The sequence below is a fragment of the Streptomyces sp. NPDC005799 genome, from assembly GCF_040630525.1.
Classification (GTDB): domain Bacteria; phylum Actinomycetota; class Actinomycetes; order Streptomycetales; family Streptomycetaceae; genus Streptomyces; species Streptomyces griseorubiginosus_B.
Genome location: NZ_JBEXXQ010000076.1, coordinates 1 through 41,626, shown reverse-complemented (window position 1 = coordinate 41,626; position 41,626 = coordinate 1). Strand labels below are relative to the sequence as shown.

The following is a 41,626-nucleotide window of genomic DNA, read 5'->3' as shown; positions in this document are numbered from 1 at the left end:
CGGCGTCGGGCAGCGTGTTGTGGGGGGCGGCCCCTGGCGCGCGGTCTTAAACCCGTGCTTGGCGGCCCCCCGGCGGGGGGGGGGGGGAGCCTCACTGCAGGGTTTTCAGCGCAACGGCACGGCCGCTTACCGGACTTGCGCCCGGTCGCCCAGCTTGAGCAGCCGCTCGGCGTTGCCGTGGGCGATCTTCTCCTTGTGCTGGGCGCTGACCGGCAGCCCGTCGAGGAACGCACGCGCCTCGTCGTTGCTGCTGTAGGGGTAGTCGACCGAGAACAGGATGCGGTCGGTACCCAAAGCGTGCACGGCGGCGGCGAACGAGGCGTGGTCGAAGAAGCCGCTGGTGGTGATGTGGATGTTCTGGGCGAAGTACTCCCGAACCGGCCGGTCCAGGCCGCTGACCCTGTTCAGCATCCAGTCCGCGCGCCAGAGCATCGAGGGCAGCGCCTCACCCATGTGGCCGATGATGAGCTGCAGGCGAGGGAATCGGTCGAAGACGCCGCCGAGGATGAGCCGGAGCACATGCAGTCCGGTGTCGACGTGCCATCCCCACGCTCCAGCCGCGAGGGCGCCGTTGACCATCGGGGAGAATCCGGAGTACAACGCGTCGACCACCACCTTGGGCGGCCACGTGGGGTGGAGGTAGACCGGGACCTCCAGGGACTCGGCGGCCTCGAAGATCGGCCAGAAGAACTGGTCGTCCAGGTACCGCCCGTCGACGTGGCCGTTGACCATCGTCCCGACGAAGCCGAGGCTGTTGACCGCCCGTTCGAGCTCCTTCGCGGCCGCACCGGGGTCGGGCGTCGGGAGCGCGGCGAACCCTGCGAAGCGGTCCGGACGGGCGGCGATCACCTCAGCCACGACGTCATTGGCCTCGGTCGCGAGGCGCACCGCCGCGCTCGCCTCCAGGGCCTCCGGCCCTGGCGCGGTGTGCGAGAGAACCTGCACATCGATGCCCGCCGCGTCCATGCTCGCGAGCCGCTGCTCCCCCAGTTCGAAGAGCCGCTCGACCAACTGCGGGCCGACCCCCGAGAACCCTCGTGCAGCAGGCACGTCGGCGGGCGGCTGCACGACGCCTTCCCGCGCGAGGGGATTGTGCACGAGGGGGTGGTCAGCATTCGCCTCCCGAACCGCTGGCGTGCTGTAGTGCTCCTCAAGAGCGATGATCGTCATCGGGCGACCTCGCCGTCAGGAATGAGCCGCATGTAGCTAGTCCTTCCTCATGTCCCGCCAACTGCCGGCTGCGAGCACGACGACGGTGCATACCCGCCTCGCGAGAACAGGGCGTTCTCCTCCGTTGCCGAAGGTCCGGCTGGATGTCGCAGCGGCACACACGACCGTAGTGTCAGGTCCCGCGCCGGTAACCCCTCTCAAGGGAGCAACTGGGCCCTACCTTCGGTCAGTTGCCGCCCACAGCCTCCGCTCAGGTACCGGGCCCGGCCGCGTGGTTCACCAGCACCTTCTGGATGGCGTACGTCAGTGGGCCCGGCTGCTCGTCCATCGGATAGTGACCGGAGTCCTCCAGCACCTCCAGACAGCTGTCGGGATACCAGGCGAGCCAGGTGTCGGTCATCCGCCGGGCGCTCAACGACGGGTCGTGCGCCCCGGCGATGACCCCGACCGGAACGGTGTTACCGCGGATCTCGGCGTGGAAGTCACCGTCCGCCCAGGAGTCGAGGTAGCCGCGGACAGCCTCGGTCTCGGAGGAGGCGAAGGACCGCTCCGTGAGGTCCCGCACCCAACGGTCGCCCCGCCTGCTCCCGGTGGAACGGTCGATGACCGTGGCCCGTGCCCCGTAGTCCTCGACGGCCTGGTCGAACAGGGCTCGGCGCTCCCCCGCCAGTCCTCCCCCGCTCGCCGGCACGGGCGTCACACCGACGAGGGCACTGACCCGCTCCGGCGCGGCGAGCAGGGCCCGCTGGACGGCGAGGCCCGTCATGGAGTGCCCCACGAGGGCGAACTCCTGCCAGCCCAACGAGTCAGCTACAGCCAGTGTGTCCTGCGCGATCTCGTCCATGGTGTACGCGCCGCGGCGCTCCCTGGAAAGGCCGTAGCCGCGAGCGTCCATGAAGCACCAGGTGAAGACGGACCGGTCCGCTGCCTGCGCGACAGGCCCCCAGGACGCGGCGTCCGAGAGCCACCCGTGCAGGACGATCACCTTGCGGGCGCCGTCGCCGACCAGCTGGTAGCCGTTGCGGTCCTCGGTCGCCGGGCTCCGCTCGGTCTGCGCTGTCCCCATGCTCAGCACTCCCAGAGCGATTCGGTGACACCGACCTGGACGAGCTTGAACGCGCCGGTGTGGAACAGCAGCGGCTCTCCGTCCCGCGACCGAAGGTGTTCCACGTGCCCGATGAACAGGGTGTGGTCCCCGGCCGGCTGCCGTCCGACGATCCGGGTCGTCAACTGCACCAGCGAGCCGGCGACCACCGGCACCCCGCCGAGCCACTCGAACTGCGGTGGCGGCATGGGGTGCTTGCTGCCGGCGAAGCGCCGGGCGACCGACTCCTGGGAGTGGGCGAGGACGCTCACCCCGTAGTGGTCCGACTCGGCCAGCCGCACGGTCATCCTGGCGTTGTTCCCCAGGGAGACCAACACCAGCGGCGGGTCGAGGGAGACCGACATGAACGCGTTCGCCGTCATGGCGTGGACGTCCTCGGCCACCGTGTTGGTGATCACGGTGACGCCGGTGGCGAAGCGCCCCATCGCGGAGCGCATCGCCGCGCGGTCGATGCCCGGGGAAGCGGCCACGGCGGAGCTCCGCACCGCGCTGGTCATGATCCCGCGACCGCCGGCGCGGTGTGCTTGGCGATGAGCGCGTGCGCCTCGTCGACGTCGGCCCAGGCCGGGAAGAAGTCCTCCGGGTAACTCCGGGAGTCGGTGTGCCACTGCCGGATCGTCTGCGACTGTGTCCCTGCCCGGACCAGGTCACGCACGTGTTGCGGGCCCTCCAACTGGATGTTGGTGTACGCGGTGGCCCACTGGGCGTACTCCCAGTAGGCGTCGAAGGTCCGGTTCATCCAGGCCTCGTCGAAGGGGTCGCCGCCCTGCTCGACGATCGCCTCCAGGTAGGTCTTGGCGCACTTGACTGCGTTGTTGGCCCCCTCACCGGTGATCGGGTCGTTGAGGACGACGAGGTCCGCCATGCCCAGCACCTTGCGACCCGACGGGAGCGTGGCGACCGGCTTGCGCACGGTGGGTGGGTAGCATCCGCGCAGCACGGCGTTGTCGTCGGTGACGGTGACGTCGGCGACGCGGTCGGCGTTCCAGGGCATGAACTTGCTGACCAGGGTCTTCGCCTGCCGCAGGTAGTCGGCGGGCGTGTCGATGCCGTCCCAGCAGTCCATCGGACCGCCCATCCGGCCTTCGAACATCAGCAGGTTGGCCGGGCCGGTGATCGTGAGGACCGGGAGGAAGAAGAACTCGCCGATACCGGGGATGACGGTGATCTCGGTGGCAATGCGCTGCGGCGTCTGCAGGCCGTCGACGTACACGGCGGCGATGTAGCGCTGCGGCGTGTCATAGGTGCACCGGGCCTTGTCCTTCTCGAACAGCTTGCCAATCTCGCCCTTGCCCGTGCTCATGATGGTGAGATCGTGCGAAGCGGCGAGGGATTCCAGCTCCGCGACACCCGCCGAGGCGATGAGCAGGCGGCCCCCGCGGCGGCGGAAAGTGTTCATCCAGAACGGGATCCGCACCCGGTAGTCCACCGATGCTGCCGGCCCCGGCCGGTAGGGCGCGGTCCAGGTGAAGTCCAGGCCTCCGTCGGGGCCTGCGACTGTTACCGTGAGGTCTTCGCCCGCCGGCGCGGACTCCTGCCAGAAGTCCAGGCCCATCTCCCGCTCGATGCCGCGGGCTGCCGGGTAGAGCAACTGCGTCGAGGTGACGCGACCCGTGGCGATCTGCTCCGGGGTTCGATCGGACACCAGGGTGACCTGGTAGCCCTTGTCCTGGAGCCCGAGCGCGAGGATCAGGCCTGCGTGCCCGGCACCGATGATCGCGATCGACGGCTTCGTCGTCATGGTCAACTCCTTTGTCAACGGCTGGTGGCGGTGTCGGTCAGGCAGTGGTGACGGAGTCACCGCCGGTCTTGATCAACTCTTCCGGAACGAGGTTCTGCCGGCGGGCGCTGGCGATCATGGAGGCTTCGAGCATCCACTCCCTGGCCCGTCGCGGGTCGCGGGAGATCTGCCGCAGTTCGTCCAGGCGCGCGTCGCGGGCCTCGCCCACATCCAGGGACAGGTCCCGGGTGTTCCGGTGGGTTATCCGCTGAATCTCCGACAGGGCGACGCGCCGGCGCTGCTCGGCCCACGAGTCCAGATCCGGAGCTCCGTCGGCGTGGGCGAGTGTCCGGCCCAGGGTCCAGGCGTCGTGGACACCGGAGTTCAGCCCCAGTCCGCCGATCGGCGAGTTCACGTGTGCCGCGTCGCCGATGAGCACCACCGGCCCCCGGCGGAACTCCTCGGCCACCCGCTGGTGGACCCGGTACAGCTGCCGCGAGAGGACCTGCGGCATGGGATGCGGGTCGAGCAGCGCCTTCAGGCGCCTCACGATGAACCCGTCCGTGACCGTCTCCTCGTCCGACGGTCCGTCGGTGACCTCGAACATCACGCGCCAGCAGTCGGGGATCCGCAGCAGCATCATGTGCTCCGCCGGGTCCGAGACGTAGTTGACGTGGGAGATGCCCGGGAAGTACTCCTCCAGCGGCGCGTCGATGCCTAGCAGCAGATAGCGGTGCTCGTAGGTCATGCCTTCGAACGCGACGCCGAGGTCCTGGCGCACGGCGCTGCGCGCGCCGTCGGCGCCCACCAGATGCCCACCGGTGACGGTGAGGTCGCCGTCGGGACCGCTCACCCGGACGTCCACCGAGGTCGGCGAGGTGACACGGTGGCCGGTCACCCGGTGGGAGAAGCGAACCTCGACGCTCGTCTCCTCGGCGAGCCTGTCGAGCAGCATCCGTACGTATTTGTACTGCTCCAGTTGCAGGCGATAGGGGTACTGGGTGCTGTCCGACAGGGTGGAGAAGTCGAATTCGGCGATCAGACCGCCGGTGCGATCGCGCAGCTGGTAGGTGGGAGCCACCAAGCCCTGGGCGAGCATGTCACCGATGAGGCCGAGCCCCTCGGCGAGTTCCAGAGTCGGCGGGTGGAAGGTCGAGGCCCGCCACTGGGTGGCCGGCTCCGCCTCCGACTCCAGCACCAGTACGCGGCTGCCGGCCCTCCCGAGTACCAGGGCGGCGGTCAGACCGACTGGGCCGGCACCGACGACGATCACGTCGTAGGCGACGGCCTCACCTTGCCCGATGGAAGCAGACACAGGAGTCCTTTACGACGGGTACAGGATGTTGTGTTCTCCGCGGCGTGCGGGTGGTGCGTGCCAGTGACGTTACGAGTCACGATCGACGACCGGAACATCTGCGGAATCGAATCGCCTACTATTCCTCTATGCGGCACACACGGTCCCAAGGAGCGACGCAGACGCTGGGTTCGGTGGCGAACGCCCTACGAGTGATCGCCCTGGCACACAGTGACGGCAAGGTGACGCTTCCGTCGATCAGCGACCACCTGGGCGTGGGGAAGTCGACGGCGCACCGGCTGGTGACCACGCTCGTCTCGGAGAACTTCCTGCAGCGCAACCCGGCCCACCATGCCGAGTTCATCGTCGGGCCGGCGCTTCTGGAGATCGGCGCCGCGGCGATCCGCAGGGCCGATATCCGGCGTCACGCACGGCGCCCCATGGAGCGCCTGTGCGACCAGCTCGGCGAGACCGTCAGCCTGGTCATCCTCGAAGGCAACTCGACCCGGGTGGTGGACGGAGTGGAGTCCCGCCAGGCGGTCCGCGTGGGGCTGCGCACCGGCGTGGTGCTCCCGGCCAACGCCACGGCAGCGGGCAAGGTGCTGTTGGCGCAGCTGCCGGAGAAGGATGTTGTCGACCTCTTCCCGCAGGGACTGCCCTCCCTGACCGGCTCGACCAAGTCGACATGGCCCGAGCTGAAGGAGCAGTTGGCCGAGGTCCGTGCCCAGGGCTTCGCGTTCAGCGCCGACGAGAGCGAGCCCGCCATGAACGGGCTCGCGGTGCCGGTGAGCGACAACACCGGTGAGTCCGTCGCCGCCCTGGCCATCGCGGCGCCCTACTATCGGCTCCCGGTGCACACAGCCCAGGCCAAGGCCAGGTTTCTCCGGGACGCCGCCGCCGTCATCAGCCGCGCCCACGGTTGAAGGGCGCACACCGGTGACCGCCGTGCGGCCCGGCCTCACGGGGTGTCCGCGCTCCGCACAGTGGCCGACAGCTGCGCCCCCGCTTCGAGCAGGGCGCCGATGTGCTGGGTGACAGCACCGGTCCGGCTCGTCGGCACGAGAACGGCCAGGCTTGCGAGGGCCTGGCCGTCCCCATCGAGGACCGGTACGGCGACGCCGTGGACGCCCAATTGGAGTTCGTCGTGCGAAAGGGCGTACCCGACGCGGCGGACGCCGTCGAGTTGACGGCGCGCAGCTTCGGGATCCTCCGCGCGGCCTGTGATGCGCTCTGCGGCTTTCTGGTCGAGGAACGCGAGGATCGCCCGGCCGCTGGCACCCGAGAGCAGTGAGTGACGGGACCCGATCTTGTGCTCGACACGCACCACGTGCTGGTCGGACACGGACTGGAGGAGGACGACTGCGTCGTCGGCATCCCGGACGTGCATCACAACGGTTTCGCCGACGGTCTCGCGCAGCCGCACCGCGGCGGCCTTCCCATGAGCCGCGAGATTCGGTTGCACGCGCTCGGCGAGCCGGAGCAACGCGATACCCGCCACATAGCCCTCGTCCTGGCGGATGACGAAGCCGCGCTGATGCAGGGTGGCGAGCAGCCGATGCACCACCGTACGGTTCATCCGCAGATCGCGGGCAAGCTGAGCCGGGGTACACGGTTGACCTTCACCGACCGCCACCAGGACGGCGAGTGCCTGGTCGGCGGTCTTCGAGATCTCAGCCATGGCGACAACCCTACCCTGCCCACAGAGGCATACGAACACGATCGTCCGGATATCGGACTACGTATGGGGGTCGTGCTTTCTCGCATTCGGCGATCAGGCGGTGAAACCCTTCGTGAGCCCCTGCCAGACCGCGTCGTAGTCGGTCTGCAGATGAGGTGCACCGGCAGCGGCGGAGGTAAGCCGCAGAGGCAGGCGCGTCTCGAACATGAAGGCGAGCGTGTCGTCGATCTTCTGCGGTGTGAGTTCGCGGGTGCTCGCTGCGCGGAAGGTCGCGGCATCCGGGCCGTGCGAGGTGAAGGAGTTGTGCAGGCTGGCGCCACCGGGCACGAAGCCCTCCGCCTTCGCGTCGTACACACCGTGCACCAGGCCCATGAACTCGGTCATGACGTTGCGGTGGTACCAGGGCGGGCGGAAGGTGTTCTCACCGACCAGCCAGCGCGGGGCGAAGATGACGAAGTCGGCGTTGGCCGTCCCGGGCACCTCGCTCGGTGACGTCAGGACCGTGTAGATCGACGGATCCGGGTGATCGAAGCTGACAGTTCCGACGACCATGAACCTGGACAGGTCGTACTTGTACGGTGTGTAGTTCCCGTGCCAGGCCACCACGTCGAGCGGTGAGTGGTCGTACTCGGAAGACCAGAGCGCGCCACCGTACTTCTGCACCACCTCGACACTGGCCTCGGTGTCCTCGTACGCGGCGACGGGCGCGAGGAAATCACGGTGGTTGGCGAGTCCGTTCGCACCGATGGGGCCGAGTTCGGGGAGCGTCAGCATGGCGCCGTAGTTCTCCAGGACATAGCCGCGGGCCTGGCCGTCCGGCAGTACGACACGCCAGCGGATGCCCCTGGGCACCACGGCGATTTCACCTGGTGAGACCTGCAGAACGCCCATCTCGGTGTGCAGCAGGAGGGTGCCGGACTGCGGAACGAGCAGCATCTCCCCGTCGGCGTTGACAAAGTAGCGCTCGGTCATGGACGTGGTGGCCGCATACTGGTGGATCGCGACGCCGGTATGTGCCTCGGCGTCGCCGTTGGCGCCAATGGTGAACAGCCCCTCGACGAAGTCGGTCGGGACTTCCGGGACGGGCGGGGGATCCCAGCGCATCCGGTTGGGATTCAGAAGCTCGTCCCAGACGGGCGCGGTCCGCACATGGCCGGAGTCGATGGGGACGAACGCGGAGTGAGCGGCGGACGGCCGGATCCGGTACACCCAGCTGCGCCGGTTCGTCCGCCGTGGAGCGGTGAACGCGGTACCGCTGATCTGTTCCGCGTACAGCCCGAGCGGCGCTCGCTGCGGCGAATTGCGTCCTTCCGGGAGCCCGCCAGCCACTGCCTCTGTGGCATGGTGATTGCCGAATCCAGAGAGATATCGCAGTCCGGCAACGGTCTGTCCGGTCGAAGTCGGCGCGGTTTTCTCCTGTGCCTCGGTCATCGCAACCTCTCGTTGGGTGTTGTCGGTTCATCGGACGCGGGGAGCACACGGCCACTGACCTGTCCGAATGCGATGCGGCCACCGCCCGGTGCCGGCGCTGTCGCGGAGAGGGAGACCACGTCGTGGTCCTGGAGGAAACCCCTTTGGTCACCGCCGGGCAGTTCCAGGGGCCGCTCGCCGTTCCAGGTCAGCTCCATGAAGCTGCCGTATCCCGATGCCTCCCAGGCGGAGATCGTTCCCGTGCCGTAGAGGTCACCGGTGCGCAGCGAGGCGCCGTTCGAGGTCATGTGCGCGAGCTGCTGGGCCGGTGTCCAGTACATCGACGCGAAGCTCGGGGTGGAGACCAGGTGGTCGTTGAGCCGTAGTTCGAGCGTGATGTCGTAGGAGAAGGGCGTGGTTCCCGTCAGGTGGGGCAGGGGCGGCGGGTCCTGCGGCGCCGGCTCGATCTTGGCGGCGGCCAGCGATTCCAGGGGGATCACCCAGGGGCTGATGGTGGTGGCGAAGGACTTGCCGAGGAACGGCCCGAGCGGAACGTACTCCCACGCCTGGATGTCACGGGCGCTCCAGTCCAGCAACAGCACCGCGCCGAAGACATGCTGCTCGAACTCGTCGACGGTGACGGCGCTCCCGAGCGCCGAGCCCGCGCCCACCACGAAGCCGAGCTCGACCTCGATGTCCAGTCTGGCGGTCGGGGCGTAGCACAGTGCGCCGGAAGCCCCGGCCCTGTACTGCCCCCGGGGCCGGCGGATCCGTGTCCCGTCCACCACCACCGTGCCCGCCCGGCCGTGGTAACCGACCGGCAGATGCCGCCAGTTGGGTTTCAGTGGTTCCTCGCCCGGCCGGAGGATGCGGCCGGCGTTGGTCGCGTGCTCGATCGAGGAGAAGAAGTCGACGAAGTCCGCGACCTCGATCGGCAGGTGGAGCCGTACCCGCTCTCTCGGGATCAGGTACGGCTCCATACGGCCCTCGGTCCCCGGCCCACCGCCCCTCAGCGCGTGGAGCAGGGTCGCCCTGGTCTCCGTCCACGCCGCGGGGCCGCGGGCCAGAAACGGGTTCAGACTCGGGTGGTCGAAGACCGGGTCACCAAGGGCCGACGCCAGATCCAGCACCCGATCCCCGACCGCGACGCCCACACGAGGCCGTTCGGCGCCGACCGAGAACACACCGAACGGCAGTGGGAGGAACGGAGGGCTCACAGGTGCTTCCCTCCGTCCACGACGAAGGTCGTCCCGGTGGATGTCCGGAAGTGGGTCACGGCTCCGACGACGGCCACCGCCACGTCGTCCGGAGCGACCACGACCCTGAGCGGCGTGGCGGTCGCCTGGTCGAGGACCGCCTGGCGGTCACGGCCCGGGACGAACGCGGTGTCCACGGCGGCGGGCGCGACACCGATCACCCGGATCTCGGGACCGAGAGCACGCCCGAGCGACATGGTCAGGTTGTCCAGTGCGGCCTTCCCGGCGCAGTAGGCGATGTTGCTCCCCGATGCCGTACTGCCCGAGATCGAGGACACGTTGATCACGACCGCGTCCCCCGTGCTGCGCATCAGGGGGGCGAAGGCCCGCACCGTGGCGAACGGGCCACGGACGTTGATCCGCATCAGTGAGTCGAACAACTCGTCGTCCAGCGCCCCGAGATCCGAATGCCGGACTTTCCGAGTGACACCGGCGGAGTTGACCAGGACATCACATCTGCCGTACTCGTCCTCGACGAGCCGGGCGACCTCGCCCAGCCGCTGCGAGTCCTCGATCGGTATCGCCAGGTGGCGGTGGCCTCTTCCCGGCAATCCGGCGACCACGTCAGCCGCGCGGTCGGCACCGCTGCGGAAGCCTACGAGGACCGATGCCCCCTGTTCCGCGAGCCTGCCGGCGGTCGCCGCACCGATGCCGCTGCTCCCGCCGGTCACCACTGCGACTTTCCCCTGCAGCGGCAAGGTTCCCAGGCCGCCGGTCCGGACTGCGTTCATCTGATCACTTCCCATCGAGACTGCGAGGCTACCTAGGGAACGATAATCGAGCAACACATGACCGTTAATCGACCATCAGTCGCAGCTCCGGCCTATGCCGCTGCTGCTTCATGCATCGACAGGCGAGTTACCCAACCGGATCGAACGGATTAGAGCCTTACAGTTCGATATTCGGTCCTACTTATTGACACAGACGGCTGCTCCGAGGAACGCTCACTTGCCCGAGGGGCCTGGAGATTCATTCCGAACAGTGAGGTTCGATCCATGGCGAACATCAACGTTGCCCGACTCGTGACGCTCGGCAAACCGCTTGAAGTCGGCACGGCCGAGAAGCCGGTCCCAGGTCCGAAGGACGTCCTCGTCAAGGTCGCCGCCTGCGGCTTCGTACCCAACACGTTCAACGTGGCCGGCGGATACACGCCCTTCAGCATGCCGGAGCTGCCAGCCGTGTTCGGCCTCGATGTAGCGGGGACGATCGAGGCGGTCGGCGAACTCGTGGTGGGACTGAAGGCGGGAGACCGTGTGTACGTCGACCCGTGGCACACCTGCGAGACCTGCCACCAGTGCAGGCGCGGACGGACGGATCTGTGCCAGAACGCCTACTTCCGCGGATACATGTCACCTACCGTGGCCGGCGGGCAGTGGCTCGGCCAGTACCCCCTGGGCGGCTTGTCGCAGTACGTGGTGGCCCCCCACAACAAGGCGGCCCGGCTGCCGGAGTCGATCGATTTCCTCACCGCCTCGCGGTTCGGCTACATCGGAACCTCCTTCGCCGCTCTCCTCAAGGGCGACCTTCGGCCGGGCCGCACCCTGCTGATCAACGGGGTGACGGGAACTCTCGGGGTCGCCGCGGTGGCGATCGCCCTCGGCATGGGCGCGACGAAGGTACTGGGCGTCGGACGCAACCGCGAACTGCTGGAGCGCGTACGGCAGATGGCCCCGGGCCGGGTCGAGACGGTCTCCTCCGAGGAGGTCAGCGACCTGGTGAGCTGGGCCAGGGAGGAGACCGGGGGCCTCGGGGTCGACATGATGTACGACTGCCTCGGCGTCGGCGGCGACGCCCACGGCACCAACACCCTCATCCGGGCCGTCAAGGCGGGTGGGCGCGCGGTCCTGGTCGCGGGCGGTGTCGTGGGCGATGTCGCGCAGCCGTACATGGACGTGCTGATGAACGATGTCCGCGCGGCGGGATCCGTGTGGTTCAACGCGGCCGAGATCGACCAGATGATCGACATGATCGCTGCCGGCGTGATCGACCTGTCGTACCTGGAGCACCGCACGTACCCCCTGTCCGAGGTCAATGACGCGCTCCAGATCGTGGGCGCCCGGCCCGGCGGATTCGTGAACGTGGTGGTCGAGCCCTGACCGCGGCCCTCATGCCGGCCGACCGAGTACAAGGAGTGAACGACATGACGATCAGACGACTGGTCACAGGACTGCGAGAGGGAAGGTCCACCGTCCTCAGTGACGGCCCCGTCCCCACAGAACACGAGTACAAGGCGGTGCCCGGCATGACGTCCGCGGTCATCTGGGCCACCGCGCACTCTCCCGAGGTCGACATCACCGAAGCGGCGCCGGCGGGCACGTCGTGGCATCCCGCGCCGGGTCACACCGTGCTCGGCGTGGTGGACTTCCCACCGGACTCGTTGATGGCCACGCCCGGATTCGACTTCGCTGCCGCCGGGGCCGAGCAGTTGCAGCACCTGCCGGGGCTCGCGGAGCGCATGGAACCGGACAATCCCGGAATGCACTTCACGGAGAGCGTCGACTACGCCGTGGTGCTGCGCGGCACGATCTGGCTCGAACTGGAGGACGGCGAGCCCACCCCACTGACCGCGGGAGACATCGTCGTCCAGCAGCGGACGCGGCACGCGTGGCGCAACCGTGGCACGGAGAGCGCCCGGATGGCGTTCGTCCTGATCGGTACCGACCGGGTCCACTGAAAGCGCAGGACGACACCCGCGTTCAGGGGGTGAGGGAAGGAGCAATGAATGTCTACGGCCAGTCCGTTGACCGTGCCGGCCGCGTTCGACCGTGTCGCCCGGCTGTACCGGGAGTCCGAGGCCGCTGTGGACAGCGTCTCGCGGCTGACGTTCGGGGAGCTGGACGATGCGTCGCGCCGCGTGGTGACGCTGCTGCGGACCCGGGGCGTCACGCCGGGCTCGCGCGTGGCACTGTTGACGCTGCCGTCGGCCGTCCACCTCGTCGCCTGGCTCGGAGTGGTCCGCTCCGGTGCGATCCCCGTGGTGTTGCACTCCCGTGAATCACCACAGCTGCAGGCACGTCTGTGCCGGAAGTTCGGGATCGACCTCGTGCTGTACGACGCCTCTCTCGCAACAGCGATGGAGGCGATGGCGGGCGACTGCGCCGGTCCGTTGACCGGGATCGCTCTGCGGTCGGCCGCTGCGGCTCCCGAGTCGTCCGCCTCGGAGGTCGAGGTCCCCCGGGATCTGCCGGGCTTCGCACCGGCGCGGGAACTGCCGGTTCCGGCGGAGGACGACACCGCTGTGATCATTCTGTCGTCGGGGACGACGTCCTTGCCCAAGGGCGTGACGCACACCCACCGCGGAATGCTCGAAGCGGCCCGGACCGCCCAGGGCATGTACCTGGGCCTGCGCCCGGGGCAACGGGTGATCGTGCCGTACAGCACCGCTTTCACCGGCTGCTACGCCACATGGGTGCCGTTCCTCAACGCCGGATCGTGCTGCGTCTTCCTGGAGAAGTTCGACCTGTCCGCGTACGTCGCCACCGTTCGACGCGAACGGATCACGCACATGTCGCTCGCTCCGACCATGTGGCGCAGGCTGCTCACGCTGGACTCGAACGCGGACACGTACGCCAGCGTGGTCCAGGCACACTTCGCCGCCGAACCGATGGACACGACCACCCTGCGCCGGATCCGTGAGACGGTCTCACCCAACGTCGCCCAGGCCTACGGCTCCACCGAGACGTTCGGCATGGTCACCGTCAACCCCGCCGAGGACATGGTGGGCGAGCGGCTCAGCAGCGTCGGACGGCCGTTCCTCGGCACCGAGATTCGCATCGTCCAGCAGGGCGGCACCGCCCACGACGTCCTGCCGGCCGGTGAGGTGGGCGAGGTGATGGCGACCTCGCCGACCGTCGCCGAGGGCATATGGGGCGACGAGGCCCTGACCGAGAAGATGTTCCCCGTCGCTGCGGACGGCCGCCGCTGGTGGCGCTCGGGCGACCTGGGCCGCATCGACGAGGCCGGATTCCTGTTCCTGACGGGCCGCAGCGACGACATGATCATCTCCGGGGGCATCAACATCATGCCGGCCGTGGTGGAAGAGGTCCTTCTCAGCCATCCGTCCGTCGTCGAGGCGGCGGTCGTGGGTCTTGCGCACCCCGAGTGGGGCCAGCAGGTCCACGCCTTTGTGGTGACCTCCGATCCATCGCTGAAGGCGGACGCTCTCGCGGCGTTCGTCTCCGCGTCCACGCTGTCGGGTTACCAACGGCCGAAGGAGTTCCACCTCGTGCCGTCGCTGCCACGGACGGCCACGAACAAGCTGAACCGCCGTCTGCTCCGCGAGAGCGGAGCGCCGCCCCGGTGAACGGTCGCGGCCCGGACTGAACCCGCCGCCGTGCAGAGGGAAGCCCGACCGTCCGGCCGCGAGTCGCGCCGGCGCAAGCGCAGAGGACTGCCATGCCCACCTATCACCCCCCGTTCGCCGACATGAAGTTCCTCCTCAACGACGTCCTGTCCGTGCCACGCCACCGGGGGTTTCCCGGTTTCGAGAACCTCGACGAGGATCTCCTGTCGTCCACGATCGACGCCTTCGGTGACTTCGCCGCCAAGGAGATCGGGCCGCTGAACGAGGGAGGCGACCGGGTGGGAGCGACCCTCGGCCCGGACGGCGTCCGGGCCGCCCCCGGGTTCGCCGACGCCTATGGCATCTTCGTGGAGGGCGGCTGGCCCGCACTGACGTGCCGCGCCGAAGACGGCGGGGAGGGCATGCCCGGCATCCTCTACACCGTCGTCGAGGAGATGCTCGCCGGCGCCAACCTCTCCTTCGCCATGGCACCTCTCACCTCTCCCGGCGCTTATGAGGTGATCAGCCTTCACGCCTCCGACGAGGTCAAAGCCCGGTATCTGCCCAAGGTCGTCACCGGTGAGTGGGCCACGGCCATGTCACTCACCGAACCGCAGTGCGGGTCGGCCCTGGGGCTGCTGCGCAGCCGCGCAGAGCCGAACGACGACGGCTCCTTCCGGCTCACCGGCACGAAGATGTTCAACAGCTGGGGTGACCACGACCTCACCGAGAACATCGTCCACCTGGTCCTGGCCCGGCTGCCCGGCGCTCCGGCAGGCGTCAAGGGCATCAGTCTCTTCCTCGTCCCCAAGTACCTCGCCGGGCCCGACGGCGAACTCGGCAGGCGCAACCAGTTCTCCGTCGGCTCGCTGGAGAAGAAGCTCGGCATCCACGCCAGCCCGACCTGCGTCACCGACTTCGACGGCGCCACCGGCTTCCTCGTCGGCGCCCCACACCGCGGCCTGGCCAGCATGTTCATCATCATGAACCACATGCGCCTGGCCACCGGCGCCTGCGCCGTGGGCGTCTCCGACGCCGCCTACCGCAACGCCCTCGCCTACACCCGCGAGCGGCTCGCCGGACGCTCGGTGACCGGCGCCAGATACCCCGACCTGGCCGGCGACCCCATCATCGTCCACCCCGACGTACGTCGCATGCTGATGACCATGCGATCCCTCGTCGAGGGGGGCCGGGCCCTCTGCTTCTGGACCAGCCTGAACCTCGACCTCGCCAGGGTCCATCCCGACCCGCTGGAGGAAGAGAGCCACGAGCGTCTCGTCTCGCTCCTCACGCCCGTCGTCAAGGCGTTCCTCTCCGACAAGGCCTTCGAGTGCACCGACATCGCACTCCAGTGCTTCGGCGGCCACGGCTACATCCGGGACAACGGTGCCGAACAGTATCTGCGGGACGTACGCATGCTCCGCCTCGGCGAGGGCACCAGCGGCATCCAGGCCGTGGACTTCGCCAGCCGCAAGGTACTGGGGGACGGCGGTCGGACGCTCGGACTGTACTTCGACGCCATCCGCGACACACTCAGCACACTCGACGCGTCGGAAGGGGCCCAACTGTCCGATGTGACCGGTGAGTTGAGGCGAGCCCTCGACTCTGCCGCCAGCCTTACCGAGGAGCGGCTCCCCCGTTGGAGGGAGGATCCCGAGGAGATGGCGGCGGTGTCACTCGACTACCTCCACCTCATCGGTTACCTCTCCCTCGGCCATATGTGGGCCCGAATGGCCGGCACCGCGGCCAGACTCCTCAAGGACTCCCCCACCGACCCCACATTCCTGCACAACAAACTGCGCACCGCCCGCTTCTACTGTTCACACCTCCTCCCCGAGACCGAAGCACTCACCACCCGCATCCGAGCAGGCGCGCACCACACCATGGCCATCCCGGACGACGACTTCTGATCCAGCCGACACGGCAGCTTGCGGCCGGGGCCCGGACTTCCGCTCCCCGCACACCGTCGAGCCGAGGCCTCACCCGTCCTCGGCCGGTGTGAGTTCAGCCATCTGCCCCCACCCGGAGCCCTCTGTCTCCACGTGGATGATCTCGGGTTTCTTCGCGATCACCTTCGGCATCCAGGCCATGGCGGTGTTGAAGTGATCGGAGTCGACATGCGTCTCGCCCGCAGCGGGCGACGCGAATGCCTCCAGAAGGACGAACTGGTGGGGAACGCCGACGCTCCTCGACCATTCGAAGAAGATGTTGCCCGGCTCCCGCCGGGTCTTCTGGGTGAAATCATCCACCAAGGCGAGCCAGTCATCGGCCCGGTCCGGCCGCACCGTGAACTTGACCGCGATGAAGATCACGCTGTCCTCCTTTGATCCGGTTCGTTCGAGCTCGAGGTGGGGTCGGGACGTGACGTCACGTGGCTGTGCTGAGGACGAGGCCCAGAACGGTCAGCGTCAGGCTGACGGCGAGCACCACGGTGGCGTGGGTGCTCCACCACCGCACCCTGCGCAGGGCCGAGACCGGGATCAGGTCGAAGTCCACACGGCGCAGGGCGGCCTTGTACAGGACCATGTAGGCGGCGCCCAGCGCGCCTGCGGTGGTGACGCGAACTGCGAACATGTGCAGCGTCTGAGACATGGCTGTCATCTTCCGTACGAGATCGGTTGGTCTGCCGGTACGCCGAGTCAGCTGAGGAACTGAACCTGGAGCAGGAAGGCATTGAGCGCGATGACCAGCGAGGCGATGACCCATGCGACCGCCTTCGTGACCGGGCCGTTGACGTGGATTCCCATGACGTCGCGCCGCGAGGTGAGGGTGACCAGCGGTACCAGCGCGAAGGGGATGCCGAAGGAGAGCACGACCTGACTCAGGACGAGGGCGTCGGTGGGGTTCACCCCGGTCGCCAGAACGACGAAGGCCGGGATCATCGTGATCGCACGGCGCAGCAGGACAGGTACGCGGAGGTCGACGAAGCCGGCCATGACGACCTGACCGGCGTAGGTACCCACGCTCGATGAGGAGACGCCCGAGGCGAGCAGCGCGACCGCGAACGCCAACGCCGCGGTACCGCCCACGAGATGTGCGATCTCCGTATGGGCCTGTTGAATGGTGCTCAGGCCCGACAGGGCGGGGGTGTGGAAGAGTTTGGCCGCCACGACGAGCATGGCCATGTTGGCTCCGCCGGCCAGCCCCAGCGCGAGGATGACGTCGAACCGCTCGAAGCGCAGGACGCGCTGCCGTTCCGCGTCGTCGCGACACGGCATACGGCCGCGTGTCAGCGCCGAGTGGAGGTAGACGGCGTGAGGCATCACCGTCGCACCGATGATTCCGACCGCGAGGTACAGCGAGTCGCTGCCGTTCAGGGTGGGCAGGAGCCCGCCCAGCGATTCGCGTGCCGAGGGGCCGACCTGGAGCGTGTCGTACAAAAAACCGGCGAAGATGACGGCCAGGAACGCGGTGACGGCCAGTTCGAAGCGGCGGTAGCCGCGGTTCTGCAGTGCGAGGATCCCGAACGCGACCACGCCCGCGATCACGCCCGCGGGAAGCATCGGCACTCCGAACAGCAGGTTCAGTCCGATGGCGGCGCCGAGGAACTCGGCGATGTCCGTTGACATCGCGATGATCTCGGCCTGCACCCACATTCCCCAAGTGACCGGCCGGGGGTAGTGCTCGCGGACGAGTTCGGGCAGATTGCGGTCGGTCGCGATCCCGAGCTTGGCCGACAGGTACTGGACCGGCATGGCCATCAGGTTTGCGAGCAGCACCACCCACAGCAGCTGGTAGCCGTAGTGGGCTCCGCCTTGCAGATTGGTCGCGAAGTTGCCCGGATCGACGTAGGCGACCGCCGCGATGAACGCCGGCCCGAGCATCGCCGACATGGCCCGCAGCCGCCCCTTGGCCAACACCTGTTCGAGAACGCTGGGAACGGCTGACGAGGCCTCGGAGAGCTGGGCCGGCGCCCCGGCGGACGGACCGCCGACCACAGACGCTCTCCCGGCGACCGGCAGCAGCCGCTGCGCCGCAGGGCCGGCCCGGTGTCTTCCCCGCGACCGGGCCGGTTTGGACATGAACACAGCCGTGACCTCCCTGTGGCGCCTTCGTGGCGCGAGCCGGTCAGTAGATGTCAGTAGATGTTCGACGGCCGGACCAGGCCCTCTGCCAGGTCGCCGAAGCCCGGAGCCACGACCGCGCCCGGGTTCTGCACGATCTCCTCCACCACCAGCGTTTCGGTGGTGAGCAGCAGCGCCGCGATGGACGCTGCGCTCTGCAGCGCGGAACGGGTGACCTTGAGCGGATCGATCACCCCGAGGGTGAACATGTCACCGAACTCTCCGGTGAGCGCGTTGAATCCGTTCCCCGCGGGCAGCGTGGCGACCTGGTCGAGGATCTCCTGGCCCGGGTAGCCCGCGTTGATGGCGATCCACCGCAGCGGCTCGCCCAGCGCGCGTCGGACGATGTCCCGCCCGGCAGCGGCGTCACCGTCCAGTTCGAGTTCGTCCAGCGCCGAGGCACACTGCGCGAGCGCGGTTCCGCCGCCGGCGACGATGCCCTCCTCGATGGCCGCACGGGTGGCGGACAGCGAGTCCTCGACCCGGTGCTGCATCTCCTTCAGCTCCACGCCGGTCGCCGCTCCCACATGGATCACGGCGACGCTGCCGGACAGCCGGGCGATGCGCAACTGCAGGTGATCCTGGTCGTGTTCGTTCTCCGCACGTTCCAGTTCCCGCTTGATCTGCTCGATGCGTGCGGACACCACTTCGTCGGAGCCCGCACCGCCGACCAGGGTGGTGCCGGACTCGGTGACGGTGATCTTCTTGCAGCGGCCGAGGTGCTCCAGCCGGACACCTTCCAGGCTCAAGCCCGCGTCCGCCGTCACGACGCGTCCGCCGGTGAAGGAGGCGAGGTCTTCGAGCTCCGCGATGCGCCGGTGACCGAACCCCGGTGCCCTGACCACGACCGACTTGAAGGTGTTGTGCACGTTGTTGGTCACGAGCATGCCGAGAGCCGGGCCTTCCACGGTCTCGGCGAGGATCACCAGCGGGCTGCCGCTGCGCGTGACCTGTTCGAGCAGCGGCATCAGCGACTGGACCTTCGAGATCTTCTCGTTGGTCAGCAGGATGTAGGGGTCTTCGAGGACCGCTTCCATCCGGTCGGTGTCCGTCACCATGTAGGGCGAGATGTATCCGTGGTCGAACTCCACCCCGTCCACGAAGCTGACGTGCAGTCCGAAGGACGGCGATTCCTCGACCGTGACAACGCCGCTGTGCCCGACGCGGGACATCGCCGCCGCGATCGTGTCGCCGATCTCCGGATCGTTGTTGGCCGACAGCGTGGCCACCTGGGCGAGGTCCGTCTGGCCGGTGATCTGCCGGGTGTGCGACTGCAAGGCGCCGATCACGGCGTTTACCGCTTTGTTGATGCCGGTCTTGAGCAGCATGGGGTTCGCGCCGGCGTCGACCGCGAGCAGGCCTTCTCGCACCAGGGCCTGGGCGAGGACCGTGGCGGTCGTGGTGCCGTCCCCGGCGACGCCGTTGGTCTTGTTGGCGACCTCCTTGACCAACTGGGCGCCCATGTTGGCGAAGGGGTCGCGCAGTTGGATCTCCCGGGCGATGGTGACACCGTCGTTGGTGATGGTCGGCGGGCCGGTGAGCTTTTCGATGACCGCGTTGCGTCCCTTGGGGCCCAGCGTCACCTTGACCGCGTCCGCCAGAGCGTTGACGCCCGTCTCGAGGAGGCGTCGCGCCTCGACGTTGAACCGCAGATCCTTTGCCATGTCCGTAACCGCCTTTCAAACGGAGAACTCAGTGCAACGGTTGCCGCGAACGAAACGGCCGCGCCCCGGGGCGGAGCGCTGAACGGCCGGTCAGGGGACGAGGATTGCCCGGCCGCGGACCTTCCCCTCGTCCAGGTCCTGAAGGGCCTGGGCGAAATCGGTCAGGGGGTAGGCGGTGGTGTGCAGAGCGACCTCGCCCTGCGCGGCCAGCACCATCAGTTCGGCGAGATCGGTGTAGGAGCCGACCAGGTTGCCGATGAAGTTGATCTCGGTGGAGATGATGTCGATCGTGGGCACGGTCAGGACCCCGCCGTAGCCGATCACGTGATAGTCGCCGGCCCGGCGCAGCATGGCCACGCCGTCTTCCAGGGCGCCGCCCTCGCCGACGAAGTCGATCACCGTCTCGGCGCCGTGCCCACCGGTGAGTTCGAGGACCTGCTCCACGTGAGTGCCGTCGGCCGCGACGGTGTGGTGGGCGCCGACCGCTGCGGCGAGTCCCAGAGCCTGGGGCGATCGGTCGACGACGATCAACTCGGCGGGGCTCAGGGCGCGCAGCGCCTGGATGCCGATGTGCCCGAGTCCGCCCGCGCCGATGATCACCGCTTTGTCGCCGGGCGCGAGACGCCGCGCCGCCTTCTTCACCGCGTGATAGGCGGTCAGCCCGGCATCCGCCAGGGCGGCGACATCGGCCGGGGCGAGCCCTGGGGCGAGCTTGACGACGGCGCGTGCGTTGGTCCTGACCAGTTCGGCGAAGCCGCCGTCGGTGTCGATGCCGGGGAAGGCGGAGTTCTGGCAGTGCACGTCGTCACCACGGCGGCAGGCCGGGCACAGCCCGCAGGTGACCAGTGGATGCAGGATCACCGGGTCGCCGACAGCCAGGCCGGTGACCGCGCTGCCGACCTCGTGGACCCAACCGGCGTTCTCGTGGCCCTGGATGTAGGGCAGGGCGACGTTGGACTTCTCGGCCCACTGGCCTTCGATGATGTGCAGGTCGGTGCGGCACAGACCGGCGCCACCGACGCGGACGACCACGTCCAGCGGCCCGGTGATCTTCGGTTCGGGCACGTCCTCGACGACCGGCGTGCCATGGTATTCGTGCAGGCGTATGGCCTTCATGCGACATCTCCTGATGCGACGGTGGGTGCGTCCGCGCCGCGGCGGTCCCTGCTGGTGGCGCTGACTTCCGCTGGGGGCTCGTGGGGGCCGTAGCGGGTGGCGAGCAGTCCCTCGCACAGTTCGGTGTTCACGGCGATGCCCACCGCTGTGGTCCGTCCCCGCTTCAGGTGCGACTCGACCTCGGCGGGCAGCACCCCTCGACCGAGTTCGTCGGTGAAGACCGGCTCATCGCCTCCGCTCGCGAGGTCGAGGGCCCGGCGCCGGCGGACGAGGGGGCCGGCCAGGTCGTCGGGCAGGTCCCGCAGCCGGGCCTCGGCCATCTGCCGGACGGTCCAGCCCCGCTCCGTCAGCCGCTTGCCGAGCCGGCCCTGCGCGGCCAGATACCCCTTCTGCAGGAAGGTGAGCCGCAGCTCGGCCAGTTCCCCCTTCGCCTGCCGGGGGAAGGCCTCCTTGAACCCCGTCCGAGCGGCCACCGCGGCGTTGATCTCGTCGGCTGCGAAGTGGTCCTCCAGCCGGACCTCGACCGCCTCCGTCCCGGGCAGAGCGCGCACGGCCGCGTGGGCGTCCGCGGTCATCAGGTAGGCGAAGTTCGGGGCGCAGAAGTAGGTCGGCAGCCTCAGCCGGATCAGTACGGAGCGTCCCGAGGGCTGCTCGCGCACGGTCGCCTCGGTCACGAACCCGAGTTCGGTGATCGGCCGGTCGAGTTCCGGGTCGCGCACCGTGCTCAGTGCCTCCCACACCCGCTCCTGAGCCACGGTGACGGCGGCGGTGCTCATGCCGTCACCCCTGCCGCGGCAGACGGTGTCGTCGCTCCGGCCGGCACCTTGAGGTCGTACAGCTTCGCGGCGTTCAGGCCGAGGATCTTGGCCTTGATGTCCGGGGTGAGCGCACCGTACTCGGACTGCAGGTCTTCGGGGATCTGGAAGTCGACGAACTGCTCGACCAGCCACTTGGGGTGCCACAGGGCGTAGTCGCTGCCGAACAGGATGCGGTCTTCGCCGATCCAGTACAGCAGTTCGCCGAGGATCTGGGCGAAGTAGCGGGGCCGGCTGTGGATGAAGGGCATCGCCACGGCGAGACCGCCGTAGACGTTGGGCTCCTGGGTGGCGATCCAGCAGAAGTCCTCCAGCCTGGGGAGGCCGACGTGCTCGATGACGAAGTTCAGGGCGGGGAAGTCGGTCGCTGCGGCGTCGACGTCGGCCACGTCGAAGGCGTCGCGGTCCAGCGGGTAGATGGTCGGGCCCTTGTGGATGTGGATGTTGGTGATGCCCAGCTGTTCGCACTTGGCCAGATACCGGTAGGACCACTCGTCGGTGAGTTTCCAGCCGCGCGAGTCGCCGCGCCACTCGGCGGTGTAGAGCTTGACGCCCTTCAAAGGCGCCTCACCGGCGAGCCGCTCCAGCCGGTCCAGGCCCGCCTGGCCGTCCCGGGGGTCCCAGGCGTCGTTGAGTACGAGCCGGTCGGGGTTCTGCCGGTACAGCGCGAAGGCCGCGTCCCTGCGGTGGAAGCCGCGGGTGTAGAAGTCGCTCAGGTACGCCGGCTGGAAGATCGCGGTGTCGACATGACCGGCCTGGAACACGTCCTGGAGGAAGTCGGCTTCGGAGTACTTCTGGAACTTCTCCAGCGGCCACAGCCATTCAGCGGGGCTGAGATTGCGGTGGTAGTCGTAGAAGCAGTCGATGAAGCCCTTGCCGTACCGGTTGGCCTGGTTCTCCACGCTGGCGTCCCACAGCGCCACGTGGGCGTCGACGACGTAGTACGACTGGCCGTCCTTCGTGTACATGTGCCTACCTCGGTTTCGTGATGGGTGGGTGCAGGGTGGAGCATCGGGTACGGGGGCGCACAGGGCGGCCGCTGCCCTTGACGGGCGCCCCCGTACCCGCCCCCCGGCTTGGTGGCCGTGGGCTACTGGACGGGCCGAAGGTCGAAGTCGATGTACTCCGCTGCTTCCTCGGGGCTGGCGAAGAGCATCGTCTTGTCGTCGAAGTGCACCATCCGGCCGTAGTGCGTGGACATGATCTCTTCGAAGTCGGTCTGGTCGAACTCGAAACCGATCACCTCGGTGATCTCAGCGAAGTCGAACAGCAGCTTCCCCTTGCCGTCGACCCGGATCATCGAGGGGTACTCCTCGACGGAGACGTCGTCCTTGCCACGCATCACCTCGGCCACGACGTGACCGTTCTGGTTGTTCATCAGCGTCACGCCGCACAGGTTCGAAAAGGTGCGGTTGACGTCGAACTTGGGATCGTTGACGGAGGTCACTTGGCCAGCCCCTTCGGCTCGGAGAGGTTCAGGTCCGACAGCAGGCCGCGGAAGCCCGCCACCGCGGCGTCGTAGGAGTCGGCGAAGGTGACCGGCTTCTCCTGCGGCTGCGACCAGATGGGCTGCAGTTCGTGGGCCGCCCGGACGCTCAGCGGCACCCAGGTCTCCAGCCAGCCCTGCAGGGTCCCCCGGTTGCGCTCGCCGTGCTCCTCGTCGGTGGTGAGCATGCGGAACAGGGCTCGGGTGTAGCCCAGGTCGCGTCCGTAGTCGTGCTCGCCGGTGCCGACGAGCGTGGGGGTGACGTAGTCGCCGTTGCGGGCGGAGACCTGCATCACCAGGTGGCTGCGGAACAGGACGCCGACCAGCAATTCGAAGATCACGTTGGTGGCGAAGAGCGACTCGGCCCAGTCACCGATGGCGGTAAGCCGCTCGACGTTCTCCCGCACTCCCTGCCAGACCGGATCGGTGTGCCAGGTCTTCCTGTGCTGCGCGCCGTCGAAGCCGATCTCCGCCTCGGACAGGTCCAGGTTGTACAGGGCCAGGTCCTGGGCGAAGCGCAGCTTGTGGGCACTGTTCACCGCGATCGCGGTGTTGATCATGTTGGTGGGTGCGGAGCGCTGTTCGGAGGTGAACACGTGCATGCCCAGACCGTGTTCGGCGTGCATCCAGGCACCCAGGTGCCGCTCCAGGAACCTCACCCACGCCGTCGGCCATCCCTGGTAGGCGCCGGCCTGCTTGGCGTTGTCCAGGGTGAGCTGGATCTGCCGGACGACGTTGGAGTTGTTGCGGTAGATGGTCTGTTCCCACTCCTCGTTCGGGTCGAGGAAGCGGTGCCAGTCACTGCTGCGCAGTTCGGTCCAGTCCTTGGGGTAGCCGCCCTTGCCGTCCGCGAAGCCGTAGATCCAGCCCTGCGTGAGGTGGCGATCCGGGTCGGGCTGTACGTCGACGGTGACGTCCTCGTACATCGTCGCCCGCTTCTTCTGGGGCGTGTAGTAGTTGTACGAGCGGCTCTTCGAGCTGGGGAACTCCTTCAGACCCGCTTCCGCCCCGGTGAACTCGATCTGGGGGAAGCTGCGTGGCGCGGTCTGTTCCGCTTGCGACATGAGCGCGCACCTTTCTGTGCGTGATGGAAGGGGGTTCTCGCGGTGGCCTGTCAGTCCTCGGCGGCGGCGGTGATGGTGAACTTGTCGAAGAAGATCTGTTCCTCGGGCACGCCCAGCTGCTCCAGCAGCGGCAGGGCGGAGTCGATCATCGGCGGCGGGCCGCAGAGGTAGACGTCGCAGTCGGCGAGGTTCTCCTCCCGAAACCTGAGCACGTCGGTGACCAGACCGGTCCCTCCGCTCCAGTCGTCCGGCCAGCTGTCGGACAGGCACGGAACGAACTCGAAGGCAGCCAACTGCTGGGTGAGGTGCGCCATCTCCTGAAGCTGGAACAGGTCGGCTTCGGTGCGGGCGCCGTAGTAGTACACCGCCTCACGTTCGTTCCCGCTCTCGGCCATCTGGCGCAGCAGCGACAGGATGGGGGCCATCCCCGCGCCTCCGCCGACGAAGACGAGACGACGGTCGGAGCTGACCCGCAGGGTGAAGGTGCCGTAGGGGCCGACCACCTCGAGGGGGTCCCCGACCGCGAGGCCGTCTTCGAGCAGCCCGGAGAACCTGCCGCCCGGGTAGCGCTTGATGATGAACTCCAGGTACCCCTCGGCCGCGGAGACGTTGGCCATGGAGAAGGAACGGTGCTCGCCGGTTCCCGGGACGGTGATGTCCACGTACTGGCCGGGGTGGAAACGGAAAGCGGGCTCTTCGGGCAGGTTCAGCCGCAGCAGGCTGATGTCGTGCGTCAGGTCGGCCACCTCGGCCGTGCGGGTCTCGACGGTGACGACGGGCAGACCGGACCGGATCATGTCCTCGTCGTAGTTGACGAGTTCGATCTCCGTGTCGCTGTAGACGTGCGAGCGGCACAGCAGGACGTATCCCTCGTCCTTCTCGAAGTCCGGAAGGGCGAACGTGGAGTACCGGCCCATCTGGAGGTCGCCGTCGAGCAGGAAGGACTTGCAGGCCGAGCACTGGCCTTCCTTGCAGCCGTGGATCAGCATGACGCCCTGCCGGAACGCGGCGTCGAGTACCGTTTCGTCCTCGTCGGCGTCGATCTCTATGCCTACCGGTTCGAATCGCACCTTGTGCGTGTCGGCCATGATGCCGCTCCTCGAAGAGTTGGAGGGCTCCCGCTGCGCCGCACCGCGGCTGCGCGCCGCAGCGGGAACCGGCTGGTGTCGGCGTCAGGCCACCGTGGGGGTGACGTTCGGGTTCGCCCGGTACGCCGCGATGTGCGCCTCCCGCTCGGCGTCGGACATCTCGTTCAGCAGCACGTTGGGGCTGGCGAACGTGATGCCGCGCATGTCGTCGAGGGTCCACAGCTTCTTCGGGTCGTCCAGGTCCAGGTGCGGCTGTGCGATGAGGGTCCTGCCGTCGTCACGGACGTAGCCGAGGTCGGAGATGATGTCGGCCAGGTCCCGGCCGTGGTAGAGCGTCTCCCACTCGCGCTTGCCGGTCAGCCGGCCCATGTTCGGCGTCGGGGTGCCCTCGTACTCGGACCGGAAGGCCACCTTGTCCGTCCAGTGGCAGGTCTCCGAGCAGTAGGTCCGCCATTGGCCGTCGACCTTGTCCACCACCATGTCCTCGCGGATCAGGGCGGGCACCATGCACGTCCAGCACCGGTGCGGGTACTCGTAGCCGACCTCTTCGAACGCGATCGGCTTGTTGCGGCCGGGGTAGCGCAGCCGGTTGTACGCCTCCCACCAGCGGCCGAACTGGTTGTACCAGCCCGGGTACTTCTCCTCGAACCACTCGAAGTCGGCGTCCGTCATCGGGTCGATGCGCCAGTAGTTGACCGGCCAGCCGGTGGCGAAGAACTGGGCGACCCGGTGCACGTAGTGCTTGTTGTAGATCCGGTCCCACGACTCCTCGACGAGGTCGTGCGGGATGACCAGACCGTACTTCTCCAGTGGGATCAGGTAGCTGCGGTAGTAGTCGTCGTAGATCCACCGACGCCACATCTCCGCGTAGCTGTCCCGGTCCTTGCGGCGGTCCTTGCTGCCGTACTCGATGAACGTGCCGATGGCGGCGTCCACCACACAGTGGTTGTTCCACCAGGCGTAGCGCAGGTCGCGCTCGAGCAGCTTGCGGTTGTCCTCGTCGGCCAGGGCCATCAGGAGGATGGAGTAGCCGTTGGAGATGTGCCGGGACTCGTCCGACTGCACCGAGTGGAACACCGTGGGCAGCAGGTAGTCGCCGTTGGCGGCCGCCTCCGAGGGCATGGCCACGAAGAGGGTGTTGGTGAACGCGGTCTCGGCGACGACAGTCAGGTAGATGTTGGCCGCGGTGATCGCGTCGCCGGTGATGAAGCCCTCGCCGAACTGCCGGCCGATCGTGCCGGCGTAGTTGTTCGCGAACGCCTTCTCGGTGATGTCGAATCCGGCCGGGTCGATGTAGTGGTTCATATACAGGCGCTTGAGGTTCATCTGGATCGTCGAGTGCCGCACCTCGTCGATCATCTGCACCGCGAGCCCGTTGTGGACCTCGGGGTTGGGCACCGCGTCGATGGCCATCGGCATGGCCCGCGCGGCGGAGATCTCCGGGAAGGGGATGATGGACAGGAACAGCTTCTGCCATTCCATCCAACGCTCCTGCACCTGCCGGAACATGTTGCCGCGGATGGCGCCGTCCATGGCGCCGTAGACGCGGTTGTCCTTCTCCTCCTCCATCGGGAAGTAGGAGCGCAGGATCTGCTTGAGCGGGTCCTTCTTCGGGGCCTTGTCGAACTTGTAGTCGGTTCCGAACCGCTTCGCCGGTGTGGCGAAGGTCGGCTCCCACGAGAGCTCGGTGATCTTCTTGTGCGCCTTGCTGAGACTTTGTCGGCTCACGAATGCCTCCTGGATGGCGAGTGCGTGGCTCCGGCGCCCGCGACAACGCCGATCGCCCGCGTGCGGCCGGAGTTGCCGCGTTCACGGAAACTCCGGCGTAACGTCCTGGTGCGAGGAATCACACGGCATCTGATGGGCACGTGCGGTCTCAATTTGAGACAATCAGCCCGCTTCCGTCGGCCGAGGTTGCCTGGTTACATGCTTGCAACGTGCTCGATCAGAGCACCGTCAACGGCGGGCAGGGATGCGACGTGTCCTCGACCTACTCAATGAGTCCGCAACCGCGCGCGGGGCGGGTTCTGGCGAAGACACGGGAACGGTTCCTGACCGGCGGCACCGTGGACCCGGGCCAGGTCAGGGAGACCATCGCAGCCTCCTGGACGAGATCACGGACGTGGAACGTAGCCGCCGACCACGTACGGCTCGCGTACGTCAAGGACCCCAACCTCGAGACTCCGCTGACGCGTGCCGCCGCTCCGATCCTGAGCCGGCTGCGGGAACAGCTGAGCGACGAGCGGGTCAGCATCATCCTCACCGATCCGACGGGGGTGGTCCTGGACCGGCACACCTCCGACGGCCGGCTGGAGCGTCGGCTGGACCAGGTACAGCTCGCTCCCGGCTTCTCCTACGCGGAACAGTACGTGGGCACCAACGGCATCGGCACAGCTCTGGAGGGCGGACAGGCCACCTGCGTCTTCGGACACGAGCACTATGCCGAAGATCTCGAGGACCTCGGCTGCGCCGGGGTACCGGTGCGCCATCCGGTCTCCGGCCGGCAGCTCGGGCTGCTCGACCTCACCTGCTGGACCCGTGACGCCTCACCTCTCATGCTGGCGCTGGCGAAGACCACCGCCCGGCAGATCGAACAAGAGCTCACCACCCTCACCGGGCTGCGCGAGTTCGCCCTGTTCCAGGAGTACCTGAGGGCGTGCCGGCACAGCGGCGGCATCGTCTTCGCCCTCAACAACGACGTGGTGATGATGAACGACCACGCCCGGCAGGTCCTGAGCGCCTCGGACCAGACAACGCTGCTCGCCACAGCGGCCGAGGCGATGATGGGCAGCAAACGCGCAACGATCGACGTGACCCTGCCCAGTGGGGGCAGGGCCCGTTTGTTCTGCGCCCCGGTCCACACCGAGAGCGGCCCCGCCGGCGGAGTCATCCGGGCCCGGCTCACCGGCGCCACGGCCGGGACACCGTCCGACACGCCGGTCCGCCACCGCCTGCTGCCCGGTCTCGCCGGATCCTCCAGCACATGGCAGCGATTCTGCGACCAGGTGTGCGCGCACTACCAGAGCGGCGAATGGATCACCGTCCGCGGCGAGGCCGGCACCGGCAAACTCGCCCTGCTCCGTGCTGTGGACCGTCATTACGCCCCGGCCGGGCGCTTCCACGTGCTCGATGCCGCCGAGGCGACCGACACCACCGACTTCCTTGCTCACCTGAGTCAGGAGCTGCGCGACACCAGCGGCACTCTCGTCATCCAGCACATCGACCGGCTGCCCGCCGAGGCCGTCCAGGCCGTCGCCACCCTGCTGCTGCGGCATCGCCGTGCCGACGCGCAGGCCGGGCGACGACGCTGGGTGGCGGCGACGCACGGTTTTCTCGCTCAGGATCACGGCCTCGCCGACGTGCTGGGCGTCTTCCCCGCCTCCGTGGAGATTCCGCCGCTGCGCCACCGTATCGACGACATCCGAGAACTCGCACCCTTCCTCCTGGTCAAACTGACCTCCACCGCGTCACTGGCCTGCTCTCCCGCCACGATCCGGCTGCTGATGCGCCACACCTGGCCCGGGAACGTCGCCCAACTCCGGCAGGTCCTGAGCGCGGTGGCCCAGCACCGCAGATCCGGCGTGATCGAGCCCGGTGACCTGCCGCCCGAGTGCCAGAGTGTCGCTCGCCGGGTCCTCAGTCCCATGGAGTCCCTCGAACGCGACGCGATCGTGCGCAGCCTGCTCGACGCGAACGGCAACAAGAACAAAGCGGCCCTGGTGCTCGGCGTCTCCCGTGCGACCATCTACCGCAAGATCCGCGAGTACGGCATCGACCTGCCGCAGTAAGGCCTGCCGGCCGTCACGGCTCGATGATCTCGGCGAGGCTCAGTGCCGCCCACAACTCGAGCTGCCGGGACTTGACTTCACGACCGAGGAGTTCCTCCGCGCGGGAGACCCGGTAGACGACCGTGTTCTTGGCGACCGTCAGCCGACGTGACGCGTGCTGAGGGCTGCAGTTGCACTCCAGGTAGGCCCGTACCGTCTCACGCAGCACCCGCAGTGCCTCTCCCTGCTGGTACAAGGCTCCGAGTTCGTCCCGCATGAAACTCACGGCCCGGTCGCCGTCGACGCTGAGCAACGTCATCAGGCTCACGTCGTCGTAGTACACCATCCGACCACCCGAGTCCCGAGTGGAGTCGAGCCCGACCAGTCGGGCGGCGGCCCGCGCCTCGTCATGGGTGGAACGGAAGCCCTCGATCCCACGCCGTACCCGCCCGACGGCGACGAGCGCGTGGGGCAGGTCCACGGCGGGGAACGGACGTGTGTCCGGCCGTTTCCGGAAAGCCGCCCAAGCCCATACCTCGCCGTGGTCCGCCGGCATGACGATCTGTGCCACCGCGCCGGCGCTGCGCAGCAACGACGACGTCGCGCGAGGGAGCCAGACCGTGTCGACGACCTCCGAGTCGTCCTGCCGCAGGATCAGACCGACGTGGTAGGAGTCCGTCAGGTCGTATCCCAACTCCCGGGAGGCAGCCGCGGCGTCGACGTCCTTCCGAGCGAGGACAGCGCGCACCAGGTCGTCGCGTGCCGCAGCCGCCCTGGCCAGCCAACGACGCTCTTCGACGAGGAACACCTCACTCGAGCGCTCGGCGAAGGAATTGGCGACCTCGAAGAGGATCCGCGACACCGACTCCATCTGACCGGCTTGCTCGGACTCGGGCACGAGATGGCGACAGGCGCTCAAGTAGTGCTCGGCGAGCTGTGCGTGGCCCTCTCTCTGGGCGGACCATACGCGCTCTATCGGCACTCGGCGGTGGATCAGCGCCAGGATGTCCCGATCGGCTCCGGGGATCAGGTCGGCCGCAGGGTGCTCACCTGCGTCGAGGGCCAGGAGCATGCTGATGGCGAGCGACTCGGTCGTCGGGCGCATGGCCCGGACCGCCTGCTCGCCCCCACCCAGGTACGGGATGAGGTCGGTGCAGCGTCGGGCCAGGTCCAGCCCGACTTCGACCGCCCAGGCCACCGGCTGCGGACCGACCCGTTTCAGGGCCAGCTCCAGCAGACGCGGGTGGCACATGGGCTCGGGCCCGTCCTGCTGCACAGGCCGCAACCGCCGGGTCCAGCTACCTCCCATGGTGCGGGAGGCCGTGGCCGGGGAGGTGTGGCTCACGCGGACCGTTCCTCGAGTGCCGTATGGGTGCCGAAGCTCCGGGCGTGATACGTCAGCGGCGGTCCCGAGACCGTGTCCGCGGCCCGTACCAGACCGAGCAGGACAACATGGTCACCGCCCTCGACGAACCGGACCGCGTCGCAGGCGAGGAAGCCGCCGGCGTCCGGCAGCCGCGGTACCCGGGCTTCGACCTGCCACCGGACGCCGGTGAACTTGCCGGCTCCGCCCTTGGTGGCGAACTGCCGGGCGAGTGCCGACTGGCCACTGCTGAGAACGTTGACTCCGAAGGCACCGGACTCACGGATCACCGCCAGCAGTTCGGAGGAGCGGTCGAGGGACACCAGGATCATCGGGGGGTTCATGGACAGTGAGGCGAAGGCGCTGACGGTGGTGCCGTGCGGCCGCCCCTCGCGGATCGCGGTCACGACGGAGACGGGGGTGCACACCGCGGCCATGACCTCGCGGAACACTGACGGCAGGGCCGATGGGGTGGGGGATTCCAGGGCCCCGGCGGCTTCGGTCATGGGGATCTCCAGTTGCTGCGGGTTCCCACGGTCTGGGATGCCGGTTCGGCTCCGGTCGACGGGCTGGAGCCGAACCAGGCGGACACAGGCGTCTGACGGCAGGGCGTCAGATCAGGCCGATCTCCTGGGCGTCCAGCCCGACGAGGTCGAGGGCGTACAGCTCTCGGTTGAGCAGGATGTTGTTGAGGCCATGGCTCGTGGCGACCGTGATGTCCCGCCAGATCCGCTGGAGCGGGTTGGAGAGGGCGAAACTGCTGGTGCCGCTGATGTCGAGCAGCAGAGTGACCGCGTCCCGGAAGCTGCGGGCCGCGATCGACGAGTCGCCCCGGACCCGTGCCTTCTCGGAGACATCGGGCAGCCGGCCCTCACTGGCGATACGGTCCAGGTCGTCAGCCGCCCTCAGGAGGTGGAACCGTCCCGTGTCGATGGTCATCCGGGCGTCGGCGAGGGAGAACCGGTAGCTGGGGGCCAGACGCCGGTCCTCGAACTTCCAGTAGTTGACGGGCTTGCCCGAGGTCATCGTCTCCAGAGCGAAGTCATAGGCCGCTTCCGCCATGCCCATGAGCGGACCGTTGATTCCCAGACAGGCGACCGGCCCCAGTGGGGCACGGTAGATCGTCTCGTCCTCGTGCCAGGGCTCGAACAGTTTGTAGCCCTGGAACGTGTCGAAGTCCACCGTGAACTCGCTCGACACGAAGACGTCGTCGGAGACGAAGGTGTTGCTGCCTGTGCCGGCCATCCCGGCCATGTTCCACGTGTCGTCGATGGTGAGCGCGGAGGTGGGCATCAGCGCGTAACCGAGTTCCTTCGGCTTCCCGTCCTCGTCGGGGACGAGGAAACCGCTCATGTTCCACTGGGCCTGGTAGCACCCGGAGGAGAAGCCCGACCGTCCGGTGATGCGGTATCCGCCGTCCACCACGGTCGCCGTCCCGCTCGGGCCGAACTGGCTGACCGCGACGTTGCGGGGGTCGTCGTAGACCGCGGCACGAACATCGTCGTTGAACAGACCCATGGCGAACGCCGTGGTGTTGGCGATGAACGCGACCCATCCGGCGGAGGAGTCACCGCGGGAGATCTCGGCCGTGAGCTCGACCAGGGTCCGGACGTTGCCCCCGGCGCCGCCGGCCCTCCGGGGGGTCAGCGCCTGGAAGAGACCCGCGGAGCGCAGGACGTCCTCCGTCTCCGAGGTGAGCCGGCGGTCCCGCTCGGACTGCTCGGCGTTCCGCCTCAGCAGGGGGATCAGATCGTTGGCCGTCCCCACCAATCCCGCTGTGTCCGGCACCGTGGCTTCATCGAGAGTCGCCAATGTTTCCTCCTACGCTAGGCGGCGCTGCCCGCGCTGGTCGCGGCTCAGTCCCGCTGACCCACTGACGGTTCGATGGAATCAGGCATATGGGGTCGGTCTCTTGCCCTGTCGGACCAAATCGACCCGCCCCGGTTGGTCCCGGAAACCAAGACGCCGGACGATGCCTCATGGAGGCGGCCCTCAGAGTGTCGTCGTGCCGATCGCGCTCTCCGCGGCGGCGATCGTGTTGGCCAGCAGCATGGCGATGGTCATAGGGCCGACCCCGCCGGGAACCGGCGTGATCCACCCCGCGGTTCGGCAGACCTCGGCGAATCGCACGTCGCCGGTCAGGCCGTTCTCGGTGCGGTGGATGCCGACGTCGATGACGGCTGCGCCGGGGCGGACATGCTCGGCCGTGATGAGGCCGGGAAGGCCGGCGGCGGCGACGAGCACGTCGGCGCGCCGCGTCACCTCCTCAAGCGCACGCGTACGCGAGTGGGCGATGGTCACGGTCGCGCCGCGGCGCAGCAGCAGCTCGGCGGCCGGGTGCCCGACCAGTTCGGAGCGGCCGACGACCACGGCCTCGGCACCGTCCAGCCGGACCCCGGCGGAGTCGAGCATCCGGATGACCCCGCCGGGCGTGCAGGGCCGCAGTCCGGGCAGGCCCCGTGCCAGCAGGCCCTGGCTTGCCGTGGTGAGCCCGTCGACGTCCTTCTCGACGGGGATGAGATCCACCAGGGCGTGACGGTCCAGGCCGTCGGGCAAAGGGAGTTGGAGGAGGATGCCGCTGACACGCCGGTCCTCGGCGAGTTCGCTCAGCAGCGCGGCCACCTGCGCGTGGCTCGCGTCGCCGGGCAGGTGATGATGGAAGTCCTGCAGCCCGGCTTCCGCGGCCGCCTTCCGCTTGCGGCGGACGTACACCTCGCTGGCTGGGTCGTCGCCGGCCAGGACCGTGGCCAGTCCCGGCGCCCAGCCGTGCGCGGTCGTGAACGCGGCGACGCTTTCGGCGGTCTCCTTGCGGCTTTCCGCGGCGAGCGCCGTGCCGTCGATGATCGTCGCGGTCATGTTGGGAACACGATGGTCGAGTTGCCGTCGCGAAGCACCCGGTCCTCGGCGTGCCAGGCCACCGCGCGGGCGAGCACCAGGCGTTCGACGTCCGCGCCGCGTCGGACCAGGTCCCGGGTGGCGTCCGCGTGGGAGACGCGTACGACGTCCTGCTCGATGATGGGGCCCTCGTCGAGGTCCTCGGTCACGTAGTGCGCGGTCGCGCCGATGAGTTTCACACCCCGGTCCTTCGCCTTCTGGTACGGACCGGCACCTATGAACGCCGGTAGGAAGGAGTGGTGGATGTTGATGATCGGCACGCCCACGTCACGGATGAAGTCACCGGAGATGATCTGCATGTAGCGCGCCAGGACGACGAAGTCGACATTGCCCTGAAGCAGCCTGAGGTGTTCCTGCTCGGCGGTCTTCTTGTCCCCGTTGCGCACTGGTACGTAGAAGTAGGGGATGTCGAAGCGTCGCACCTGGTCGGCCAGGTCGGGATGGTTGGACACGACCATCTCGACCTTGACGTTCAGTTCCCCGCGCTGCTGACGCCACAGCAGGTCCAGCAGACAGTGATCGGTCTTGGAGGCGAAGATCGCGACACGCTTGCGCTTTCCCGCCTCGGAAAGCCGCCACTCCAGGCCGAGTCCATCGCGGATCTCGCGGTCCAGGGCCTTCTCCAGCCGGGGTCGAGCGGCGCCCAGCCCCTCCAGGCGGAACACGGTGCGCTGGTAGAACCGTCCTCCGGCCGGGTCCGTGGAGTGCTGGTCCAGGGAGACGATGTTCGCTCCCGCCTGGGCCAGCGTGGCGGAGACGGCCGCGACGACGCCGGGCCGGTCCTGGCCCTGTACGATCAGCCGTCCTTCCTGTGTCTCCCGCCCGGAGTCGGTTGCCGTTGGAGAGGTCTGGGTGGTCGTCACTGTCGCTTTCCTTTCAGGCAACGGATGTCAGCCGTTGGCCACGCCGGAGGGGATGGCGCTGAGGTCCACGGCCTCGTTGCGGGGCAGATCGAGATACGGGAAACGCTCGACGACGGCGCGCACGGGCTTGATCCGGCCGCCGTGATCGCCCCACTGGACGACAACCTCGTTGCCGATCTCGGCCTGGTCCACATCGATGACGCAGTGGGAGATCATCTGGCGGTAGTAGTACGAGTACACGGCGAGCGACGAGACACCCACGACCTTGCCGCCCTGGGTGACGAGGTCGGCATGTCCGCCGGCCGGTGACTGCGGTGTGGTGGGGAACTCGAAGTGCTTGTACTCCTCGCCCGGTTCGAACTGCGAAGCGAAGACATCCAGGATGTCCTCCTTGTTCCAGTGCAGCGTCACCGTCTTGCGCCGCCGGTGGGCTGCCTCCGCCTCGATCGCCTCGCGGCCGACGAAGTCGTGGTCGAGCTTCGCCATCCAGCCCCAGTTCACCTCGTGCGGTGTGCGCATACGGGCGCGATGGTCGTCCGGATCGGCGCTGCCCGTCAGACCCGCTCCCGCGCGCAGCGGGGGGACCGCCGCCCCGAACACGGGATCGGAGACGAAGTCTGCGTCGAAGTAGGCGGAGGGCATGAACGTGCAGCCTTGCTGGGGAAAGCCCCCTTCGGTGTGGTTCACGACGTAGGTGCGCCATCCCAGACGCTTGATCCCCAGGCCCTGGCCCGCCTGGTAGACGGCATCGAACACGGCGGGCCCGTGCTCCAGGGGCCCACGCAGTTCGTAGGCGAGTGTGCCGGCCATGCCGATGCGGGACAGCTCGATGTCGACCTCTGTGTCGACGCCGGCGATGACCACCTTCCTGGTCGCCAGAAAGGCCACGTCACGCAACTGCTCGCCGATCAGCCGCTCCAGGACCTGCAGCGACGTGGGGCCGGCCACCTGGAACACGAAGATCTCACGTGTGCCGATCCGCACCTCGAGACCGAGCGACTGGGCCTTGTAGGCGGCCCACGGCACGGGGGAGGCAAGCTGTCGGAACGAGTCCTCGCCCTCACGCACGGTCAGCGCGTGGTTGGCGATGAGTCCGTTTTCGTCGGGCATCACCAGATGCTTGGATTTGCCGATCGACCACTTGTGGACGTTGTTGATGCTCAGCCGGGACAGGAGTTCCTGCGCGTCCGGGCCGTCGAAAGTCACCTCTGGCATGAAGGTGAGGTTCGAGGCGACGTAGCACCCCGTCTTCCACGACAGAGAGGTCGACTTCCAGTCGTCACCTTCCCAGATGGCGAGCGTGCCACCGATGTTGAAGTACGTCGGGACATCCGGATAGACCGGAACGCCTGAGACCGCGAGCACCCCGCGTCCGCCGTCATCGCTCATTGTTCGCTCTTTTCCGTCACCATTGATCGGTTGTTCAGGAAGGTAGGTTTCGCGCGGGCAGCCGGCTATCCGGTCCGGAATCACGCGCATCCGCTTCGCGAAACCGGACCGGGGACACCGCAAATACCTGCAAGGTTCACAGGAAAAGGGCGTAGCGATCCATGTCGAGCCCGGTCAGACTGAGCGCGTAGGCTTCGCGGTTGAGCGGGCCGTTGTTCAGTCCGTGCCGGCTGGCGGTGCCGAAGTCGCGCCAGAACCTTTGCAGCGGGTTCGAGAGTGCGAAGCTCCTCGTTCCGTTGATGTCCAGGAGAAGATCGACGGCTGTCCGGAAGTTCGTGGTGGACACCGCCTGGTCGCTCTTGAGGCGTGCCCGCTCGTCGAGGCTGAGCACGCGGTCCTCCTGAGCCGCGCGATCCAGGTCCTGTGCTCCGCGCAGGAGATGGAGCCGACCGGTGTCGATGGCGGCCCGAGCCTCGGCGAGTGCCGAGCGCCATCCCGGCGACTCACGGGCGTCGTCGTAGTTCCAGTTCTGGATCGCTCGCCCGCCGTTCATCACCTCCATGGTGATGTCCCAGACCGCTTCGGCCATCCCCAGGAGCGGGCCGCCGAGCCCGAGGCATGCGATCGCGCTCACCGAGGACCGGTAGGCCGCCTCATCGCTGTGCCGGCGGGGGAAGGTACGTCCCAGGAAGGTGTCGGCATCAATGGTCCAGTGTGCGGGGACGACCAGGTCGTTGGCGACGAGGGTGTTGCTGCCTGTGCCGGCCATGCCGGCGACGAACCAGCTGTCCTTGATCTCCATCTCCGCGATGGGCATGAGCGCCCACCTGATCTCCTGCGGCTTTCCCGCGCCGTCCACCACCAGGAAGCCGCTGATCGTCCACTGCGCCTGATGGCAGCCCGAGGCGAACGGCCACTGTCCGGTGATGCGGTAGCCGTCCTTCGTCGGTACGCCGGTCCCGCCGGCGCCGAACTGGCTGATGGAAACGGTGTGCGGGTCGTCGCCGTAGACCGCGTCCCGCGCGTCGTCGGGGAACAGTCCCATCGTCCAGGCGGTCATGTTGGCGATCATCGCGACCCACCCGGCCGATCCGTCGCCCCGGCAGAGCTCCGCGACGACCTCGATCAGGGTCTGTGCGTTGCCTCCCGAGCCGCCGGCCCGGCGAGGACCGCATGCCTGGAGCAGTCCCGCCGATCGCATGGCCGCTGCCGACTCGTCCACAAGCCTCCGGTCGCGCTCGGACTGTTCTCCGTTCCTCCGAAGCAACGGGATGAGTTCGTGCGCGGTCTGCACGAGCTGAGCACGCGTCTCTTCCTGCTCGGCAAGAGCGGACCGGACGGTGGGATCTGTGACGGTCATCTGGAACCTTCCTCGCTTGACTTCGTTGTCAGCGCCCCGACAGCTGTGCGCATGTCGTAAGGCAGGTTTCTCAACAGGCTGCTCGGCGATCGCCGAGACCACCGGGGCACGAGCCCGTCAGTAGGCGTTGGTGACGAACAGCTCCTGCGCCGGGAATCTGGTGAGGATCTCGGTGCCGTAGTCCGTCACCACGACTTCCTCCTCGATCCGGGCCGCGGAGACGCCGTCGGATGCCGGGCAGTAGGTCTCCATCGCGAAGACCATGCCGACCTGGAGTTCGACCGGGTCCTTCATGGAGTTCAGCCGTGAGATGATCGGCCGCTCGTGCAGGCCCAGGCCCAGACCGTGCGCGAACTGGAGGCCGAAGGCCGACAGTTCGTCGTCGAAGCCGAAGTCCTGTGCCTTCGGCAGGACCGCCGCGACCTGGTCGCTGCCGACACCTGGTTTGATGGCGTCCAGTGCCGTGTCCATCCACTCGCGGGCCCGCTGGTACGCGTCCCGCTGACTGCCCGTCGCCCAGCCCACGCCGAAGGTGCGGTAGTAGCAGGTCCGGTAGCCGTTGTAGGAGTGGATGATGTCGAAGAAGGCCTGGTCGCCGGGGCGGATGATGCGGTCGGTGAAGTTGTGCGGGTGCGGATTGCAGCGCTCGCCGGAGATCGCGTTGATCGCCTCGACCTGGTCGGACCCGTACTCGTAGAGCCGTTTGTTGGCCAGCGCGACGATCTCGTTCTCCCGCACGCCGGGCCGCAGGGCCCCGACGATGTCCTGGTAGACCCCGTCGACCATGGCGGCGGCCTGGTTGAGCAGCATGATCTCGTCGGGTGATTTGATCACCCGCGCGTCGAGCATGTGCTGCTGGGCATCGGCGACCGTGATGCCCTGCCGTTGCAGCTCGAACAGGAAGGGCGGCTCCACGATGTCCACACCGAGCGGGCTGTCGGCCAGGCCCGCTTCGGTGAGCAGCGACTTGATCTCCGCGACGGCATCGACCATGAGGCCCGCTCCATCGGGGGCGACCGCTCCGCGGAAGCCGAGGAAGCCGGCACGGTAGTTGTCGCTCGGCACCCAGTCCGAGTAGAGCTTGTGGTGGCGCACCGCGGAGCCGAAGTCCCACAGGATGGGGTCGTGCCCGCGCCTGAGCAGGGCGTAGCGGATCATCTTGTCGCCCAGCGCGCCGCCGATCCAGGTCTGGGTCGTGTAGCGGATGTTGTAGAAGTCGAAGAGCAGGAACGCGCCGCAGTCGCTGGCATCGAGCGCGGCCTGCGCGCGGGAGAGCCGGTAGCGGCGCAGTCGTTCGAAGTCGACGCGGTGCTCGTAGTCCACCCCGTTCTGCCCGGGAGCACTCAGCGGGCGCACTCCCGGCGGCCGCAAGGACGGGCGTTCGAAGGCCCGTTCGTCACGGTGGCTCACCGCTCCGTCTCCAGTCCGTCGTCGACCGGGACGTTCTCCGCCTCCAAGGTCAGCCCCGCCCCCTTCGCGACGGTGAGGATGAGCGTGGCGAAGTCCAGCTCCGTGTTGCCCGCTCCGACCTCCTGGGCGATGATCTGCCGGGTGGCGGACGCGATGGGCATCGGCACGCCCAGCGCGCGGCCGGCGTCCAGGCCCAGGTCGAAGTCCTTCTGCAGCAGGACGTTGGTGAAAGTGGTCGTGAAGTCGAGGTTGACCAGCGCCGGCGACTTGTAGCGGGTGAACGTCGAGCCCATCACCGAGTCGTTGAGGAAAGCCAGGAAGTCGGCGCGCCTGACCCCGCCCTTCTCGGCGAGCACCGTGATCTCCGCCAGGGACTGGATCACCACGCCGAGGAACAGGTTGTGGGCGATCTTCACCAGCCGGGCGGCCTCACCGTCGCCGACGTAGGTGACCCCGCGGCCGTACTGCGCCAGCAGGTCCTCGACCGCCTCGAACGCGTCCCGCGGACCGGAGACCGCGGCGGTCAGCTTGTTCGCGGCGATGACCTTCGGATTCCCGCTCACCGGCGCGGCGAGCAGTGAGGTTCCCCGCTCGTCGGCCGCGGCGCGCAGCACCTCGCTGGCCTGGCCGGAGACCGTCGACGAGTCCACGATGATGCCCGGAGCCGCGGCCGGGTCTGTCAGCAGCCCGTTCTCGCCGGTCGTGACCTCGGCGAGGTCACTGGAGGTGGACACCATGATGCACACCACGTCCCGGTCGGACAGGTCCACCGGGCGTGGCACGAACCTGGCGCCCTGCTCCACCAGGGGCTGTGCCTTGGCCTCCGTGCGGTTGTAGACCGTGACGTCATAGCCGGTCTTCAGCAGCCGCCGGACGAGTTGCGCGCCCATCCTGCCTGTTCCGATCCAGCCGACAGTGGGCTTCTCCGACATGCTCGCTCCTTCGTATGGGTGTACAGCTCGGGGAACCGGGCCTGGAAGCCGAGGCAGGCGTCCCGGAGCTCACCCGTCCAGTCTTGAGATCCCGTCCGGACTGCGCGATCCGCATACGGACCGCGGCAATCCGAGTTGCGAAAGACTCGAAATGGCCCCTGCGGCACGGTCTGTCCGGTGATGAACCCAAGGGCCTAATTTGTCGCGCACCTGACAATCACTAAGACGAACGTGCCCTGTCCCCCCGAGGTGGGGAGACCCGGAACACGGTCGACGGCGACCGCCGGGGCGGCCGGTCACCCGGACTCGAGAACGAGCACGCCTACAGCTCGCCCCGGCGTTGCCGCTCTGGCCGCTGAGCGGCTAGAACATGGTGTTGTCGTTCGCCGAAGTGGCCGGAACCGGCTGAACGGCGTCCCAGTGCTCAACCACCTTGCCGTGACGGACCCGGAACAGGTCGAAGACGGCGAACCCGCGGTCGTCGGCGGCGAACTTGTAGTTGGAGTGGACCGCGACGTAGTCGCCCTCGGCGATGACCCGTTTGACGCCGACGCTGAAGTCGGGGTGTGCGGCGAAGGTCGACGTGAAGAACTCCTTGGCCGCGGTCGTGCCGTTGGGCGTCTGCGGGTCGTGCTGGGAGTAGGGGCCGGCAACATAGCGGTCGAAGGCGGTCACGTCACGCCCGGTGGTCACCTCGCTGACCAGGGCCGACACAACCCGCTTGCTCGCGGCGGTGGACACGCGCGGGTCCGGCCCCGGCAGGCGCGGGCTGCTCAGCGTGGAGAACATGTCGTTACCGCTGGCCGTGCTGTCCGGTGCGTCCTGGATCACGTCCCAGTGTTCGGCGATCTTGCCGTCCTGGACGCGGAAGATGTCGACGACCGCCTGGGTCTTGGCGCCCGGAGCCGCCGTGCCGTCCGAGTACAGCAGAACCAGGTCGCCTTCGGCGGCGACCCGGTCGATGTGGGTGTGCATGTCCGGGTTGGCGGCCCACAGCTTGGTCAGCAACTGCCGCAGCGGCTCGGGGCCGTTCGGAGAGTGCGGGTCGTGCTGGATGTAGTCGGGCCGGACGAACTCGTCGATGACCGCCAGATTGTCATGGTTCCACAGCTGGTCGTAGAAGTAGACCACCATCGCCTTGTTCGCAGCGGTCTGGCGGTCGCCTCCCACCGCCGACGCGGCTGAGGCCGACAGGGGCGATGCCGCCGAGGCAGCGACGCCCACGACCGACAACACACCGGCTGTGGCAGCGGCGAGGAGAACCCGGACAGCTCGCTTGGTACCGATCGCAGAGATGAGCATGATCGCGTCTCTCTTTCCTTGTCGGCGCCGTCCGGTGACCGACTGCGGGGCGGCGGCACGGGTGTGCGAGTTCTCCACGGCGGGACATCGTCGGTCGGCCGAGTGCCCGACAGGTGCCGGACACCGAGTCGAAGCCGAGAAAGACGCGCCGACGATGCCGGGCGGCCGGGCAGGTCCGGGTGTCTCGGCCGTTGGCCGGGGCCGGTCCGACCCGGGTTCAGTAGGCGACGGTGAAGCGGGCCTGACGGTGAGCCGGCTCGTCGATCTCGTCGACGAAGGCGATGGCGTAGTCGGCGCCGGAGATGAAGGACTTGCCGTCGGCGTCGGAGAGGAGCACATCGCCGCCGAGGCGGAAGGTGCCGGTGCGCTCACCGGGGACCCAGGAGCCGAACTCGGCGGCCGGGCTGAGGTAGAACCAGTCCGCGTCGGCTCCGGTGGCCCTCAGCGCCTCCAGGACCTGTGCGTGCGAGCCGGCCTCCGGCTTGACGACGTCCGGGAAAGCGGGGGCGTCGATCAGCCGCGGACCGCCATCGGCCACCTGCAGGCTGCCGGCGCCGCCCACCACGCCGAGCCGGGCACCGCCCTCCGCGACGGCAGAGAGCAGCGACGGGACGAGCGGGAGCAGGAACGGCTCACCATCGACGCTGCCGTGGACCGCCACGACGACCACATCGGACTTGGTCGCCAGGTCGCGCACCAGGGTTTCGTCATCAATGGACCCGGCGACCGGAGTGACCCCGGGACGGGCCTCGGCGGAGCCGGTGCGGTTGACCGCAATAATCTCGTGCCCGCGGCGCAAAGCCTCGTCGGTGATGTGGCCGCCGGCGTACCCAGTTGCGCCGAAGACGGTGATGATCGCCATGGTGGGCTCCCTCGGTAGGGGTCTGTGGTGAGCGGAAAGACGCCGTCTGCGGCGAACGCGCGCAGCGGCCTGTCCGACCTCGCAGAATTCGAAACTGCGACGCTTACGAATAGAACTGTAACAGCATCAGATACAGTTTCTCCGGCTGCCCTTACCATGAGGTCATGGCACAGCCCACGAACACCCAGTTCGCGGTCGGCGTCCATCTGCTCACCCTGCTGGCCGCCCGACCCGGCGAGTGGCGGGACTCGCAGTCCCTCGCCTTCAGCCC

Annotated in this window: 37 protein-coding genes; 6 read left to right on the top strand and 31 right to left on the bottom strand. The window is 68.1% G+C overall.

The window, feature by feature from the left end:
- Positions 1–126: 126 nt before the first annotated feature.
- The 5 genes from ABZ453_RS45380 to ABZ453_RS45360 all read right to left on the bottom strand — a co-directional run bounded on the left by ABZ453_RS45380 (position 127) and on the right by ABZ453_RS45360 (position 5,310).
- Positions 127–1,170 carry an amidohydrolase family protein gene (locus ABZ453_RS45380; protein ID WP_359025067.1) on the bottom strand — a complete coding sequence of 348 codons (1,044 nt, stop codon included), beginning with the start codon at positions 1,168–1,170 and terminating at the stop codon, positions 127–129.
- 250 nt (positions 1,171–1,420) lie between these two features.
- Positions 1,421–2,236, bottom strand: coding sequence for an alpha/beta hydrolase (locus ABZ453_RS45375; protein ID WP_359025065.1), 816 nt, complete (start codon positions 2,234–2,236; stop codon positions 1,421–1,423).
- Between the two features lie 2 nt (positions 2,237–2,238).
- Entirely contained in the window at positions 2,239–2,745 is a 507-nt protein-coding gene (locus tag ABZ453_RS45370; RefSeq protein ID WP_359025063.1) for a flavin reductase family protein, read from the bottom strand.
- 23 nt (positions 2,746–2,768) lie between these two features.
- Complete coding sequence (locus ABZ453_RS45365) at positions 2,769–4,016, bottom strand: styrene monooxygenase/indole monooxygenase family protein (protein ID WP_359025061.1); 1,248 nt, start codon at positions 4,014–4,016, stop codon at positions 2,769–2,771.
- 37 nt (positions 4,017–4,053) lie between these two features.
- Positions 4,054–5,310 (bottom strand): NAD(P)/FAD-dependent oxidoreductase, encoded by a 1,257-nt coding sequence (locus ABZ453_RS45360; RefSeq protein ID WP_359025059.1) that lies wholly within the window; start codon positions 5,308–5,310, stop codon positions 4,054–4,056.
- 128 nt (positions 5,311–5,438) lie between these two features.
- Between ABZ453_RS45360 and ABZ453_RS45355 the strand changes: the two genes are divergently transcribed.
- On the top strand, positions 5,439–6,212 hold the full coding sequence (locus tag ABZ453_RS45355) for an IclR family transcriptional regulator (protein ID WP_359025058.1): 774 nt from the start codon (positions 5,439–5,441) through the stop codon (positions 6,210–6,212).
- Positions 6,213–6,247: 35 nt separating this feature from the next.
- Here the strand turns inward: ABZ453_RS45355 and ABZ453_RS45350 are convergent, their stop codons facing one another.
- From ABZ453_RS45350 to ABZ453_RS45335, 4 genes are all read right to left on the bottom strand, one after another.
- Entirely contained in the window at positions 6,248–6,967 is a 720-nt protein-coding gene (locus tag ABZ453_RS45350) for an IclR family transcriptional regulator (protein ID WP_359025056.1), read from the bottom strand.
- A gap of 93 nt (positions 6,968–7,060) precedes the next feature.
- Positions 7,061–8,398, bottom strand: coding sequence for a homogentisate 1,2-dioxygenase (gene hmgA, locus ABZ453_RS45345; RefSeq protein ID WP_359025054.1), 1,338 nt, complete (start codon positions 8,396–8,398; stop codon positions 7,061–7,063).
- A complete protein-coding gene (gene fahA / locus ABZ453_RS45340) occupies positions 8,395–9,594 on the bottom strand; it encodes a fumarylacetoacetase (RefSeq protein WP_359025052.1) in 1,200 nt (399 codons plus the stop codon). Before fahA ends, hmgA begins: the two co-directional genes overlap by 4 nt.
- The gene (locus tag ABZ453_RS45335; protein WP_359025050.1) at positions 9,591–10,304 is read right to left on the bottom strand and encodes an SDR family oxidoreductase; all 714 of its coding nucleotides are present in this window, start codon (positions 10,302–10,304) and stop codon (positions 9,591–9,593) included. The genes fahA and ABZ453_RS45335 overlap by 4 nt, the downstream gene beginning before the upstream one ends.
- 324 nt (positions 10,305–10,628) lie before the next feature.
- Here ABZ453_RS45335 and ABZ453_RS45330 point away from each other — a divergent pair, with 324 nt between their 5' ends.
- The 4 genes from ABZ453_RS45330 (at position 10,629) to ABZ453_RS45315 (ending at position 15,825) form a co-directional block, all read left to right on the top strand.
- The gene (locus ABZ453_RS45330) at positions 10,629–11,729 is read left to right on the top strand and encodes an alcohol dehydrogenase catalytic domain-containing protein (protein WP_359025048.1); all 1,101 of its coding nucleotides are present in this window, start codon (positions 10,629–10,631) and stop codon (positions 11,727–11,729) included.
- Positions 11,730–11,773: 44 nt separating this feature from the next.
- Positions 11,774–12,307, top strand: coding sequence for a cupin domain-containing protein (locus ABZ453_RS45325; protein ID WP_359025046.1), 534 nt, complete (start codon positions 11,774–11,776; stop codon positions 12,305–12,307).
- A gap of 48 nt (positions 12,308–12,355) precedes the next feature.
- On the top strand, positions 12,356–13,936 hold the full coding sequence (locus ABZ453_RS45320) for a class I adenylate-forming enzyme family protein (protein ID WP_359025044.1): 1,581 nt from the start codon (positions 12,356–12,358) through the stop codon (positions 13,934–13,936).
- A 92-nt stretch (positions 13,937–14,028) separates the two neighbouring features.
- Positions 14,029–15,825 (top strand): acyl-CoA dehydrogenase C-terminal domain-containing protein, encoded by a 1,797-nt coding sequence (locus tag ABZ453_RS45315; protein WP_359025042.1) that lies wholly within the window; start codon positions 14,029–14,031, stop codon positions 15,823–15,825.
- Positions 15,826–15,894: 69 nt separating this feature from the next.
- Here the strand turns inward: ABZ453_RS45315 and ABZ453_RS45310 are convergent, their stop codons facing one another.
- The 11 genes from ABZ453_RS45310 to ABZ453_RS45260 form a co-directional block, all read right to left on the bottom strand.
- Complete coding sequence (locus tag ABZ453_RS45310; RefSeq protein ID WP_359025040.1) at positions 15,895–16,227, bottom strand: putative quinol monooxygenase; 333 nt, start codon at positions 16,225–16,227, stop codon at positions 15,895–15,897.
- Between the two features lie 55 nt (positions 16,228–16,282).
- Entirely contained in the window at positions 16,283–16,507 is a 225-nt protein-coding gene (locus ABZ453_RS45305) for a hypothetical protein (RefSeq protein WP_359025038.1), read from the bottom strand.
- Between the two features lie 47 nt (positions 16,508–16,554).
- Positions 16,555–17,853 (bottom strand): Nramp family divalent metal transporter, encoded by a 1,299-nt coding sequence (locus tag ABZ453_RS45300; RefSeq protein WP_359025036.1) that lies wholly within the window; start codon positions 17,851–17,853, stop codon positions 16,555–16,557.
- Positions 17,854–17,993: 140 nt separating this feature from the next.
- Positions 17,994–19,643 carry a chaperonin GroEL gene (gene groL, locus ABZ453_RS45295; protein WP_359025034.1) on the bottom strand — a complete coding sequence of 550 codons (1,650 nt, stop codon included), beginning with the start codon at positions 19,641–19,643 and terminating at the stop codon, positions 17,994–17,996.
- Between the two features lie 90 nt (positions 19,644–19,733).
- The gene (locus tag ABZ453_RS45290) at positions 19,734–20,759 is read right to left on the bottom strand and encodes an NAD(P)-dependent alcohol dehydrogenase (protein ID WP_359025032.1); all 1,026 of its coding nucleotides are present in this window, start codon (positions 20,757–20,759) and stop codon (positions 19,734–19,736) included.
- Positions 20,756–21,535 (bottom strand): iron-sulfur cluster assembly protein, encoded by a 780-nt coding sequence (locus tag ABZ453_RS45285; protein WP_359025030.1) that lies wholly within the window; start codon positions 21,533–21,535, stop codon positions 20,756–20,758. Before ABZ453_RS45285 ends, ABZ453_RS45290 begins: the two co-directional genes overlap by 4 nt.
- On the bottom strand, positions 21,532–22,542 hold the full coding sequence (locus ABZ453_RS45280; protein ID WP_359025027.1) for an amidohydrolase family protein: 1,011 nt from the start codon (positions 22,540–22,542) through the stop codon (positions 21,532–21,534). Before ABZ453_RS45280 ends, ABZ453_RS45285 begins: the two co-directional genes overlap by 4 nt.
- Positions 22,543–22,664: 122 nt before the next feature.
- Positions 22,665–23,021: a propane 2-monooxygenase effector subunit MimD gene (gene mimD, locus ABZ453_RS45275; protein ID WP_359025025.1), complete on the bottom strand. Its 357-nt coding sequence runs from the start codon at positions 23,019–23,021 to the stop codon at positions 22,665–22,667.
- Positions 23,018–24,124: an aromatic/alkene monooxygenase hydroxylase subunit beta gene (locus ABZ453_RS45270; RefSeq protein WP_359025023.1), complete on the bottom strand. Its 1,107-nt coding sequence runs from the start codon at positions 24,122–24,124 to the stop codon at positions 23,018–23,020. The genes mimD and ABZ453_RS45270 overlap by 4 nt, the downstream gene beginning before the upstream one ends.
- Before the next feature lie 50 nt (positions 24,125–24,174).
- Positions 24,175–25,212 carry an FAD-binding oxidoreductase gene (locus ABZ453_RS45265; protein ID WP_359025021.1) on the bottom strand — a complete coding sequence of 346 codons (1,038 nt, stop codon included), beginning with the start codon at positions 25,210–25,212 and terminating at the stop codon, positions 24,175–24,177.
- An 84-nt stretch (positions 25,213–25,296) separates the two neighbouring features.
- A complete protein-coding gene (locus ABZ453_RS45260; protein ID WP_359025019.1) occupies positions 25,297–26,940 on the bottom strand; it encodes a methane monooxygenase in 1,644 nt (547 codons plus the stop codon).
- Between the two features lie 209 nt (positions 26,941–27,149).
- Between ABZ453_RS45260 and ABZ453_RS45255 the strand changes: the two genes are divergently transcribed.
- Positions 27,150–29,000 (top strand): GAF domain-containing protein, encoded by a 1,851-nt coding sequence (locus tag ABZ453_RS45255; RefSeq protein WP_359025017.1) that lies wholly within the window; start codon positions 27,150–27,152, stop codon positions 28,998–29,000.
- Positions 29,001–29,013: 13 nt separating this feature from the next.
- On the opposite strand, the gene ABZ453_RS45250 is transcribed toward ABZ453_RS45255, so the two are convergent.
- The 11 genes from ABZ453_RS45250 to ABZ453_RS45200 form a co-directional block, all read right to left on the bottom strand.
- Entirely contained in the window at positions 29,014–30,324 is a 1,311-nt protein-coding gene (locus tag ABZ453_RS45250; RefSeq protein ID WP_359025015.1) for a helix-turn-helix domain-containing protein, read from the bottom strand.
- A complete protein-coding gene (locus ABZ453_RS45245) occupies positions 30,321–30,848 on the bottom strand; it encodes a flavin reductase family protein (protein ID WP_359025014.1) in 528 nt (175 codons plus the stop codon). The genes ABZ453_RS45250 and ABZ453_RS45245 overlap by 4 nt, the downstream gene beginning before the upstream one ends.
- 106 nt (positions 30,849–30,954) lie before the next feature.
- On the bottom strand, positions 30,955–32,154 hold the full coding sequence (locus ABZ453_RS45240; protein ID WP_359025013.1) for an oxidoreductase: 1,200 nt from the start codon (positions 32,152–32,154) through the stop codon (positions 30,955–30,957).
- 180 nt (positions 32,155–32,334) lie between these two features.
- On the bottom strand, positions 32,335–33,198 hold the full coding sequence (gene folD, locus ABZ453_RS45235; RefSeq protein WP_359025011.1) for a bifunctional methylenetetrahydrofolate dehydrogenase/methenyltetrahydrofolate cyclohydrolase FolD: 864 nt from the start codon (positions 33,196–33,198) through the stop codon (positions 32,335–32,337).
- A complete protein-coding gene (gene purU / locus ABZ453_RS45230; protein ID WP_359025009.1) occupies positions 33,195–34,100 on the bottom strand; it encodes a formyltetrahydrofolate deformylase in 906 nt (301 codons plus the stop codon). The genes folD and purU overlap by 4 nt, the downstream gene beginning before the upstream one ends.
- Positions 34,101–34,127: 27 nt before the next feature.
- A complete protein-coding gene (locus tag ABZ453_RS45225) occupies positions 34,128–35,579 on the bottom strand; it encodes an aminomethyl transferase family protein (RefSeq protein WP_359025007.1) in 1,452 nt (483 codons plus the stop codon).
- Positions 35,580–35,625: 46 nt separating this feature from the next.
- Positions 35,626–36,849 carry an acyl-CoA dehydrogenase family protein gene (locus tag ABZ453_RS45220; protein WP_359025005.1) on the bottom strand — a complete coding sequence of 408 codons (1,224 nt, stop codon included), beginning with the start codon at positions 36,847–36,849 and terminating at the stop codon, positions 35,626–35,628.
- Positions 36,850–36,966: 117 nt separating this feature from the next.
- Entirely contained in the window at positions 36,967–38,259 is a 1,293-nt protein-coding gene (locus ABZ453_RS45215; RefSeq protein ID WP_359025003.1) for a Xaa-Pro peptidase family protein, read from the bottom strand.
- Positions 38,256–39,191 carry an NAD(P)-dependent oxidoreductase gene (locus tag ABZ453_RS45210; protein WP_359025001.1) on the bottom strand — a complete coding sequence of 312 codons (936 nt, stop codon included), beginning with the start codon at positions 39,189–39,191 and terminating at the stop codon, positions 38,256–38,258. The genes ABZ453_RS45215 and ABZ453_RS45210 overlap by 4 nt, the downstream gene beginning before the upstream one ends.
- A 363-nt stretch (positions 39,192–39,554) precedes the next feature.
- Positions 39,555–40,493: an ester cyclase gene (locus tag ABZ453_RS45205; RefSeq protein WP_359024999.1), complete on the bottom strand. Its 939-nt coding sequence runs from the start codon at positions 40,491–40,493 to the stop codon at positions 39,555–39,557.
- A gap of 217 nt (positions 40,494–40,710) precedes the next feature.
- On the bottom strand, positions 40,711–41,355 hold the full coding sequence (locus ABZ453_RS45200; RefSeq protein WP_359024998.1) for an NAD(P)H-binding protein: 645 nt from the start codon (positions 41,353–41,355) through the stop codon (positions 40,711–40,713).
- Positions 41,356–41,626 lie beyond the last annotated feature (271 nt).

Excerpts from the sequence above, each read along its gene's own strand:
- ABZ453_RS45350 (WP_359025056.1), bottom strand. The coding sequence starts at position 6,967 with ATGGCTGAGATCTCGAAGACCGCCGACCAGGCACTCGCCGTCCTGGTG.
- ABZ453_RS45285 (WP_359025030.1), bottom strand. The coding sequence starts at position 21,535 with ATGAGCACCGCCGCCGTCACCGTGGCTCAGGAGCGGGTGTGGGAGGCA.
- ABZ453_RS45220 (WP_359025005.1), bottom strand. The coding sequence starts at position 36,849 with ATGACCGTCACAGATCCCACCGTCCGGTCCGCTCTTGCCGAGCAGGAA.
- ABZ453_RS45380 (WP_359025067.1), bottom strand. The coding sequence starts at position 1,170 with ATGACGATCATCGCTCTTGAGGAGCACTACAGCACGCCAGCGGTTCGG.
- folD (WP_359025011.1), bottom strand. The coding sequence starts at position 33,198 with ATGACCGCGACGATCATCGACGGCACGGCGCTCGCCGCGGAAAGCCGC.
- ABZ453_RS45225 (WP_359025007.1), bottom strand. The coding sequence starts at position 35,579 with ATGCGCGTGATTCCGGACCGGATAGCCGGCTGCCCGCGCGAAACCTAC.
- ABZ453_RS45245 (WP_359025014.1), bottom strand. The coding sequence starts at position 30,848 with ATGACCGAAGCCGCCGGGGCCCTGGAATCCCCCACCCCATCGGCCCTG.
- ABZ453_RS45355 (WP_359025058.1), top strand. The coding sequence starts at position 5,439 with ATGCGGCACACACGGTCCCAAGGAGCGACGCAGACGCTGGGTTCGGTG.
- ABZ453_RS45375 (WP_359025065.1), bottom strand. The coding sequence starts at position 2,236 with ATGGGGACAGCGCAGACCGAGCGGAGCCCGGCGACCGAGGACCGCAAC.
- ABZ453_RS45280 (WP_359025027.1), bottom strand. The coding sequence starts at position 22,542 with ATGTACACGAAGGACGGCCAGTCGTACTACGTCGTCGACGCCCACGTG.
- ABZ453_RS45330 (WP_359025048.1), top strand. The coding sequence starts at position 10,629 with ATGGCGAACATCAACGTTGCCCGACTCGTGACGCTCGGCAAACCGCTT.
- ABZ453_RS45200 (WP_359024998.1), bottom strand. The coding sequence starts at position 41,355 with ATGGCGATCATCACCGTCTTCGGCGCAACTGGGTACGCCGGCGGCCAC.
- ABZ453_RS45205 (WP_359024999.1), bottom strand. The coding sequence starts at position 40,493 with ATGCTCATCTCTGCGATCGGTACCAAGCGAGCTGTCCGGGTTCTCCTC.
- ABZ453_RS45320 (WP_359025044.1), top strand. The coding sequence starts at position 12,356 with ATGTCTACGGCCAGTCCGTTGACCGTGCCGGCCGCGTTCGACCGTGTC.
- ABZ453_RS45270 (WP_359025023.1), bottom strand. The coding sequence starts at position 24,124 with ATGTCGCAAGCGGAACAGACCGCGCCACGCAGCTTCCCCCAGATCGAG.
- ABZ453_RS45265 (WP_359025021.1), bottom strand. The coding sequence starts at position 25,212 with ATGGCCGACACGCACAAGGTGCGATTCGAACCGGTAGGCATAGAGATC.
- ABZ453_RS45210 (WP_359025001.1), bottom strand. The coding sequence starts at position 39,191 with ATGTCGGAGAAGCCCACTGTCGGCTGGATCGGAACAGGCAGGATGGGC.
- ABZ453_RS45305 (WP_359025038.1), bottom strand. The coding sequence starts at position 16,507 with ATGTCTCAGACGCTGCACATGTTCGCAGTTCGCGTCACCACCGCAGGC.
- ABZ453_RS45290 (WP_359025032.1), bottom strand. The coding sequence starts at position 20,759 with ATGAAGGCCATACGCCTGCACGAATACCATGGCACGCCGGTCGTCGAG.
- ABZ453_RS45325 (WP_359025046.1), top strand. The coding sequence starts at position 11,774 with ATGACGATCAGACGACTGGTCACAGGACTGCGAGAGGGAAGGTCCACC.
- ABZ453_RS45315 (WP_359025042.1), top strand. The coding sequence starts at position 14,029 with ATGCCCACCTATCACCCCCCGTTCGCCGACATGAAGTTCCTCCTCAAC.
- ABZ453_RS45365 (WP_359025061.1), bottom strand. The coding sequence starts at position 4,016 with ATGACGACGAAGCCGTCGATCGCGATCATCGGTGCCGGGCACGCAGGC.
- hmgA (WP_359025054.1), bottom strand. The coding sequence starts at position 8,398 with ATGACCGAGGCACAGGAGAAAACCGCGCCGACTTCGACCGGACAGACC.
- groL (WP_359025034.1), bottom strand. The coding sequence starts at position 19,643 with ATGGCAAAGGATCTGCGGTTCAACGTCGAGGCGCGACGCCTCCTCGAG.